The sequence below is a fragment of the Polaromonas sp. P1_F4 genome, assembly GCF_056405675.1.
The window spans coordinates 1-54844 of record NZ_JBFUBP010000016.1; the positions used below are offsets into that span (position 1 = coordinate 1).

Annotated in this window: 65 protein-coding genes and 2 tRNA genes (1 of these 67 cut by a window edge); 18 read left to right on the plus strand and 49 right to left on the minus strand. The window is 56.4% G+C overall.

Translation table 11 applies throughout. The features are described from left to right. On the minus strand, positions 1–127 hold a 127-nt coding region (locus AC1DYQ_RS21855; protein ID WP_477688647.1), incomplete at its 3' end, for a winged helix-turn-helix transcriptional regulator. A 796-nt stretch (positions 128–923) separates the two neighbouring features. Here AC1DYQ_RS21855 and AC1DYQ_RS21860 point away from each other — a divergent pair. Both AC1DYQ_RS21860 and AC1DYQ_RS21865 read left to right on the plus strand, forming a co-directional pair. Next, positions 924–1943, plus strand: coding sequence for a site-specific integrase (locus AC1DYQ_RS21860; RefSeq protein WP_477688560.1), 1020 nt, complete (start codon positions 924–926; stop codon positions 1941–1943). Between the two features lie 24 nt (positions 1944–1967). Then, on the plus strand, positions 1968–2846 hold the full coding sequence (locus tag AC1DYQ_RS21865) for a hypothetical protein (RefSeq protein ID WP_477688561.1): 879 nt from the start codon (positions 1968–1970) through the stop codon (positions 2844–2846). 14 nt (positions 2847–2860) lie between these two features. Here the strand turns inward: AC1DYQ_RS21865 and AC1DYQ_RS21870 are convergent, their stop codons facing one another. From AC1DYQ_RS21870 to AC1DYQ_RS21905, 8 genes are all read right to left on the minus strand, one after another. Beyond that, positions 2861–3493 (minus strand): hypothetical protein, encoded by a 633-nt coding sequence (locus AC1DYQ_RS21870; RefSeq protein ID WP_477688562.1) that lies wholly within the window; start codon positions 3491–3493, stop codon positions 2861–2863. 160 nt (positions 3494–3653) lie between these two features. Next, entirely contained in the window at positions 3654–5075 is a 1422-nt protein-coding gene (locus tag AC1DYQ_RS21875; RefSeq protein ID WP_477688563.1) for a sel1 repeat family protein, read from the minus strand. Positions 5076–5647: 572 nt separating this feature from the next. Continuing rightward, on the minus strand, positions 5648–7702 hold the full coding sequence (locus AC1DYQ_RS21880) for a UvrD-helicase domain-containing protein (protein ID WP_477688564.1): 2055 nt from the start codon (positions 7700–7702) through the stop codon (positions 5648–5650). 96 nt (positions 7703–7798) lie between these two features. Then, the gene (locus tag AC1DYQ_RS21885; RefSeq protein WP_477688565.1) at positions 7799–8671 is read right to left on the minus strand and encodes a hypothetical protein; all 873 of its coding nucleotides are present in this window, start codon (positions 8669–8671) and stop codon (positions 7799–7801) included. A 149-nt stretch (positions 8672–8820) separates the two neighbouring features. Next, on the minus strand, positions 8821–9708 hold the full coding sequence (locus AC1DYQ_RS21890) for a hypothetical protein (RefSeq protein ID WP_477688566.1): 888 nt from the start codon (positions 9706–9708) through the stop codon (positions 8821–8823). Positions 9709–9815: 107 nt separating this feature from the next. After that, positions 9816–10043, minus strand: coding sequence for a helix-turn-helix transcriptional regulator (locus AC1DYQ_RS21895; RefSeq protein ID WP_477688567.1), 228 nt, complete (start codon positions 10041–10043; stop codon positions 9816–9818). 150 nt (positions 10044–10193) lie between these two features. After that, entirely contained in the window at positions 10194–10871 is a 678-nt protein-coding gene (locus AC1DYQ_RS21900) for a hypothetical protein (RefSeq protein WP_477688568.1), read from the minus strand. Between the two features lie 14 nt (positions 10872–10885). Then, positions 10886–12196, minus strand: coding sequence for a tyrosine-type recombinase/integrase (locus AC1DYQ_RS21905; RefSeq protein WP_477688569.1), 1311 nt, complete (start codon positions 12194–12196; stop codon positions 10886–10888). A 208-nt stretch (positions 12197–12404) separates the two neighbouring features. On the opposite strand from AC1DYQ_RS21905, the gene AC1DYQ_RS21910 reads away from it, so the two are divergent. The 3 genes from AC1DYQ_RS21910 to greB all read left to right on the plus strand — a co-directional run bounded on the left by AC1DYQ_RS21910 (position 12405) and on the right by greB (position 13540). Further along, a tRNA-Arg gene (locus tag AC1DYQ_RS21910) sits at positions 12405–12481 on the plus strand. A 193-nt stretch (positions 12482–12674) separates the two neighbouring features. Next, positions 12675–12929, plus strand: coding sequence for a hypothetical protein (locus AC1DYQ_RS21915; RefSeq protein WP_477688570.1), 255 nt, complete (start codon positions 12675–12677; stop codon positions 12927–12929). Positions 12930–12973: 44 nt separating this feature from the next. Beyond that, complete coding sequence (greB, locus tag AC1DYQ_RS21920) at positions 12974–13540, plus strand: transcription elongation factor GreB (protein WP_477688571.1); 567 nt, start codon at positions 12974–12976, stop codon at positions 13538–13540. Here greB and AC1DYQ_RS21925 read toward each other — a convergent pair. From AC1DYQ_RS21925 to AC1DYQ_RS21940, 4 genes are all read right to left on the minus strand, one after another. Beyond that, on the minus strand, positions 13537–15783 hold the full coding sequence (locus tag AC1DYQ_RS21925; protein ID WP_477688572.1) for a RelA/SpoT family protein: 2247 nt from the start codon (positions 15781–15783) through the stop codon (positions 13537–13539). The genes greB and AC1DYQ_RS21925 overlap by 4 nt on opposite strands. 109 nt (positions 15784–15892) lie before the next feature. Beyond that, positions 15893–16096, minus strand: coding sequence for a DNA-directed RNA polymerase subunit omega (rpoZ, locus tag AC1DYQ_RS21930; RefSeq protein ID WP_011482283.1), 204 nt, complete (start codon positions 16094–16096; stop codon positions 15893–15895). A gap of 42 nt (positions 16097–16138) precedes the next feature. After that, the gene (gene gmk, locus AC1DYQ_RS21935; RefSeq protein ID WP_477651217.1) at positions 16139–16759 is read right to left on the minus strand and encodes a guanylate kinase; all 621 of its coding nucleotides are present in this window, start codon (positions 16757–16759) and stop codon (positions 16139–16141) included. A 42-nt stretch (positions 16760–16801) separates the two neighbouring features. Beyond that, a complete protein-coding gene (locus AC1DYQ_RS21940) occupies positions 16802–17719 on the minus strand; it encodes a YicC/YloC family endoribonuclease (protein WP_457282181.1) in 918 nt (305 codons plus the stop codon). 70 nt (positions 17720–17789) lie between these two features. On the opposite strand from AC1DYQ_RS21940, the gene AC1DYQ_RS21945 reads away from it, so the two are divergent. The 6 genes from AC1DYQ_RS21945 to AC1DYQ_RS21970 all read left to right on the plus strand — a co-directional run bounded on the left by AC1DYQ_RS21945 (position 17790) and on the right by AC1DYQ_RS21970 (position 22702). Further along, positions 17790–18797 (plus strand): serine/threonine protein kinase, encoded by a 1008-nt coding sequence (locus AC1DYQ_RS21945; protein WP_457282180.1) that lies wholly within the window; start codon positions 17790–17792, stop codon positions 18795–18797. Further along, complete coding sequence (locus tag AC1DYQ_RS21950; RefSeq protein ID WP_477688573.1) at positions 18794–19696, plus strand: PP2C family protein-serine/threonine phosphatase; 903 nt, start codon at positions 18794–18796, stop codon at positions 19694–19696. The genes AC1DYQ_RS21945 and AC1DYQ_RS21950 overlap by 4 nt, the downstream gene beginning before the upstream one ends. A gap of 135 nt (positions 19697–19831) precedes the next feature. After that, entirely contained in the window at positions 19832–20560 is a 729-nt protein-coding gene (rph, locus tag AC1DYQ_RS21955) for a ribonuclease PH (RefSeq protein WP_477688574.1), read from the plus strand. Positions 20561–20606: 46 nt separating this feature from the next. Next, positions 20607–21215: a non-canonical purine NTP pyrophosphatase gene (locus AC1DYQ_RS21960; RefSeq protein ID WP_477688575.1), complete on the plus strand. Its 609-nt coding sequence runs from the start codon at positions 20607–20609 to the stop codon at positions 21213–21215. Positions 21216–21229: 14 nt separating this feature from the next. Then, the gene (gene hemW, locus AC1DYQ_RS21965) at positions 21230–22420 is read left to right on the plus strand and encodes a radical SAM family heme chaperone HemW (RefSeq protein WP_477688576.1); all 1191 of its coding nucleotides are present in this window, start codon (positions 21230–21232) and stop codon (positions 22418–22420) included. Positions 22421–22474: 54 nt separating this feature from the next. After that, positions 22475–22702, plus strand: coding sequence for a hypothetical protein (locus AC1DYQ_RS21970; RefSeq protein WP_477688577.1), 228 nt, complete (start codon positions 22475–22477; stop codon positions 22700–22702). Positions 22703–22771: 69 nt separating this feature from the next. On the opposite strand, the gene AC1DYQ_RS21975 is transcribed toward AC1DYQ_RS21970, so the two are convergent. The 6 genes from AC1DYQ_RS21975 to AC1DYQ_RS22000 all read right to left on the minus strand — a co-directional run bounded on the left by AC1DYQ_RS21975 (position 22772) and on the right by AC1DYQ_RS22000 (position 27840). After that, complete coding sequence (locus AC1DYQ_RS21975; protein ID WP_477688578.1) at positions 22772–23854, minus strand: hypothetical protein; 1083 nt, start codon at positions 23852–23854, stop codon at positions 22772–22774. A 12-nt stretch (positions 23855–23866) separates the two neighbouring features. Then, the gene (locus tag AC1DYQ_RS21980) at positions 23867–24973 is read right to left on the minus strand and encodes a DUF4034 domain-containing protein (protein ID WP_477688579.1); all 1107 of its coding nucleotides are present in this window, start codon (positions 24971–24973) and stop codon (positions 23867–23869) included. Between the two features lie 269 nt (positions 24974–25242). Beyond that, entirely contained in the window at positions 25243–25530 is a 288-nt protein-coding gene (locus AC1DYQ_RS21985; RefSeq protein ID WP_477688580.1) for an I78 family peptidase inhibitor, read from the minus strand. 397 nt (positions 25531–25927) lie between these two features. Then, entirely contained in the window at positions 25928–26395 is a 468-nt protein-coding gene (locus tag AC1DYQ_RS21990; RefSeq protein WP_477688581.1) for a hypothetical protein, read from the minus strand. Between the two features lie 71 nt (positions 26396–26466). Next, a complete protein-coding gene (locus tag AC1DYQ_RS21995; RefSeq protein ID WP_477688582.1) occupies positions 26467–27234 on the minus strand; it encodes a hypothetical protein in 768 nt (255 codons plus the stop codon). 51 nt (positions 27235–27285) lie between these two features. After that, positions 27286–27840, minus strand: a complete 555-nt coding sequence (locus AC1DYQ_RS22000; RefSeq protein WP_477688583.1) for a hypothetical protein — start codon at positions 27838–27840, stop codon at positions 27286–27288. Positions 27841–28313: 473 nt separating this feature from the next. On the opposite strand from AC1DYQ_RS22000, the gene AC1DYQ_RS22005 reads away from it, so the two are divergent. Next, positions 28314–29120: a hypothetical protein gene (locus AC1DYQ_RS22005; RefSeq protein ID WP_477688584.1), complete on the plus strand. Its 807-nt coding sequence runs from the start codon at positions 28314–28316 to the stop codon at positions 29118–29120. A 43-nt stretch (positions 29121–29163) separates the two neighbouring features. Here AC1DYQ_RS22005 and AC1DYQ_RS22010 read toward each other — a convergent pair whose 3' ends face one another. The 19 genes from AC1DYQ_RS22010 to AC1DYQ_RS22100 form a co-directional block, all read right to left on the minus strand. After that, positions 29164–29553 carry a hypothetical protein gene (locus AC1DYQ_RS22010; RefSeq protein ID WP_477688585.1) on the minus strand — a complete coding sequence of 130 codons (390 nt, stop codon included), beginning with the start codon at positions 29551–29553 and terminating at the stop codon, positions 29164–29166. Between the two features lie 168 nt (positions 29554–29721). Beyond that, a complete protein-coding gene (locus tag AC1DYQ_RS22015) occupies positions 29722–30249 on the minus strand; it encodes a hypothetical protein (RefSeq protein ID WP_477688586.1) in 528 nt (175 codons plus the stop codon). Positions 30250–30400: 151 nt separating this feature from the next. Next, entirely contained in the window at positions 30401–30724 is a 324-nt protein-coding gene (locus AC1DYQ_RS22020; RefSeq protein WP_477688587.1) for a hypothetical protein, read from the minus strand. A 100-nt stretch (positions 30725–30824) separates the two neighbouring features. Then, a complete protein-coding gene (locus tag AC1DYQ_RS22025; RefSeq protein ID WP_477688588.1) occupies positions 30825–31196 on the minus strand; it encodes a hypothetical protein in 372 nt (123 codons plus the stop codon). Between the two features lie 101 nt (positions 31197–31297). Then, a complete protein-coding gene (locus AC1DYQ_RS22030) occupies positions 31298–31843 on the minus strand; it encodes a hypothetical protein (RefSeq protein ID WP_477688589.1) in 546 nt (181 codons plus the stop codon). Continuing rightward, positions 31840–32028: a hypothetical protein gene (locus tag AC1DYQ_RS22035; RefSeq protein ID WP_477688590.1), complete on the minus strand. Its 189-nt coding sequence runs from the start codon at positions 32026–32028 to the stop codon at positions 31840–31842. The genes AC1DYQ_RS22030 and AC1DYQ_RS22035 overlap by 4 nt, the downstream gene beginning before the upstream one ends. 116 nt (positions 32029–32144) lie before the next feature. Next, entirely contained in the window at positions 32145–32423 is a 279-nt protein-coding gene (locus AC1DYQ_RS22040; RefSeq protein WP_477688591.1) for a hypothetical protein, read from the minus strand. Between the two features lie 105 nt (positions 32424–32528). Then, complete coding sequence (locus AC1DYQ_RS22045; RefSeq protein WP_477688592.1) at positions 32529–32747, minus strand: hypothetical protein; 219 nt, start codon at positions 32745–32747, stop codon at positions 32529–32531. Between the two features lie 211 nt (positions 32748–32958). Continuing rightward, positions 32959–33636, minus strand: a complete 678-nt coding sequence (locus AC1DYQ_RS22050) for a hypothetical protein (RefSeq protein ID WP_477688593.1) — start codon at positions 33634–33636, stop codon at positions 32959–32961. 1853 nt (positions 33637–35489) lie between these two features. Beyond that, entirely contained in the window at positions 35490–35843 is a 354-nt protein-coding gene (locus tag AC1DYQ_RS22055; protein WP_477688594.1) for a hypothetical protein, read from the minus strand. Positions 35844–35924: 81 nt separating this feature from the next. Continuing rightward, positions 35925–36215 carry a hypothetical protein gene (locus AC1DYQ_RS22060; protein WP_477688595.1) on the minus strand — a complete coding sequence of 97 codons (291 nt, stop codon included), beginning with the start codon at positions 36213–36215 and terminating at the stop codon, positions 35925–35927. 933 nt (positions 36216–37148) lie between these two features. Then, on the minus strand, positions 37149–37502 hold the full coding sequence (locus AC1DYQ_RS22065; protein WP_477688596.1) for a hypothetical protein: 354 nt from the start codon (positions 37500–37502) through the stop codon (positions 37149–37151). Positions 37503–38280: 778 nt separating this feature from the next. After that, complete coding sequence (locus AC1DYQ_RS22070; protein ID WP_477688597.1) at positions 38281–38706, minus strand: GNAT family N-acetyltransferase; 426 nt, start codon at positions 38704–38706, stop codon at positions 38281–38283. A gap of 146 nt (positions 38707–38852) precedes the next feature. After that, entirely contained in the window at positions 38853–39272 is a 420-nt protein-coding gene (locus tag AC1DYQ_RS22075; protein ID WP_477688598.1) for an LIC_13387 family protein, read from the minus strand. 114 nt (positions 39273–39386) lie between these two features. Then, a complete protein-coding gene (locus tag AC1DYQ_RS22080; RefSeq protein ID WP_477688599.1) occupies positions 39387–39875 on the minus strand; it encodes a DUF695 domain-containing protein in 489 nt (162 codons plus the stop codon). 92 nt (positions 39876–39967) lie between these two features. Next, a complete protein-coding gene (locus tag AC1DYQ_RS22085) occupies positions 39968–40336 on the minus strand; it encodes a hypothetical protein (protein WP_477688600.1) in 369 nt (122 codons plus the stop codon). A gap of 84 nt (positions 40337–40420) precedes the next feature. Next, the gene (locus AC1DYQ_RS22090) at positions 40421–41056 is read right to left on the minus strand and encodes a hypothetical protein (protein ID WP_477688601.1); all 636 of its coding nucleotides are present in this window, start codon (positions 41054–41056) and stop codon (positions 40421–40423) included. A gap of 35 nt (positions 41057–41091) precedes the next feature. Beyond that, positions 41092–41652: a hypothetical protein gene (locus AC1DYQ_RS22095; protein WP_477688602.1), complete on the minus strand. Its 561-nt coding sequence runs from the start codon at positions 41650–41652 to the stop codon at positions 41092–41094. Between the two features lie 139 nt (positions 41653–41791). After that, entirely contained in the window at positions 41792–42253 is a 462-nt protein-coding gene (locus AC1DYQ_RS22100; RefSeq protein ID WP_477688603.1) for a hypothetical protein, read from the minus strand. A gap of 575 nt (positions 42254–42828) precedes the next feature. On the opposite strand from AC1DYQ_RS22100, the gene AC1DYQ_RS22105 reads away from it, so the two are divergent. Further along, complete coding sequence (locus tag AC1DYQ_RS22105; protein WP_477688604.1) at positions 42829–43053, plus strand: hypothetical protein; 225 nt, start codon at positions 42829–42831, stop codon at positions 43051–43053. Between the two features lie 167 nt (positions 43054–43220). Then, the gene (locus tag AC1DYQ_RS22110; protein ID WP_477688605.1) at positions 43221–43397 is read left to right on the plus strand and encodes a hypothetical protein; all 177 of its coding nucleotides are present in this window, start codon (positions 43221–43223) and stop codon (positions 43395–43397) included. 21 nt (positions 43398–43418) lie between these two features. Here AC1DYQ_RS22110 and AC1DYQ_RS22115 read toward each other — a convergent pair whose 3' ends face one another. Beyond that, positions 43419–44441, minus strand: coding sequence for a hypothetical protein (locus AC1DYQ_RS22115; RefSeq protein ID WP_477688606.1), 1023 nt, complete (start codon positions 44439–44441; stop codon positions 43419–43421). A gap of 82 nt (positions 44442–44523) precedes the next feature. Next, positions 44524–44736 carry a hypothetical protein gene (locus tag AC1DYQ_RS22120; protein WP_477688607.1) on the minus strand — a complete coding sequence of 71 codons (213 nt, stop codon included), beginning with the start codon at positions 44734–44736 and terminating at the stop codon, positions 44524–44526. A 131-nt stretch (positions 44737–44867) separates the two neighbouring features. Between AC1DYQ_RS22120 and AC1DYQ_RS22125 the strand changes: the two genes are divergently transcribed. After that, the gene (locus AC1DYQ_RS22125) at positions 44868–45038 is read left to right on the plus strand and encodes a hypothetical protein (protein WP_477688608.1); all 171 of its coding nucleotides are present in this window, start codon (positions 44868–44870) and stop codon (positions 45036–45038) included. A 151-nt stretch (positions 45039–45189) separates the two neighbouring features. Next, positions 45190–45462 carry a hypothetical protein gene (locus tag AC1DYQ_RS22130; protein WP_477688609.1) on the plus strand — a complete coding sequence of 91 codons (273 nt, stop codon included), beginning with the start codon at positions 45190–45192 and terminating at the stop codon, positions 45460–45462. Positions 45463–45615: 153 nt separating this feature from the next. Here AC1DYQ_RS22130 and AC1DYQ_RS22135 read toward each other — a convergent pair. Further along, positions 45616–45705 (minus strand) — tRNA-Ser (locus tag AC1DYQ_RS22135). Positions 45706–46056: 351 nt separating this feature from the next. On the opposite strand from AC1DYQ_RS22135, the gene AC1DYQ_RS22140 reads away from it, so the two are divergent. Next, the gene (locus tag AC1DYQ_RS22140) at positions 46057–46365 is read left to right on the plus strand and encodes a hypothetical protein (protein ID WP_477688610.1); all 309 of its coding nucleotides are present in this window, start codon (positions 46057–46059) and stop codon (positions 46363–46365) included. A gap of 234 nt (positions 46366–46599) precedes the next feature. Here AC1DYQ_RS22140 and ureG read toward each other — a convergent pair whose 3' ends face one another. The 8 genes from ureG to AC1DYQ_RS22180 form a co-directional block, all read right to left on the minus strand. Next, entirely contained in the window at positions 46600–47268 is a 669-nt protein-coding gene (gene ureG, locus AC1DYQ_RS22145) for an urease accessory protein UreG (RefSeq protein WP_477688611.1), read from the minus strand. Between the two features lie 41 nt (positions 47269–47309). Next, positions 47310–48011 (minus strand): urease accessory protein UreF, encoded by a 702-nt coding sequence (locus AC1DYQ_RS22150; protein ID WP_477688612.1) that lies wholly within the window; start codon positions 48009–48011, stop codon positions 47310–47312. Positions 48012–48024: 13 nt separating this feature from the next. Beyond that, positions 48025–48654 carry an urease accessory protein UreE gene (gene ureE, locus AC1DYQ_RS22155; RefSeq protein WP_477688613.1) on the minus strand — a complete coding sequence of 210 codons (630 nt, stop codon included), beginning with the start codon at positions 48652–48654 and terminating at the stop codon, positions 48025–48027. 82 nt (positions 48655–48736) lie between these two features. Beyond that, the gene (locus tag AC1DYQ_RS22160) at positions 48737–49258 is read right to left on the minus strand and encodes a hypothetical protein (RefSeq protein ID WP_477688614.1); all 522 of its coding nucleotides are present in this window, start codon (positions 49256–49258) and stop codon (positions 48737–48739) included. A gap of 55 nt (positions 49259–49313) precedes the next feature. After that, a complete protein-coding gene (gene ureC / locus AC1DYQ_RS22165; RefSeq protein WP_477688615.1) occupies positions 49314–51032 on the minus strand; it encodes an urease subunit alpha in 1719 nt (572 codons plus the stop codon). Continuing rightward, positions 51032–51337 (minus strand): urease subunit beta, encoded by a 306-nt coding sequence (locus tag AC1DYQ_RS22170; RefSeq protein ID WP_477688616.1) that lies wholly within the window; start codon positions 51335–51337, stop codon positions 51032–51034. The genes ureC and AC1DYQ_RS22170 overlap by 1 nt, the downstream gene beginning before the upstream one ends. 8 nt (positions 51338–51345) lie before the next feature. Beyond that, on the minus strand, positions 51346–51963 hold the full coding sequence (locus tag AC1DYQ_RS22175; RefSeq protein WP_477688617.1) for a HupE/UreJ family protein: 618 nt from the start codon (positions 51961–51963) through the stop codon (positions 51346–51348). A gap of 21 nt (positions 51964–51984) precedes the next feature. Then, entirely contained in the window at positions 51985–52287 is a 303-nt protein-coding gene (locus tag AC1DYQ_RS22180; RefSeq protein ID WP_007874763.1) for an urease subunit gamma, read from the minus strand. Positions 52288–52452: 165 nt separating this feature from the next. Here AC1DYQ_RS22180 and AC1DYQ_RS22185 point away from each other — a divergent pair, with 165 nt between their 5' ends. Continuing rightward, on the plus strand, positions 52453–54844 hold the 5' portion of the coding sequence (locus tag AC1DYQ_RS22185) for a hybrid sensor histidine kinase/response regulator (protein ID WP_477688648.1). The gene runs 1139 nt beyond the window's last position; 2392 of the gene's 3531 nt are visible here — the first part of the coding sequence; its start codon is at positions 52453–52455; its stop codon lies off the right edge, out of view.

Here is a 54844-nt window from a genome sequence, read left to right on the forward strand (position 1 = left end):
CCTCTGATCGCAGGTGCTTCTTCACGGTGTTGCGAGCCAGGCCTGTACGCCTTGAGATCTCGCGGATGGACATCTGATCCCGCAATGCCCAACGTCTGATGACATTCAATGTCGCCACGTCTATCACTCCTAATTTCCCCCTGCTTTTAAAACAAGCAGAGTAGTGCCTACGTGGGTCAGTTTTGGATGGAAATTACTGCGCTAAGTGGATCAGATTTCGACGGAATTCAACACGGGCATGATTTTTCGTGAAAAAGTGATCCACTGAAGGCGAATATTTTCAACGTGATTGACCCGGGTAATCAAGCAAATCTGCCCTAAAACTCGGTCGCGCAGCCGGGTCACGTTAAATAGAAAACACGGTTCAATTACTGAAGGAATTTATGCCGTCACTTCTTCGCGGCCGCTAACAATCTGATGCGTTAGCTTTGAGGTCCTTAGATGAGGGGCGCGAGTGCCAAGCGATGTTGCTTGCATCGAAAAGACGTGAAATGTCGCAGACGTTGCAGGTTTCATTCCTTTCGAAAATGCCGCGACGGCGTAAGGATGGGTTGGAGCGAAAATTCCCGGCGTCTTGCCTTCAGTTGAAAAACCTCGCACACTTACAAAATATCTGGCCGTGAATTTCTCCGTCACAGCCAGGTGTAGGGCAGGGCGACCAGAGAATTTCTCTCCGCAACCTGCCTGCCGGTGAGATGCGGCGTCCACGCTGCTGATCACCAACCGTGCTAGCGCTTAGCCGCCAGACGGTCTCTCCGTACCCCCCCATATTCGTTTGATTTTTCGTGCCTCGACAGTGCGGTGGATTTTTACGTCCGCTCGCGCCTACTTGGCCGTGCGTGAGCCTGCGGCGATGGGGGTTTTTCTTCAACTTTCTGGGTAGTGATAACACTCCATTACCGACAGCCAGACAGGCCCCAAAAATGACCAAAAAATCCGACCATTTTTCAGAAATTCCAGCCGATCCAGTCGACACCGCAGCCGGTTCCAGCGCTGCAGCCAGCACCGGACTTGCCGGCAGCTCAAAAACACCGCCAAACGGCGTTTTGGACGGCTTTTCGGCCATGGCTGGCGGATATATCGCTGCCGCACAGTCCAGCGCCACCGTCCGCGCGTATGCCAGTGACATCCGACATTTCCAAGCCAGCGGCGGAACCGTACCGGCCACCCCGACGCAAATCGTGGAATACCTGGCCCAATTCGCTGGAAAACTTTCCATCGCCACCCTTGAACGCCGGCTGATCGCTATCCACAAGGCGCACCAGGAAATTTCCGCCATATCCCCAATGCTCGATGCCGCCGTCAAGTGCACCATGCAGGGCATCCGGCGAACGTTTGGGACGCGGCAGCGGCAAGTCGCGCCCATGGTCCGCGATGTGCTGTTGGAAACCCTGGTGCTGATTGACCAGCAACAGCCACTCAAAGCTGCACGCGACAGAGCTTTGCTGCTACTGGGTTTTGCTGGTGCGTTCAGGCGCAGTGAGCTGGTAGCCATCCGTATGGACCATCTCACTTACCTGGATCATGGCATGGAGGTATTTTTGCCGTTCAGTAAAACCGACCAAGAGGGCCAAGGCCGCACGGTGTTTATTCCGAATGCCAACGGCAGTCGCTGTCCAGTGCGCGCGCTGGCGCAATGGCTGGAACTATCTGAAATCAAAGAGGGGTTTGTATTTAGAGCCGTTGACCGCCATGGCCGCGTTGCACGGCATGGCTTGTCTGCGCAGTCGGTTGCGCTGGTGGTAAAGGCTTCGGTGTCGCGTGTTGGCGGCGATGCGGAGAAAGTTAGCGGCCATAGCTTGAGGGCCGGCTACTGCACGCAGGCCGCAGTGGCCGGTTTACAGCCGTGGCAAATCCGGGAACAGACCGGCCACAAGTCGAATGCGACGCTGGCTAAGTACATTCGGCCAATAGCAAGACGAAAAATACCTAGTCTGCTGTGATAGTCGTCAAGTACAGTTCACCGGATGGACGACGATAAACACCCGATCTATGCTGGCCTGTGCGGCATAAAGCTCACGAACGGAACCACGATTCTTCTCGGTAAGGACGTGACGATCTCGCAGACGTACGTTCACGTTATGTCTCATCCGATGTTGGCTATGAATCGGCCATCTCAACCTGGCGCTCATCACCCGTCACCGTGGATTCCCACCTCCTCCGGATTTTCCTACGACGTTGAGGCACAGCTCCACATCCCGACCACGTACTCTCGCAAGAAGGTCACGCGATACGAGATTGCCAAGTCGATTGTCGGTCTGCTCAGGTTGTACGTTCATCCAGACATCCGCCTTGCGGTCGCAGCGACAGTCCCGTTCACGGACCTGCCTAACTTTACCGATATCAACGCATCGGCACCGATCGAGGTCTTGCCTAGGTATTTCGACTTTGGGTTCATCGACACGGCTGGAATAGAAGGGCGCATTGACTGGGTTAAACGGCACTGGGAGACAGCCCTCGACTTGATGGAGAGCAGCGCTGAGTTTAAGTTGGCGATGGATGTGTATTTGATCGGGCAGTTCATACCAAACAGCGCGATGGTCATGGTTGCCGTGTGGGGTGCTTTAGAAGCTTTTTTCAGTTTCGAAAAATCGGAGCTACGCTTTCGCGTCTCTTCGAATCTAGCCGCATACATGGTGCCGCGCGGCCCGGGCCGCGCGGCTGAACAGAAGCGGGTCGCAAAGCTTTATGATGCGCGTTCGGCTGCAGCGCATGGGCAACCAAGCCATGGCCCGCAAGAGCTGCATGAGTCATACATGTTGCTTAGAAGTGTTCTCACTCGCATGATCGAAGCAGCGAAGGTACCGACAAGGGCTGAACTGGAGGCGAAGTTATTCGGGGACTGATGCTTGCGCTCCGATTAGGACATGTCAACGAACGACTCACCAACTCGCTTCTCGTTAGCTGCTCTTTTCGCACCGATTTTATCGATGACCTCCTGCATGGAGACCTCGCGATTCCAATCGCCTGGCGGCGACGCCTCGATGGGCATATCGGCATACATACGTAGTCTTTTTGCAATAGCAGACACGTGCAGCCCCAGCTCAGCGTAGCTGCGCTGTCGAGTCCAGAAAAAATCAGTGTAATCGGGAGGTTCATCAAACTCCCAGACACCAGATAGTTGATTCTCGATGTGCTCGCGCTTGTCTGGAATCTGCAAGATGTCGTACATCAGGTCCTTCGGCAGGACCTTCCACTCAACCTTGATTTCTAGTGGCAAGAATTCCGGTGCATTCACTGTCACTTGGTGGTACTCGCGGTTTCTCCCGGCGGGTTCCCCTTCTGACGTGCCATCGTCAAGTGCGACGTGTCCGCATCTATTCGCAAAGCGATCCAGATGAGAGACGACGAGGATGGCAAGATAAGCGCTGTCTCGTTCATCTTTTTTGCTGTCTTTCCACCACTCTTTGACGGCAACGAACGAATTACCGAGGAGGACGCCAGTTATACCTGCGGTCGCGCTGATGATTGCGGCGATGTGTGCGTCAGTCATGCCTTCCTTTCCTTGAATACATGTGACTCAGTTTCGTAGTTAACGCACTAGTTTTTGGCGCTGGCTCGTTGCCGCAATACTACGATGACTTTCCAGCCGATTGCTGCAACGCTGAAGTTTTTCCAGAGCTGCCGCAACGTCGACTAGTTCTCTTCGGGAATCATTTCCGCGCTAGGGCATTTAATTTGTTGGTCGCTGCAGCTACGCCACCGTTTGCGGCCGCTTGATACGCGCTGATCGCTTTGTCTCGATCCATCGCGGTACCTACACCTCTTTCATAGGCGATGCCCAGTTGATAACTGGCCCACGGCAAACTGGGTGCGGTTTGCACAAGAAGCTGAAATCCGCGATCTGGCTCTGCGCTCCCGCCCAAACCATCTCGTAGCAGAGCGCCAAACAGAGCGCGACCAAGCGCATCGCCACCCTGTGCCGCCTTCTCGGCGTAACGTCTGGCGAGGATCGGGTCTTTGGTGACCCCATTACCGTCGATGTACATCATGCCCAGCAGCGCGGTCGCCCTTGGATAATTGCGCTTGTCTGCTAGCAGTAGTAGTTTTCGGGCCTCCGCCAGGTCCTTTGGCACGCCCTTGCCGGTAAGGGTGATGGAGCCAAGACTACCAATTGCAGGGCCAAATCCTTTCTCGGCCGCGGCCTTGAGATACGAGTACGAGCGGTTCGAATCAGCCGGCCTACCGTCAAGGCCACCTTGCAAAATTCCAGCCATAAGCGTCATTGCCCGTTCGTCGCCGTTTTCCGCTGCTTCTGTGAGGAAGGGTACAGCATCTGAAAATCGTTTTGCCTGGTAAGCGGTACGGCCTTTTTGGTACGCGTTCTGCGTTACAACATCGTCCGTGAGTGGGTCAAAATTCGCGTAGCGCGATTGTGGATACGGATCGTCGCCGGCCGGATTATTTGATGGCGCAAGTCGGTTTGCCGCGTAGGTCGATTGCAGTGAGCTGGCGAGAGCGCTCATCGCAATCTCTCGTTCGCCGGCAGACGGATGCGAATCCATCCATAGACCTGATGATGGACCGAGAGCGCTCATGCGGCGCCAAAGCATAGGAACCGAAGACGGATCGTAGCCGGCCCGTGCCATGGCTTTAATGCCCAGCTCATCTGCTTCGCGTTCCTGATCACGGGAGAACTTTGCCGTGATCAGTCCAGCGCCTACACCACCGATGGCAGTTCCCAAGCCCTGAGTGTCGCGCCCTTTCTTGGCCTGACTCACATCTACCGCCGCACCGAGCAGCAGGCCAATCAAGTTGACAGCGGCAGCGGACTCCGCTCCGCGTGTTAGATGCTGCGCTTTAAGGTGCCCAAGCTCATGGCCGATAACTGCGGCCATCATGTCGTCGCTGTCGCCGACCATACGCAGCATGTCGGTGTTAATGGCCATGATCGGCGTCTTGCCATCGGCGATGGTCACGAAGGCATTGGGCCCCGCAGAGGCTTTGTTTACAAAAAGCTCCGGTGTTGCGATGCCGTATTCTGGTGCCATGCGGTCGAGAACCGTGACGGCTCGTTCTACCCAGGCGCGCTGAAAGCGAGCAACCTCCACCCCGTCTTTCTTGCCAACGATCATGGGCGTCTGCACTGCCGCTAGCATTCTGCGCGCAGGCCAGTACTGCGCGTATGCAGCCGGACACGGCAATAGGGCGGCTAAAGACAGCAGCGTTGGTAGGTAAAAGCGGCGTAAGGAGGCCATTTTTGGGTCCTTTCCTCATTCAATACCGAGAAATTCTGTCTGTCCTCCTCTAATTGGAGGAGACGCCAGAAATTCGCATTTGAAGCTTGGTTACAGCGCTCGAGGGTCGCTGAAGGTCTTGAAGTCTCACGTCCATCACGCGGCATGCTGCCAGTGACTGGGTTGCGGCCGTAATTATCAATCTAAGCAGATAGAGTCTGCAACGTCTTGTTTGCATTCCGCGAGGAGTCGGTGTACACGTGGCAACAACGACTCTGGAACGCGGATAACGCGTGTGTTCTCGCGATATGGGCTGCGGCGGTAGGAGGTTTTGGCGGTGGTCGCTTTTCGCTGTTTCGGCTGCGACGAGCCATTATGTGTGGTGGCCATGGTTTTCCAGCGTAGTGAAGTAGCCATAAATTAGTTAACGGTTACGCATGCTGTCCCAGCGGGACTATCGGGGCAGCCGTTTATTGCGCGACATTTGGCTCGCGTACCAAGTGCAGCAGCCCGGCGGATAGTGAAGCATTCATGAGTCGGCTGGCTTTTTCGAACCGCTGCCGGCTGCGTGCATGGTTCGCCGGCGCATGGTAAAGCCGCAACGTCTCGCGCGCTCGCGTGATGGCTACGTACAGCAATCGGCGCTCTTCGGCCAAAGATTCCTGGTCCCGGGACAGATACAGCGGCAGCAAGCCATCTGTGACGCCCATTACCAAGACATGCTCCCATTCCCGGCCCTTGGCCGCATGGATGGTCCCGGTTACCACCGCCGTCGGCTGCATTGCGCGAATAGCCGTCGTCATATCTTGGGCGTTGCCGTAAGCCCGGCATGCCGGCTCCCAGCGATTCACGTCGGCACGTATTTCTGCATTGGCGCGCACGCCGCCCAGCAGCCGTAGGTATGCTGAGGCACAAAGCCTGTATCGGCCGTCACGTGACCGGATGCGCACGACCTTAGAAAGAACTCGCGCTTCTCGCTGCCACATCCACTCATCTGCTTCCGATTTGGATTCTGATTCCAAGCGCGGAAATGCAGCACGCACTGCTTCAGCGCTGATGGCGATACCGGTTCGCACCGACCGTTCTACCAACTTGACTAGGCGTAGAGCGCACAGCGCATGCTGGACGTGCCGTGTAGTGCCTAGCCGCTGCGTCTGGATACCGGCGGCCAGCAGCGTTTGCTCGACCGGCCCCAGTTGCGCGCGCGTACGGGCCAACACCGCAATTTGATGTGGAGCGACGCCACCGCGTATAAGCCGTTGAATATCGCTGACGGTTCGTCGAATCTGCTCCGTCAGACCCGAGTCCACCAACAGCACCGGCTTCGGACCTGGCCGTTTCGCGACGATGGCATTGCCCGGTCCGTGTTCGGCCACCGCCGAAGCCAGCGCCGCTACCGGGACAGTCAGCCGTCGGGACACGGGTAGCGACAGATTTCGAACGTCCGCCAGCACTTGGGCCAACGGCGTGTACGAAGAACCGGCGAAGCCAAATATGGCTTGGTACGGGTCGCCGAACACCATGATCTGGCGCTGGGGCAGCTTGGCTACGGCTGCCAGTAGCTGGGTTTGGGCCGCGCTGCAGTCTTGGTATTCATCCACCAGGATGTGCGTGTACGGCACTGCGGCAGGCCGCTGGTGAATGACATCAATGGCTTGCGTCAGCATGTCGCCGTAGTCGATGGCGGCGGACCTTCTTTTAAACGCAAGGTAGCGGCGGTCAACGGCGCGGAGTACGTCCGCAAACGGTTGGAGCTGGCTGAACGCTTGAGTCTGGACGGTAGCGGAGACCGGTGTTTGCGCTGCATGGGCCACGGTGAAGAGACGCAGCAAGAGCCTAACCGTTGCCGGTTCAGCAAGTTGCTGAAGCAATTCGAGCCGGTGCTTACGCGTTGATTTCGAGATGCTGGGCTTGATCCACAACTTTCCGGCGTTGCAATCCAGGGCAGCGCGTTTCACAGCCTTGACCAACAAGCCCAAAGCGCAACGGTCTGACAGCACGACAAGGCCAGGCAGGCGTTTGCGTAGCAAGCTAAGGGCAAAGGCGTGTGCCGTATCGACTGTGATGGCTGACAAATCCGCGGCTTTGGCTGCAGTTTGTATTTTCGCCGTAGCCGTCGGTTTTTGAGCTGACGTGTCCACAGTGCGTAGTTCGTCCCGGCGACGGCGTAGTTCACGCACGGACGCCGTTGAGAAGCTCAATACCAGAATATGCCGGCCCGGCACGCCACTGGCTACGAGATGCTCGATACGGCGCAGTAGCGTGTAGGTCTTGCCGCTGCCAGGGCTGGCAAGCACTTCTACGCGCTGTGCAGTGGTTTTGGCGATGCGGTCTGTTGCGGTCGGTGATGAAGTGAGGATGGGCATTAAATACCGTTTATTTGGTGGTGGTTTGCAAAACCAGACGCTTCTGCGCGGTGACAGCGTGGCGTCTAGGGTTGCGCTTTTTGAGGTGTGTTTTGACTGATGCATGTGCCCTGCAATGCGATAAACATCGACAAAAACCGATGTTTTCGGCTTTTTCAAGGGCTATGGACGCGTCGACTGATTGAAACAATTGACTTCTATATCAGTGAGGAGGGGCGCGTTTTAAGGCTCTCGGCGCGCGCTCGTGGTAAGGGCTCAGTCGTTTAGCGTGACTTGCAACCAGTCCCAGAACGGCACTTCCGGCAAGCGCCGCTTCAGCTCCGGACATTCCAGAAGGGCGTTGTGGAGCACGAATTTGCCCTTGATGGAGTGCCGTTCTTGCCAGCGCTCCGCGCGCTTGCGCAGGGCACTGCCGCTGACAGCGGTATCCGCGCCGCCAGCGGCTGCCAGAAGGCGTCCCAAATCGGTCTTGCGTGGCAACTGGTACATACGCAAGTGCTCGGACCAGAAGCGGCGGTGATCGAACTTGATCAGGTCGGTCAGCGAGACAACCCCAATCTGCACCAGCGCCGCAGAGCCACTGGCACGCCATTCGATGTGCAAGCAGGGTAGGGCGTCGTCGGATGGCCGCGCATTATTCAGCTTGCTAGGGCGGTCGGCGTAGAGCGCTTGCACGTGGCGACGCCGCACGCCCTTGTGAGTGCGCCTGCCGTAATAGCAGGCCGTGAGGTAACGGACCATCGGCTGGCGCTGGTAGCACACGCGTGCAGCCGCCAAAAAAGTGTTACGCCACAGCAGAGCCAGGGTTTTGTTTTTGGCCGGTATATCACACGCAACTTCGATGTAGGTTATCAGTACCGAAATGTCATGACCGATCGCCGTTTTCAGCAGTCGCAAAAACTCCATGCTGGGCTGATGGACGTCCAGCAGCAGCTTCCAGCGGGAGTTGAACTCCATTTGCTCGGGCTTTACGGTGAGGGCGGCGCAGTGCCGCTCCAGAAGCTCTTTGGCAATCGGCAGCTCGGGGAGGTCGAGCCACAGGGTGATACGGTCATGACCGTGGATGACGGTTGGCTTTAGGCGCAGATTGGAATCCCTTGCTGGGCAGGGTTTGGTATTGGGTTTCATGAAAGGACTTGGTGAACATGGCGGGGTGGGGCGGCACGGTGGTTAACGGCGCATATCGTCAAATTAGCCGTTACAGCTAGTGCGTACCAGCCGTTGCGCAGATTGCGGCAGTTGCGTGAAGCGGACGCACCGCAATACCTCCTATGGCCTTACATGTCTTCTTCATCCTCCTCAATGTCGTCGTCCTCGTCTTGAGACTTTTTTTCAGTGGACTTGGCGATGCCTGCCTCAAGATAGTCTCCCAAAGACTCTAGCCAGTCATCGGCCACCTTGACGAGGCGAGGCCGTGGAAGCTTGGCCAGCTTGCGAAGCACATTGGATTTATCTAAATCTACTTTGGCACCAATCTCCGAGAAGCTCAATCCCATGCCACGCAGAGTCCACATCGCGCGGGTCTTAAAGTCAGCCRCAACGAAGGGCGCGTACGTGTGTTTCACGGCCATCCCCTCATAGCGGACGTTGCACAAAGTTTTGCCAATGCCAAGTGCGTTGAGATCGCGAAGACCATAGCAGTCAATTGAGAATGCCGCGTTATAGTTCATGTCAGGTTCGCACTCTTCCACTTCCAGATACTCATCGCACATTTCGTTGAAATGTGTTGTTTCGGCGTCCTCATCGCTCGTGAGAAATACCAGCACATAGACGCCAGCAGTTTTGGCTGCAGAGCGAAGCCGCACAAGGGCCTCTACCTGCATCACCTTGCTCGAGTCGTTAATGATCTGGGAGATCGTGTACCAGCATGGCGTTTCAATGGCGTTGGATGCCTTGATTAGCGATAGCAACTGCGGCAGCCCCTCCGTGCTGCACCAGTCATAGTTGCCGCGCGTTCCGAACGATCTGAACTGATGATCTACGCCTGGTGGCGGCATTCCTACGGCCGCATGGTTGGCTTTGGCATATTCCTGCTGCCGCTCGGAGCCGGCGTAGAGCGACCACAATTTTTTGACTAGTGGAAATTGGAGGCCAATTCTTTTGTCATCCGCATGCAGCAACTGATGGGTCAGCACGGAACGTACCAATGGCAGCTGGCTTTTCATCTTGACTCGTACGAACGTAATACCGTGAGGTACCGTGGTTAACAAGTCAAGTGGGCTTGCTGGACATGGTGGATTCCCCGATGATTGGTGGTTGGGCGAGATAGACATCATGCGCCGCCCTGCATGCGTTTGATCGCCGCATCTCGTGTATCAATGCACATGCGCACATATGCTTCGATTTCTGATTCTGGCCATGCCTTACAGCGCGGCCCTATGGGAACGCCGGGAGGTATGGCACCCGCTCTGATGCGGTTGTAGAACGTGCTACGGGTATGGCCGGTACGCGCCATGGCTGCTTTGATGCGCAGCAAATTTTCGCCTGTTATTGGTTTCACGATTACTCCAATTCAAATGGTCTAAAAAGTCCCGTCGGACTGTGTTAGGTCGACCTAGATGTATTGGAGCTGTGGTGGTCAAAAATGTAAGGCGAAATTTCAGGAAATGGCCAACTTACAAAAATCTAAGAGCAATTTTCAAGAAGATTGTTATGTTGGCTGTGATGACCGTAAGTGCTTGACCGCTTTCCCATACTCTCTCCCTATCGTTGTCGCTTGGAGTCCGGTCTCGGGTGTCTCGGATTTTGTGACTTCGAGCAGTTTTGCTTCAACCCGGTGGCTCAACTGTAAAAAATTGAGGTTAGTGCCACCCTTTAGCAGTTGATGTGAGTCCGGTATCCGACCCGTTTTCGCCCATTCTTCTATGAGCAACAGCAAACCCCCGAGCCTGACCCGGGCGTAGCCCTCACCCTTTTTCTCTTCGCTGGTGTTAACGATATGCCCGACGGTAGGCTTACCGTTTACTGCAATATCGAGCTCATTTAGCGTGTCCCACCCCACTGCCTTGCCAAAGCTAAGAAGGTTTTCTAAACTGACGATCGGATCGTCCTCGCCAACTCTTGCTTCTTGGGGCAAATAAGGATCTCTGCCATACTTAGAGCGTAGTATCTGGAAACGTCTTCGGTATTCTTTAGCTACTACACCGCCAAGGATGTCTACAACTGTTTGGGAGTCCACATCCATTAGGTTTTTTTGTGGTTGGATTCCCAACGTCAAAAGCGCCGCATGTTTCAGACCTACTACATCTTGTTGCTGCCAGTGAACCCAATCGCGTGGCTTTCGGGTTGCCGCACTCGCTTCTAGCAAAGCCTCTAGCTCTGTTGCCATTCGTTCTTCTTTAGTTAATGGTTTGAGTTTCGTGGACTCTCGAGAAGAGCTAATAACGTCTTCAGCGCCCGCGTTTTTTCTTTGGCGTAATCGTACCCGTCATAGTGACGGGACTGCACCCCAGAAATTCCGTGCGACTGCAAGTGACCTCGGTCATCCATACTTATTCCCTTTGCAGCAAGTGCCGTTTCTATACCTGAGCGAATCCTCTTGGCGCTGAAGTTAGGGATATCACTCCCATGTTCTTTAGCCCACTTACTAAGAGTGGTGCCGGCGATGTGAGTTTTGCCACCATCTGTTGATAGCGCGTATTCCCCTACTGGATTGCACTCGGCTAAGGCGTGAGCCGCAGTCGGTATTAGCGGAATCAAATGTTCCCTTGCGGCTTTCCCAGGTCGCCCCTTCGTATCGAAGAGTTTGATCATGGTTGACCCTGAATCTTTAGTGCGAAGCCTCGCCAGCTGTGCAATACGTTGACCTCCAGTCAGCATATGCAGTCTAAGGACTGCTCCACGAAAACCGGCTGCGTCTTTGATATTCTTCCAATAGGCTCGCAGCTCAGAAATTGAAAGTGGATTTTTGTCCGCTCGATTTTGCGTCTCGTCTGCGGTTGTGAAAGCCGCAGGATTGGATGTGATGCCAAAATCTTTGAAATGCTCTGGAATACTAGCCTTGGATCGAGAGCCTAGCGCTACTTGATAGGCCGCGTGAATGTAGCTCCTGACTTTGTTGGCAGTCCGCCCCTTTCCACTTTTGGCGATCCTGCGAATGATGTCCGTAAATAATTCTGTGGACAGTTGGTTCGCAGGAGAGATGGAGAGCCGTGGCCAGGGCTCATAAACATGTTTTTCGAATAGTGCCCGGGTCTCTTTGTGGGACGATCGCCCCAAGGACTCAAGAAAATCACTGTAGCTATCAAGCATTACCTTGAGGGTGTTCTTCTCGGCGCGCGAGGCTTCTAGCTCGCGCCTGGCTGCCTCAGCTTTTTTGGCTGCTTCGAGTGCGGGTCTCCCGCCAATTGATTTGTTTGAATAATGTTCTTGGGCGAGGCTTTCGGCAGCTCTTACGGCTGCGGCTAGGGAAAATCCTTTTGGTGTCCGACTTAGGCTTTTTGGTGGAGCATTGGGATCGAATGTGCCGATGGAGATTCGTTCACTCTTCGTGCCGATGCTGTATCTCCAGAAGAATGAGATTGCAGTATTCGACTGCTTGCGTACCTGCAACGATCCAGATGGAGAAATCTTGGTGACCGTTTTAAATTTCCCTACTTCCAGAGTCCCATTTTTCTCGGCAAGTGAGAAAGTGGGTGCGGAAAATGATTTCATTGCCAGAATTTTGCCAGAAATAGCAGCGATGCGACTGGATGTTGTTGGATGTTGTTGTACGCTCTTTCATTGGAGATTGGCTCATTCTTTGTGATTGATTGTCCAAAAGTATCCAGCTACAATCAAGGATTACGGACTCATAATCCTTTGGTCGAGTGTTCAAGTCACTCACGCCCTACCATTTAAATAAGCTATAATTTGAGGCTTAGCGGCTGTAGCTCAGTTGGATAGAGTACTTGGCTACGAACCAAGGGGTCGTGGGTTCAATTCCTGCCAGCCGCACCACTTTCTTAAGTGATTTCAATAGCTTAGAGGCTCATCCCTCTAGGCTATTTTTCTTTCCGGAGGCCGCTTTTAGGGGCCTTTTTCATACCGTTGTCAGCGCGATAGTGGTTTTCCTGGGGCTGGGCGGCGCCGGACGGGCTGTACGWGCAACAAGAGCTCCGCTATTCTGGAAGCCTAATTCCGGAGGAGAAACATGGGATCACTGAATGTCGAGGACCACGGCGAGTGGCTCAGTTTTGGCTTGTCGTACGCGGGTAGCACCATTCCCGTCAGGATTTCGCGCGAGGCAATGGAGGAGTTTTTCGGCGCCATGCCTGGGCCGGATTCCCTGAAGAAAGCGTATGAACAGGATGCTGAAATGATTCACGCCCGGGCCGCTGATCTGGTTGTGGCGGGCGTGAGCTACACGCCTGAAAATCCCCTCGTGCTGAAAATGGAAGATTTTTAGAGACATTCACGGCCGGCAGCCATGAATGCTATGGTGGCCGGAGCATGAACAAAGCGTTTACTAAAGAAACCGAGCCGGAGGACGACGAGCCGACGCTCGCGCCCCTGCCTGCAGGTGGAAAAAACTACATCACGCCGCAGGGCTATGAGCATCTGCGCAGCGAACTTCTGGACCTGATCGACAGCGAACGTCCCAAAATGGTGGAAATCGTTCATTGGGCTGCCAGCAATGGAGACCGCTCCGAAAACGGCGACTACCACTACGGCAAAAAGCGGTTGCGGGAAATTGACCGGCGTATCCGGTTTCTGACGCAACGACTGGAAATTGCGGAAGTCAGCAACCCGTCGGTGCATCACGGTCGCGACCAGGTGTTTTTCGGCGCGACAGTGAGCTATGCCGACGGCGAAGGAGTCGAGCGGGTCGTGACCATTCTTGGCATTGATGAAGCCAACAGTGCCCTCGGGCAAATCAGCTGGATATCTCCCGTCGCCAGGGCATTACTTAAATCGCGTGTCGGCGACGAGGTGAGTCTCGTGACCCCGCAAGGCGTGCAGACGCTTGAAGTGCTGAAAGTGAACTACCCGGCGCCGGACAAATCGGCTGCAGATTAACCGGACGACTTGGCGCGTTGCACCCGCAGCACGGAGGGTGTGCGTTTCACGCTGCGCAAGGCGGAAGCCAGGTGGATGCGGTCGCGCACTGCCACGCCGAAGCGCAGGTCCGTGGCGTCATGCGAAGGCTCTTGCCCCATGTCGACATGGGTAATGTCCGCTTCGGCGCTGGCCAATGCAGCGGCAACACGCGCCAAAACCCCCTTTCCGTTGGAGACGGTGACCAGGAGGTTTGTTTCAAACGTCCGCACAGGCTCGTCGGACCAGTCCACGGCGATAAAACGCTCGCTGTCACGGTGCTGCAGTCGCTTGGCGACAGCGCAGTCATCAGTATGTATCACCAGACCTTCACCGCGGCCCAGGTAGCCCACGATGCCGTCGCCAGGAATCGGGCGGCAACAGGGGGCAAACTGCACGGAGGCGCCTTCACTTCCATCGATTACCAGCGCACCTTGCGACACTGACTCATGGGCGGTGTAGCGCTCACGGCTCATGAGCAGGGCATTGGGTTTTTCACCGGTTTCGGCAAGCAGGGTGACGATGCGTTTGGCCACCATGCTGGCGATCCGTTTGCCCAGTCCGATATCGGTCAGCAGATCGGCACGTGACCGGTTGCCGGTAAAGCGCAGGATCTTTTCCCAAGTGGCGTGGTGGGCTTCATCGTCGTCGGGGAGGCGCTCGCGTTCGATGCCCTCGGCACGCAGCGCCTGTGCGAGCATTTTTTCGCCCAGGTCTTGCGACTCGGACAGCGCCATGGTTTTCAGGTGGTGGCGTATTTTGGAGCGGGCTTTCCCCGTGCGTACAAATCCCAGCCAGCCGGGGTTGGGGCTGGAGACCGAGGCCGTGATGATTTCGATCACGTCGCCGTTATGCAGCTCGGACCGAAGCGGCACCTGTTCGCCGTTGACTTTGGCCGCCACGGCGCGGTGCCCCACGTCACTGTGAATGGCGTAAGCAAAGTCCACGATGGTCGCGCCACGCGGCATGGCCATGATCTGGCTTTTCGGCGTGAACACATAGACCGCCTCGGGAAACAGGTCAATCTTGACGTGGTCCCAGAACTCGGCCGCATCGCGTGTTTCCTGCTGGATGTCGAGCAGCGATTGCAGCCACTGTGTCCCCAGTCGCTGCGAAGCGTCGCCGTCTGGGTCGGTGGCCTTGTAAAGCCAGTGCGCCGCGACCCCGGATTCCGCCACCACGTGCATGGCTTCGGTGCGCATCTGGAACTCGATGTTGGTACCGAAGGGGCCAACCAGTGTGGTGTGCAGTGACTGGTAACCGTTGATCTTCGGGATTGCGATGTAGTCCTTGAACTTTCCGGGCAGGGGTTTGTAGAGCTGGTGCAACACCCCCATGGCTGTGTAGCAGGCCGTCAGGTCTTTCACGATCACCCGAAACCCATAGAGATCGGTCACCTGGGCAAACGAAAGGTGCTTTTCATCCATCTTGCGGTAGATGGAATACAGCGTCTTTTCCCGCCCGGAGATCAACACCGGCACGCGAGCGCTGACAAAGGCCGATTCGACCTCTCCCTGCACCCGCTTGATCACATCGCGCCGGCGGCCGCGGGCCTTCTGCAACGCCTTGGTCAAGGTGGCGTAGCGCCAGGGGTGCAGGTGCTGGAAGGAAAGGTCCTGCAATTCCCGGTAGGTCGTATTCAGGCCCAGGCGGTGGGCGATGGGCGCGTAAATGTCCAGGGTTTCGCGCGAGATTCGGGTCCATTTGGCGCGCGGGACATCGCCCAGCGTGCGCATGTTATGCGTCCGGTCAGCCAGCTTGATCAGGATGACCCGCACGTCGCGTGCCATGGCCAGCAGCATCTTGCGGAAAGACTCAGCCTGGTTTTCCTCCCGGGTGTTGAATTCCAGCTTTTCGAGTTTGGTCAGCCCGTCCACCAGTTCAGCCACCGGCGCGCCGAAACGCTCGATCAGTTCAGGCTTGGTGACGCCGCAGTCTTCAATGGCGTCATGCAGCAGGGCGGCCATGAGCGCCTGTGCATCCAGCTTCCACTCGGCGCATTGTTGTGCGACGGCGATAGGGTGGGTGATATAGGGTTCGCCGCTGTTGCGCAGCTGGCCCAGATGGGCCTCATCGGCAAAGCGATAGGCGCGGCGGACGTTGTCAATGTCGGCAGCGCTCATGTAGTCGAGTTTCGCCGTGAGCGCAGCAAAGCTTGCCGCTGCTGCGTTGGCGGCGGCGGGGGTCGACTTGCTGGAAACAACAGGCGAAAGCATGGCGCTCATGCCTTAAATGTATCGCGGCATGAATAAATCATGAAAAAAATGGACTTTATGAGGCCATAAATGAAAAAAGCACCGCATTGCGGTGCTTTTTTGCGGTGCCAGATTTGACTCAGGATGGCACTTTTTTCAGCATTTCGAGGCCAATCTTGCCTTCTGCGATCTCGCGCAGAGCGGTGACGCCAGGCTTGTTCTTGCTTTCAATCTTGGCGGCGTGCCCCTGGCTGAGCATGCGTGCACGGTAGGTGGCAGCCAGAACCAGCTGGAAGCGGTTCGGGATTTTTTCGAGGCAGTCTTCAACGGTAATGCGGGCCATGGTGATCTCCGGTGTGATCGATAACGGGGAAAGCGGGTGAAATCAGGGAATTTGAAGGGCCTGGAAGGTTTCGGCGCGGGCTCGCCGCTGGGCCGAAAACTTGAGCCTTTGGGCATGCACAATGGTTTTCAGGTCGAAAACTGCCCGCTCAAATAACTCGTTAATTATAACGAAGTCGAATTCCCGGGCCTGGGCCATCTCGGTGGCTGCGTTTTTGAGCCGCAATTCGATGACTTCGGCACTGTCTTCGCCACGCCGCTGCAGGCGCGAGCGCAACTCTTCCCAGCTTGGCGGGAGTATGAAAATCAGCACCGCATTGGCAAAAATCCGTTTGATGTTGATCGCACCCTGAAAGTCTATTTCCAGAATCACGTCGGCGCCGGTGGCGATTCGCTCCTCAATGGTCTGCCGCGAGGTGCCGTAGCGGTGGCCGTGTACATGTGCCCATTCCAGGAAGGAGTCACGCAGCACCATGCCGTCAAAATCCTCGGGCGAGAGAAAAAAGTACTCCCTGCCGTGCTTTTCCTGGCCGCGTGGAGGGCGTGTGGTGTGCGACACCGCGGGCTGGATGCGTGAATCCAGTTCCAGAAGGGCCTTGACCAGGCTGGATTTGCCGGCCCCGCTGGGGGCGGCTACAACAAAGAGGTTTCCGGGGTAGTCCATGCGTCCTGGGCGGTGATTTCGGTGTTTAGGCTAGGGGCGGGGCTATTCGACGTTCTGGACCTGCTCACGGATCTGCTCTATCAGCACTTTCATGTCGACAGAAATACGTGTCAGCTCGAGGGACGCCGATTTGGAGCCCAGTGTATTGGCTTCGCGGTGCAGCTCCTGGATCAGGAAATCCAGGCGCTTGCCCAGTTCCCCGCCGTTTGCCAGAAGGCGGTCAATTTCATCCAGGTGCGAAGAGAGGCGGGTGATTTCTTCCGCGACGTCAATGCGGATGGCAAAGGCTGTGGCCTCTGTCAGCGCCCGGTCCTGTGCAACTTCCGGCAGCGTGGCGCCGTCCGACAGCGCCATGGCTTCTTTCCAGCGTTCCAGGAAGCGGGTTTTCTGCTGCTCAACCAGTTTGGGCACCATGGGTACCGCCAGCGCTGCCAGCGCGCGCAGCTGTCCCGTGCGGTCAAGCAGCATGTCGGCCAGCCGGGCGCCTTCGCGTTCGCGGGCCGCCATCAGCTCTTTCAAGGCTTTTTTGGCCAGCTTGAGCAGCTCATCGCTGTAGTCATGTGGTTTTTTGTCCTCATTGGTGGCGATCCGCAGAATATCTGCCACGCTGAGTGCGGGTGCCTGCGGCAGCCAGGATTTGATACTGTCCTCCAGCGACCCGAGCCGTTGCAAGGTGGCCGAAGATGGCGCGCGCAGGGTGCTGGCCGAGGTACTTTCCAGCGAAACCCGCACTTCCACCTTGCCGCGCTTGAGCTTGCCGGTGAGCAATTCGCGCAATGCGGGCTCGGCCTGCCTCAATTCGTCGGGCAGGCGAAACGCCAAATCAAGAAACCGGCTGTTGACGGAGCGTATTTCGACGCCCAGACGGGAGCTGGCATCCGCGCCCGATTCAGTTTCCGGGGCGGATTGCGCCATGCTCGATTGCACGGCTGCATAACCCGTCATGCTGTAAACTGACATTTAAAAATATGCTTTACTAGAGAGAGAACAAGACCCAGACTGACCAAGTCATTCTGGTTCATCCCAAATTATGTCAAAGGTCAAGCCCGCACCATTGCCGCCCGACACCGTGATTGGTGGCTATCGTGTTGTGCGAAAGCTTTCAGCCGGTGGCTTTGGCGTAGTTTACTTGGCCGTCGACAACGAGGGCCAGCAGGTCGCCATCAAGGAGTACCTGCCGTCGTCCCTGGCTGGCCGGGCCCCGGGGGAATTGCTTCCGCAGGTCCAGGCCGAAAAGCTCTCGCTATACCGGCTGGGACTCAAAAGTTTCTTCGAAGAAGGCCGTTCGCTGGCCCAGATTTCACACGGCTCCGTGGTCAGTGTGCTGAATTTCTTCCGTGAAAACGAGACCGTTTACATGGTCATGAACTACCTGGAGGGCGGAACCCTGCAGGATTTCATCATCACGGCCCGTGAGCTGAAAAAGCAGAAGGTCTTCCGCGAGTCGACCATCCGTTCGCTTTTCGACGAAATCCTTCGGGGATTGCGCATCGTGCACCAGCACAAGATGCTCCACCTGGACATCAAGCCCGCCAACATCTTCATTACCGACGATAACCGTGCCGTCATGATCGACTTCGGCGCAGCCCGCGAGGTGCTGAGCAAGGAAGGCAACTTCATCCGCCCCATGTACACCCCGGGCTTTGCTGCCCCCGAGATGTACCGCAGGGACTCCTCCATGGGTCCCTGGACCGATATCTACGCGATCGGCGCCTGCATTTACGCCACCATGCAGGGCTATCCCCCCAATGATGCGCCGCAGCGCCTTGAAAAAGATCGTCTGTCGCTTGCCCTGTCCCGTTTGCGAGGCGTGTATTCCGACAACCTGATTGAAGTTGTAGAGTGGTGCATGTCCCTTGACCCCTTGTCACGGCCGCAGTCGGTATTTGCATTACAAAAAGAATTGAGCAGGGAAGGTGAGCGTCGTTACACCAAACTCACCGTCAGCGAAAAGGTTCGCCTTCAGTTTGACAACATGGTGTCTGACACAAAAAAAACCGCGCGCAAGGCCACTGGCTACGCGACTAAATTCAAATGAAATTCTCAGTCTTTCAGGTAAGCCGAAAAGGCGGGCGCGAGAAGAACGAAGACCGGATGGGCTATTGCTACACGCGAGAGTCGGGCCTGTTTGTGCTGGCAGACGGCATGGGAGGCCATCCTGAAGGCRAAGTAGCGGCGCAGCTTGCGCTGCAGACCATTTCCGCGCTGTACCAGAAAGAAGCGCGTCCCGTCATTGAAGACACCACCGAATTTCTTTCCACCGCGCTGATGGCGGCGCACCACCAGATCATTCGCTACGCCAGCGAAAAAGGCATGCTCGACACGCCCCGCACCACGCTGGTCGCGGCGATTTTGCAAGGCACCGGGGCCACTTGGGTCCATTGCGGCGATTCACGCCTGTATGTGGTGCGAGACGGCGAACTGCTGACACGCACCCGCGACCACTCCTACCTGGAGCAGCAGAGCGCCGGCGTCATCAAGCTCGAACGCATCAACCGCAACATCCTGTTCACCTGCCTCGGTTCTCCGACAAAACCTGTTTTTGACGTTGCCGGGCCCGTGACCCTGCAGCAGGGCGACAAGCTGCTGCTCTGCTCCGACGGTCTCTGGGGCAGCCTGAGCGACGAGGAAATTGTCCGCCAGCTGGCCGGCAAAGGGGTTTCGGATGCCGTCCCCGACCTGGTCGAAAATGCCTTGCGTACCGGCGGCGAACACAGCGACAACGTCACCGTGCTGGCCATGGAGTGGGAAACGCCCGACGCCTTCGAATCCACCCGGGGGGTGTCTACCGACAGCATCATGGACGGCGTTTTCGCCTCGACCATCCAGGCCGGCGTGCTGGATACCGTGGTGGACGACCTTGACGAAGCGACCATTGAACGCTCCATCGCTGAAATCAACGAAGCCATTCGCCGCTCGGCCGCAAGAAAAGCCTGATACCCCGGCTTAGCCGTTTCGGTGGCTGCGCCTTCGGCGCCGCTTGCCTCTCCCGTTCCCGCTCCATTCCAGTTCCATTCCCTTCAATTCCGCCATTCAGTCCCAGTCCGGCGACTTGCCAGAAAGCCACCCACCATGAGTCAGTTTGAACGAAGCGGCGCACGTGCGGCCGATGCCCTGCGTCCCGTGCGCATCACCCGCCACTACACGGCCTACGCCGAAGGCTCCGTACTGATCGAATTCGGCGGCACCAAGGTGCTGTGCACCGCCTCTGTTGAAGAAAAAGTGCCCGGCCACAAAAAAGGCAGCGGCGAAGGCTGGGTCACGGCTGAATACGGCATGCTGCCCCGCGCCACGCATACCCGCGGAGACCGCGAAGCCGCCCGAGGCAAGCAAAGCGGCCGCACCCAGGAAATCCAGCGCCTCATCGGCCGGTCGATGCGGTCGGTGTTTGACTTGAAGAAACTCGGCGAGCGCACCATCCATCTCGATTGCGACGTGATCCAGGCTGACGGCGGCACCCGCACCGCCAGCATCACCGGCGCTTTTGTGGCCGCGCAGGACGCCGTCAATACCCTGCTCGCCAGCGGCAAGCTCCAGCAAACGCCCATCATCGACCACGTGGCCGCAATCTCGGTCGGCATCGTGCATGGCACGCCCCTGCTGGACCTGGAATACACCGAAGACTTCGCCTGCGACACCGACATGAACGTCGTCATGACCGGCGCCGGCAATTACGTGGAAGTGCAGGGCACCGCTGAAGGTGCGGCGTTCTCGCGCAAGGAAATGGACGCGCTGCTGGTTCTGGCCGAAAAAGGCATCGTCGAGCTGGTCGGCATGCAGAAACAGTCGCTATCAAATTAATAGCTGCTTGCGCCCGACCGCATTGGTCTAGAGCCATTTTTTGCTTATGAAAATCGTACTTGCGTCGAACAACCAGGGCAAACTCGTCGAGCTCAGGGCCATGTTCCTTCCCCTGGGCCTGACGCTGGTCAGCCAGGCCGAGCTGGGCCTGCCGGAGGCTGACGAGCCCTTTCGCACCTTTGTGGAAAACGCACTTGCCAAAGCCCGCCAGGCGTCGCGCCTCAGTGGCCTGCCCGCGCTGGCCGACGACGCCGGTTTGTGCGTGGATGCCTTTGGTGGCCTGCCCGGCGTAGACACCGCGTTTTACGCCACGCAGTTTGGCTATGCCAAGGGCGACGACAACAACGTCAAAGCCTTGCTCGAGCAGATGGCCGGCCTGACGCAGCCCGCCCAGCGCCGCGCCGCGCTGGTCAGCACCCTGGTGGCGGTTCGGTCTGCTGAAGACCCGGAGCCACTGATTGCCTCGGGCCGCGTGGCCGGAGAAATCGCACCAGCACCGGTTGGCAGCAACGGCTTCGGCTTTGACCCGGTGATGTACATCCCCGAGTTCGGCCAAACCTTCGCGCAGCTGCCCGTTGAAGTCAAAAACGCCAACAGCCACCGCGGCAAGGCCGCACGGCAAATGATCGAACTCATGCGTGAGCGTTGGCTGTAACCACTCTTCCTTCTATGGCCCAGCAAGACATCCAGCACTACATGCGCAGCGGCACGCTGCAGCTGGCCGCGTTGCCGCCGCTGTCGCTGTACGTGCACCTGCCCTGGTGCCTCAAGAAATGCCCCTATTGCGACTTCAATTCGCACGAGGTCGCCGGCGAAATGCCAGAGCAGCGCTACATCGACGCCGTGGTGGCCGACCTGGAGGCAGCGCTGCCCCTGATTTGGGGCCGCATGGTGCACAGCATCTTCATTGGCGGCGGCACACCCAGCCTGTTTTCACCGCAGGCCATAGACCGTCTGCTTGCCGACATCCGCGCACGCCTCAGGCTCGAAGCCGACTGCGAAATCACCCTTGAAGCCAACCCCGGCACCTTTGAAAAAGACCGCTTCAAGGCCTTTCGCAGCGCCGGCGTCACGCGCCTGTCCGTCGGCGTGCAGAGCTTTGACGACAAGCACCTCAAGGCCCTCGGCCGCGTGCACGACCGCGCCCAGGCCATCGCCGCGGTAGAAGAAGCCGCACAAGCCTTCGACACCTTCAACCTCGACATCATGTATGCGCTGCCAGGCCAGACCATGCAAAGCCTGGAGCAGGACATGCGACAGGCGCTGGCACTGCAGCCGCCCCACATCTCGATTTACCACCTCACCATCGAGCCCAACACCTACTTCGCCAAATTTCCGCCCGTGGTGCCTGAGGAAGACACCGCCTACGCCATGCTCGACAAAATCACCGAGATCACGCAGGCCGCCGGGTTGCAGCGCTATGAAGTGTCCGCCTACGCCAAGCCCGGCCACCGCTGCTTTCACAACCTCAACTACTGGCAGTTTGGCGACTACCTCGGCATAGGCGCCGGCGCCCACAGCAAGCTCAGCTTTGCACACCGTGTGGTCCGCCAGGTGCGTTACCGGGAGCCCAAGCTCTATATGGAAAAGGCCCTGGCCGGCGAAGCCGTCACGCAAGAAACCGAAGTCAGCCGCGCCGACCTGCCGTTCGAATTCATGCTCAACGCCTTGCGCCTGCGCGACGGCTTCAAGCTGCAAGACTTCACCGAAAAAACCGGCCTGCCCGTCACCGCCATTCAGCGCGGCCTGGAAGAAGCCGAACGCAAGGGCCTGATCGAGCGAGACTTCGTACGCGTCAAGCCCACCGAGCGCGGCTTTGATTTTTTGAACGACCTGCAGACATTGTTCTTGGCCGACTAGCACCCACGTCAACGCCCAACGCCAACGTCAACGCAACATCCCTCTACAAAATCTATGGAAACATCCGCCGTTGTTTTTCTGGTTATCAGTTGCGCCGTCAGCTTCGCGTTGGGCCGGCTGTTTGTGCACTTCCGCGACAAAAAGCGCAAAGAAAAATCACAGGCCCGCGAAGCCGAAGCATTGCGCAACCGCCCGCCAGAGCCCGAGTCCCTCAACAAGGCCAAGCGCAAGCGGCAGCTTCAGCAGCAGAGCAAGCTCAGCAAGGGTCGTGATAGCCGTTAAGCCGGTTACGCGAGCCGTATCTTCCGGCACGATTCCGTCAGAAAATCCAGGGTCGTATGAGTGTTCGGCCTATCTGGCTGCCCATTTCGCGCAAGCTTCATACGATTTTCCGCTCAACCAATAGCTGCTGTTCAGTTCTTCCTTCGGCAATTGCTTCATGGCTTTCACAAACGCGGGCTTGTCTCGTTTGGCACATGCATAGCTCGGATAGACGTTTTTAAAGTACGGATCCGGATAACGCGCAATCAGGTCTTCAAAACTTGCTTTCATTCGCGGCCAGTTCATTTTTGATCCGGGCAGCAAAGCTCGAGTCCGGTGAATATAAAGCCGTGCATACATTGAGCTACCTTCCGTGGCCTTTTGCTGTTCGCTCCAGTAATTGATAAAAGCGTCAATGGCTTCCCAGTTCCCGCCCTCCGCCTGGGCCATGCTGTCCAGCGTATTCCGATAAAGATAGAAGTCCCGCGGCCAACGCTTGACCGCATTCCTCAAGGCCGCCTCAATATTGGCGTTGGGTTCTCTTGAGTTCAGCGCGATGTCGAGTGTCAGCATGTCCCACATCGGCGTGGCTTTCAACTCAGTGGGGGCGTTATCAAGTATTTTCTGGGCGGCGGCAAGCCTGCTGTCATAGAGCTCCCAAGCCTCGGGAGATATCGAGTTCGGCCCGCTCGTGCCGCGCGCTTCCCACGCACTGGCGTACTGGTAACGCGCCTCGGCAAAAACGGCGAAGTAAGAGTTCGGAACAACGGCCTTCCAGCGTTTGATTCGCTCTTCTTCCTGGGGCGACGTTCCTGGTGCGGGCATTGCCAGCTTGAACGCCATATAAGGAGCGGTAGCCATGGGCTCGCCTGCGGGGAAATTCTTGCCCGATGCGATCAACTCTTTTAGTGCCCGTTCCAGCGCCTTGAAGCTTTCCATTGTGTACAGCAGCTTCAGGTTTGACGCGGCGGTCTGATAGTTGGGCCAATAGTCGTTGTTGCATGGTGGCCCTCCGGGGGGCGTGTAGCAACGCCATGGCATTTCGTCGCCTGAGGCGGCAGATGCCGGGCCGACGAGAGCAGCCGCGAGCGCTGTAAAAATGCAACCCTTTTTCAGATGGCTGATCCAGTTGTAAAGAATCAACGCCTTCTTCAAATCGATGAGTTTCAGCATGCGGTTATGTCCCTATTTGGAAGCCCATAGCGTGCAGACATCGTACGAATGACTCTCAAGCCATATGCCGTGAAGAAGCTGCTCTTTTGGCAATTGGCTCATGGCTTTTGTGTATGCCAGTTTGTCCCTTGCGAAACAGGCGTACGCAGCAAAGTAGTTTTTGAATGCAGGGTCGGGGTAGCGTGTGGCCAGGTCTTCAAGGCTTGTCCGCATCCTCTCCCACTTCATTTTTGTGTCGCTCGGAAGAGCTGTTCCTGCCAGGCTAATATACAAACGCGCATACATCGACAACCCTTCGGTAGCCTGTTGTTGCTTGCTCCAGTGATCGATAAAAGCTTCCACAATCTCCCAGCTGCCGCCCCATTTGGGCGTCAACCGTGACACAGCATGTGTGTAGAACTCGAATTGACGGGGCCATTGCGTCACGGCAGCCTTGAACACAGGCGCTACTTTGTTCTTGTTCCTTGAGTCCAGCGCAATACCAAGGGCCAGGCCATGCCAAAGCGGCGTCTTCTTCGCGGCCGCAGGCGCGCTGTCGAGAAGCTTCTGTGCAGCCCGAAGTCTGCTGTCGAACAGCTTCCACGATTCGGGTGAAACGGTGCCGGCATACCCCTCGCCCCGCGCGTTCCATGCATCTGCATACTGGTAAGCAGCTTCCGCAAGGACGACAAAATGCGAATTCGGAAACGCGGCTTTCCATTGCGCCAGTTGCATGCGCTCATGTTCCCCCGCGCCTGGCCCTTTAAAAATCTGGTGGAAAGCAAAGTAAGGCGTACTTGACAAAGGCTCTCCCGTCAAAAAGTTTTTGTCAGAGCCCGACAGGTCTTTGAGCGCATGCTCAAGCAGGCCAAAACTTTTCAGCTGAGGGTTCAGGTAATAAAGCAGTTTCAGGCGGTCTGCACTGGTCGGGAGGTCCGGCCAGTCTTCGCCCTTGCAGACGTCACCTTGAACGCCATAGCAACTCCACGGGTAAATGCMCAGTTTTTTGAATTCCCCGGGTCTTGGCCCACCTGCTGATACCGCTTCAGAAGCAGCCACCGCAGCGGTGAGAAACCCGCTAAACAGCAAGGCAAACGCACAAGCTTTCTTCAGGAAGGCATTCCAGTTGTTGATTGACATTCGCAGCCTTTGATAAGTGGAGCAGATGGCCAGCAGAGGCTGCCGAACGAAGGAAGAATATCAGCAAGGGGTCGTTTGCATCCTGCAAACCGAGGGCTTGCGTGGGGAGGCAACAACAACATTCACGTTGGTATGTCGGCCCGCCAAACCTGGCAATCCATCGAACGTAGTCTGCTCAGCAAGGCCGGGCGCAAGCGGCCGCAGAAACTTGAAAACAAAAGAAGTCAAAAACCGCAAACGCTGGCCGACCTCCGCGTCAGCCTATTTTTTTAACCGCAGCTGACGTGCGTCACGCGCCCGGCCGCATCCACCGTCAGGCTCAGCCGATCAGCATTGAACTCCATCGTCACGACCTGCCCAGGCTTGAGCACCCGGACGGTTTTTGTGCCGGCGCGTGTGCGGGCTTCTTCTTCAAGTGCTGCGTTGGTATTGCGGCCCACGGCAAATTGGGCTGGTGCGGCGTTGCAAGGTCCGCTTGGTGGCGCAGATGCCGGGGCAGGGCTTCCTGCACAGGCAGATAGGGCTAGTGCAAAACCGGTGGAGAAAAGAGTGCGCATAGCAAAATCCTTTCATGGAAGTTTTAGAGCTTATTCCCGATACGCATGCTGCATGCTGGGGTAGACCGGATGCCTTCATCAGCGAGGAGTGAGTTGGCGAGCCAAACACACCGATATCAACGGCGAAGCAATGCTGTCTAGCGTGTATCCGGGAGTTCTTACTAGTTTCAGAATCTGTTGTTTGATGTTCGAAATGCTCAGAAACGTTGCCGTGCTTGTTCAGTTTCGAAGTCAACATTCGGCAATTCAAAAGACTAGCCTCTTGGCAAGCTAGTACTCGGCAGTGCACGCCCTGATGCATGGGTGATCACAGAAATTCCCCATAACTCGCCACTCGATGCGGCCGATGTCCACGACGTCGGTCCGTGCAGCCTGGCTTGAGTCGGTGAAAATCAGCTCACTCCTGCGAACGATCCTGGGGGCTCTCAAGCTCCAGTTTTTTTAGACTTTCGATGTCGTCTTGATGTTTCTTTTTCACTGCCGGCGGATCGTCCGAATCGAATACGAGCTCTTTGAGCCGAATAACATCCAGTCGCATAGCAACGGGTAACACCTGGTCGCCGAAGGCAACAGGCCTGGACATGATCTCTGAAAACGGAATTCCTTTTGCCCTAGTTAGCAAATCTCCGTGGTGAATGCCTTGGATATCGAACGGAATCTGCCCGTTTCCCTCTCCCATCATTCCTTCAATGAGCTTTTCGACATCTACCATTCTGATGATGGTCGAGAAGTAAGTAGCGAGCTTGCGTGCGGTAATCGGAGTGAGATTAAGGACGACATCAAGGTCATAAGTCTCACGCTCAAGTCCATTAGCGCGTGCTGYATGCCCCCCAATGACGACAAACTCAACGTCGTTGTCAATCATGTGCTGCGCGAGCTGACGTTGAGTCTCAATTAAGGGAGGCTGGGAACGCATAGCAAAACGAACTCATGCTCCTAGGTAGGCGCTCTTGAGAAAAAAGATGTATTGACCTCTGTAACTGTTTTATTCAGAAGCTTTTGAAATGCCGCAATCGCCACAGACTGGGCTGGGTGATTATTGCGCTCAATCATCATTCTCCTTGTGCGGAGATACGCTTTAACACCACTGCTGTCTTCAGAGTCTTGCCGCTGTTTTTCTAGCTCCTCTGCTTTTTTCACTTTCGCAGCGTCCATGTTTGTTCGGTATTCAGACACTATTCGTTGATATTCCGGCTCTGCCTCCGCAGTCTTTTCTTTTAGGATCGACATAAATAGCTGAACATCTTGTGGTTTCAACGAACGAAACATATATCCAAGACTTTGTTCAACGAACTCAGGACATTTGGAAAAACCAGATTCATTTATCTCATCCTTGATAAAAAAAGACGTGTTGCAATTACGCAGTACGGTCAAAGCCGCGTTTATGTACTCTTGCCTGAGCTTTATATAGTTCTCACGAGCTTCGAATTTGGCAGCTAACACTTGACGATCTTTCTGGACGAGTTCCCGTTGTCGATTACTAATTTCCAAATTTAGTTCAGCAACTCGTTTTTCCCGCTCATTAAGCAGGATTGTTTTTTGCGCGATTTCCTCATCCARGAGGGCCTTTTGATACACGGGTAAAACCGTGTAGAAGTACCCGACCCCAGCAAGTACCAGTAGAAAAACCTGAGAAATGTGCGAAGCGCGCGCGAACCAGTCGACCTGTGTCGAGACCGTCTTAGCCTTTAATACTTTCCCCATGGTTTCCTACCTCCCTTTTGAAACGCAGCGTTGGTCTAGCGTAGTGCTCTTCTAATTCTGAGAGGTAGGCGGTCGACCCATGCCTAAATATGCCTCAAGCTCCTTCAGCAATTCAGGAAGAAGCTGCGCGGCCGCAGCAGCGAATTTAAGGTGATCCAATCGACCGCCAAGCAAGGAATCAACACTACTACTAGCATCAACCCGATACTGTGGTGTCACAACCATCCACCTATCTTTTGCGCGTCCATCCCCTTGAAAATACTCAACGGCGTGTTCCCGCATGTTGCGCAAATCCTGGATATCTTGCCTAGAAAATTGATCAATCACCGAGAAGTCAACGCCGCTATAGAGACCAAGGCTCCTTGCCCAAGTGCAATATTCGAGTAATTTATTCGCGGCAATTACAAAAAAATGGTGTTCGCAAAGCACTGCCTGTTGCAACAGCATTCCCGCCACTGAGGGCCTACGTGATTGGCCTCTGAATAATTGCTCCGCGTCCCCGATCCGCTTTGACTGAAAAATAACCCCATGGGTCCACTCAATCAATCCGAAGAAGGCCATAGAGCATTCCTCATCCTTTGACATGATTGGTACGGTCTTGACCATGATTCTCCTCTCGGTCCCTTCTCATAAAGCATGATAGAGCACAAGGATCACAGCACGGAGTAGGATGCCTCAAACAATTCAGGAGGCTCAGTATGGCCGTCTTTGCATCACTAGGGGACGTACAAAAATTCGTAGATGCCTTTGGCAGGAACGAGATGCTCGCTAGACATCGCAGAGGAGGCTTTGACAATCGAGGGGGCAACTTCGTAGTCGAATGGCTTAACCAGGACGTCCAGACGATACAGGAACGAACCCAAGAGCAGGAGGAGTCAAGGAGACTAGAGACCCTGAACTTACAGAAACGAAATACATCGGCGACAGAACGGCAGGCACACGCTGCCGAAAGGGCTGTAGACCGAGCAAATATCGCGATCGTCGTGTCAATGATTAGCGCTGTCATAGCTTTGCTCGCCGTGTATTTTGGAAAATAGGACATCCCGGCGACTGTCCCATCAGCTGATGGATGGGTTGCCATGCTGAGAGCCTACGTGGATGCGAGCAAAAAAGGCGACGTTTTCACGGTCGCTTGCGTGGCTTTCGGCCTAGATAGGGCCGTCAAGGCAGAGCGCAAGTGGGTCAACCTCTACGGCGACCGACAAGGGCACATGGCCGACTTACACGGCGGGAAAAAGGAATTTGCCGGGATAACGCCAGAGGAGGCTGACCGTCTTTGCAGAGGCTCGATTTCGCTTATCAACCAATTTGCTTCAAAGGTTGTGGTCGTTTCCTGCAACGTGGAAGAGATTGTTAGACAACTACCAAGAACAGATCGCCCAGAAGATCACTGGATCAATCACGGCTATCGGGGGATTTATCCTTGTTGCCTGCATCTGGCAATGGGCGCAATGGGCGAATCTGTTCAGGGACAGAAGATCAGTTACTGGATGGAGGCTGGCGACGAATTCTACGGTTCCGCAGCGCAGTTCCTGGCTCACATTAATCAGCCGTTTGGCAAGATTCTTCAGGACTACTACGCAATGGCTTCGGCCGCCTTCCTGCCTGCATCTAAGGCTCGTTTGTTTGAAACGGCGGACATCGTCGCATGGGAGTGGGCAGAGCATATCAAGCGCACCCAGGCCGGAAACGAGCGTGTTAGAGGGTCGCTGCCCGAACTAATGGGGCACCCGGTCACCATGGTGGGAAAGACGCACGTTCGCAGCGAATCACGCTACGCAATTCACTATTCCGGCGAACCGGTGACGAAGTACATGCAGGCTATGCAGCGTCTGATGGACGCTTCTTCGGTTGAGGAGCTGGTTGCTTTAAGGATAGTGCGATGACCTTGACGGTTTTCTATGGTTTCGCATGCGAAACCGGCAACGTTCACGAGGAAGTTTCCTTCCTCAGCGCATTGATCACATACAACCAGGGTAGCAGCCACATTGCAGAATAAACCATGAATACCCATGGGATTGGGTCCGACGAAGGAAGACTGGGTCCAAGGTAAGACGTATAGAAATCGACACTCCAAAGTACGTTCAGCACACCGAGGAGCGGAGCCAGCGCCACCACCCACGCCCCGGACACCCTTGCTCTTTTCACAAACAGGAGTAAAGCGATTGGTACTGCTGCGCCAACAACGGGAGTCCAGAGTAAAAGTGAATCAAGTGCGCGCAGGGGAGAACCCCATCCACCCAGTGCTAATGCTGCTGGCCAACTCACGAATCCAATACCAATCGCCAACACGATTCCGACAATTTGCATAACGCTCATCCCCATTATTTAGGGCATGGTATCGCACGCGTTATCCCGGTCGGGACGTCAATTGCGGGCATAGCAACCGGCGCGTGGAACAGGGAAACATACCGCTAAATATAAAGTGACCATCAGGGACTTCTTCCTCGTCGTCGGCCAGGAGTTGGTCTATTCTTCGCGGGTACGTCACGGCGCGGACTCGATTGCAATGGGTGGTGTCTTGATGTTGGTTGGAAGCGCAGGGAAAACCTCCCACAGACGACTTCTTTGCTTATGGAAGGCATCTGAGTCCAGGAACCTCCAATCTCGGTTGTTCTCAACGGCGCGTGCCGCTACCAGATACCCTTTCATGACTTCGCGTTTTTCGTTCATGCGCACGGTCATGCGGCGCGGGAGAAAACAAACAATTTCCACTGAAGCAATGTAGCAGGCACTGGGCCTTGCGAGCTCCGTCTTCTCAAGAACGATACCGAGCGCTCGGGGCCTCAGCATTGCTTCTCTAATTATCAGAATGAGCTGATCTCGTGGGATCTTGTACTTCTCTATCGAAGAGTGAGTCATTCTTAGATAGGATTCAGCATCTGCACGCTCGTAGGCATCAGTAAATACCTTTGCCTGTTTTAGCAACGTCGGAATCTGCTCTTCAGGAACGGTCGTTTGTGCAAGCAGCCGCAACGGCAATGAGCTGACGAGCAAGGCAGTGAGTATCTTCATGGCGCTTAACGTAGAGATGACCGGGCTACCAACATGAGCGTCGGAGCTTGTTGTTGTTGGTGGTTAGCTATCATCGTGGGAATGCCTCGATGTGATGCCTGAGAATTGACGACTCGCCGCAAAAATAAGCCTCATTGATGGTGACACACGTTCACTCGGGCACCACCTTCCTGAAGTAGAAGACCTCGTTCTTGAGACCTGACAGGAGGGAGAGGTCAAAAAAATCCAATAGAGTCCAGTTGTTCGCGCCGCATTCAAGGTGTAAATCGGAAGACAGACGAGATATCTCGATTGTTGGGCTGCCAACCATTTGCTGCATCCGCAGTTCCAACTTCGCTGGTATATCAGCTTGCTCAAGTTGAACGTGCACGGTTTCTTTCTCTCGAATGTACGCGAGGCGCCGGCCGTTGCAAAGGATATCCATCGGTACAAACTTGCCATACCAGCCGGGGTTCCGCGTGACTATGACCTTCATGACGGGTAGCGTAGAGGTACCCGGCGACTTGCGCCAGGAGCCCACGAAGCGGACGGAGGCCGCAAGGCATCCGGGTTGAGTGAATGGTAATAAATCTGCGTCATGCAGCCTCCGAAGCGGCGCTGCGCCGACTGCCGAGTTCGAACAAGGCAGCGGCGGCAACGACAATCCACAGGTAGAGCGGGGACAACACCAGAAGGTACAGACACCCTTCGCTAAATTCGAGGGCAAGGCACGTGAACGGTGGGCCAGCCAATAGCAGGGCCGGAAACACGGCCAATGCCGCTGCGATTAAGCCTCGCCGCGAACGCCATGCCACCACAGCAACGAATACATATGGACCGAGCAAAACAGCAGCCCACAAAAGACTCGCTGCACTGAGCTCGAAGAGAAAATAGGATCGATAGATGCTCCACGCCATAGCCAAGCCGCCAACCAAGGCGGGAAGAATCAAGAGCAATTGGCGTTGCATCGCTGAGTTCTAACGTAGAGATGACCGGACCATCAACATAAGCGGCGGAGCCGCCTCCTGCTGGTGTAGGTCCGCGTCGATTGACATGTTATGCAGGGCATTCACAGGCTGCACATCATGGACACAACGACCGAGTGATCAAGCTTACTACCAGCAGTGTCGTCAAATGGGCCCTCCGATATATCAATCAACACCCGCGTGAGCCTAGGATTGAACCGCTTCATGTACTCGCGAACGCGCTCTGCCCGCGTTCCAATGAGTTGATAGTCTCGCCTAGGAAGGGACGTAGGGGCAACCGAGTATTCGATGCGTACCCAAGACTTTGCCGCCCAGTCCGGCCCGCACTTCGCCACCATTTCCTCGGTTGCACGGTCGAGCGCCGAACTTTGTTCATTTGAGATCGAAACTGTCGATTTTTCGAACACCAGTCGCGCTCCCGCAGTTCCCGCTGGGGGCGATCTGCTGTTCGCCCAGGCATGCGACAGCAGAAATGAGATCGAGAGGACGATCGCGGGAATGAGCACGGCGTTGCGCACTGTATAACGTCGGAGATAACCGGGCCACAACATTTGCGGCGAAGCAGCCTTTTTCCGTTGTGGATCCGTGTCGATTGACAGGTTAGGTCGGATCGAGTTCTGAATAGTCATTTGAGACTCCCTTCTCCGCCGAGCACCTCAACTTGAGCGCCAATGGACTCAAGCCAGTGGCGCATTGGATCAGTGTACTGCCCATCGACAAGTTCAATTTGCACGAGCTCCCTCGCAAGGGTACGCTTTACGATTGCCTTGGCCTCCGTGCGCGACATCGGTGAAGACAACTGGAGGTGCTTCATGAGCATCTCTTTCACATAGCGGTCCATCCCCGGAAACCATGCTCGAGACGCATCCCAACTCCTTACGGTGAGAGTAACAGGCATAGGCATGTGGTGATCTAACGTAATTTGGAATATCAATCGCCAACTAAATTGGTGATTCCTGTGGCGTCAATCCGGCAGAGCCACTTAACGTGTGACCAGGTGCCGGTTGTATTGGCCTCAACAATTCCTCGGGCAAAGAGTATTTCGTGGAGGCCGTCGTTATATAGATTCTCCTCTTGAATTTCGATTAGTAGCCCCTGCACGAGAGCAACGGATATACCCGTCACGTCGGCCCTGTCATCAGTTTGGGACAGCATCACGAGATCGTGTTCTATGAGTTCGTTGAAATCAACAGAAAAGCGAGATGTCATTTCGAAGGTCCGCTTCTGGCCGATAGCAGTCGTTAGGTATTAGACTTGATTACGCTGCCTTTCTCCAATTTTCCTTATTGGATGAATCGGTCCGATGTAAATATCTCAGCTCGCAAAGGGAAAGCGTAGAGCGAAGATGATGTAAAGGCCTATGGCGATCTCGCCCAGGCCGATGAGGATCGCCGGAAGCCCTTCAACGACACGCTTCTCATCGCTATCTCCATTCCACGTGAATTTAGCTTCTCGTCGCAGAACACTCTTCACGCCCGCTGCGATCGATGCGAGGCCAAACAGTACGGTGATGATTTTTAAAAGCAATGCCATGAGACGCCTAATGTTAGAGGTGACCGAACCACAATAGTAGCGGTGGAGCGGCCTTTTTTCTGTTGTGAGTCTGTGTTGATTGACGGGTTAAGCATCTCTATCAACCCTCAAACCTGACACTGCCGGCGATGCGTCTGGCGGTGGGCGCATGCTTGTTGTTCTCGGTCACGGCTACGGCCACCAGGATTAGGCACCTTTTTTGTGCGCACAGTTATTGTTCCGTACCTTGAACGAAAGCACTCAGCGTAGGCATAGTGGTATTTGTACGTTTAGCGGAAAGCATACGATCGCCGGGAAGGAGGTAATACCAATTAAGAACCGGAGCCTCCGCTGGAAATGGTGGGGGAACAAAATCGAACGACCCGTCGATGGTCGTAGCAGCGTCACCAAGCAGGCGAAGTGAAAATGTCACAACTGAAGCAGAGGTACGGGCCACCGTTCCCTCAACCATCAGCCTACGCATACCAGGAGGCGAGTAATCGCCCAGGTCGATGGAACCATGAAAGTGTTGCGCACCTGAAACCTCACACAATCCGGCAAACCCAAACTTTTCCAGAATCATTGCTGGCAGAAAAAATGACTGCCTGGGGTCAAAGCCATCAGGGTGATTGAACGTTTTTTCATCAAGGCCGTGAAAGAGGTGTCGCCCGCCAGAAAGCCGGTAAGACTCGGCGACCGCGACACCCTGGATGACGCGCGAAAACATTTGTGCGTTACCCAGGTGGCGTACCTCTACCTCAAAAGATTCTTTCGGGTTTTGTTCATTGGATGAGATTAGGCGCAATGACTTTGCCACCATCCAACTTTCTTTGTCAGAGCATGCGGCATGACTGGATGTGACCTGAAATAGTGCAATGGCAATTGAGATACAAAAAAGACGCATGGTCAAGACACTCAACGTTGATAAGTGAACCGCACACAGAGGCTTGGCGCTATAAGCCGCGCCGAAAATCGATCGCCTCGCGGAGCCACCGCGTTGTGTGCCGGTCTCGATCGGCCTGTTACGCAGCATGGCCAGGCCGCTCCTTGCTCCGATGCGCCATCCAATAGGCCAACACTGCGAGCGCAATGACCAGTGCCTGAACTGGAAAAAGAAGCACCCATGCGATTTCGGTGTCCCTGTAGCCTCTCGCCAAGAGGCTGGCCATCCAAACACAGAATGCAATGAGAGCTGCATTCCCCGCGGCGAGAGTAGCAAGCCATAGCGTAACGCTCGCACGGGCTCCCATCAAAATCAACGCGGAGCAATACAAGACGGCAGAGCACCAAGCATAGTTCGCCAAAAAGTGTTTCCACTCAAAGCCCGTGTTGCCAATGAATTGCGAGTAAACCAGGAATATCGGACCAGGCAGAACAAGAAGCGAAACAATCGCAATGACTCTCATGGTGCGGCCTAACGTTGGAGTTGATCGGCGAGCGGGAGACGTGTGCACGGAGCGCATTGAAGCACTCGGGCGTCAGTGTCGAACGGCTTGTTTGATGCCATTGCCACTAGTGGTTCCTCAGATAGTTCCGGGCAGTGTAGATACCAGCCGTCGCGCAAAGCCCGCCAACTAACCAAGCGAACGCCAGCCCGAACCATGCAAATCCTAAGGCCACTCCGATGCAACCGCCGGGGGGACAAAACTTTTCGTTCGCAAGGTGCAGCAGTGCACCGCAGAGGATGGTCCATCCAATCCACCCGGTCCATAGAAACCTGCGAAGCCGGTGCAATGGGAGTTCGTCGGGATGATTCAAGAATGCACCAACCGCAAAGCCAACCCCAAAAATAGCGAGTACGAGGAGGAGCAGCGTTTCCATGGCATCTAGCGTTTGACTTAAGCGGACCGCCGTAGGCGGGTCCGCTTGAAGGAAGGGTTGGGGCGCATTGTTGCCGGGCTTCCCGTGTGCTGGTGACGCTAGCGATGAACAGGAGAAGTTTGATTGCTCAGGCGGTGCTTGTATTCCTGCACCCAGTCACGGTACCCGGTGCCCCATTTCGTTTCGACCTTGGTTGAGACGACTCTAGAGAGGCTTTCGTCGTATCTAACGATGAGAATCGACGCTCCAATGCCGAATGGGTTATGCCAACCGTCGAATCCCTTCTCTGAGTAGTTGGCATCTGGAACTCCGAGGACGGCATGTACGGCCGAACRTTCCTGACCAGGTCCAATGTCCAGCCAGCGCTTGGGCATGAACAGACTTGGCATGAACGCGAAGCTCATAGCGGCGATGAAGAGGGGCAGCAATGTTATTGCGAGTGACCGTAGGTTCATGTGCGCCCTAACATTGGCGTTGACCGGCGCACATGAGGCAAGTGCGCGAAGCGCACGGAAGCATCTGTGCGTTCGTGTCGAACAACCCGTTATGCCGCATGCTTGTCAACCTCGTGTTCGTAGCTGGTTGACTCAGTCGGCTCGCGGTAGTGGTACCACGCCTCGTGCGGAGAGAATTTCTCACATCCATAGCATTGAGTACTGGGCCACTTCACGCCACAGCCAGGACAGACGCCGCGCGTCCAAAAGGTGTTCCAGGTGGTGCCGCACGAGGGAACGCAATCCCAGACGTCGTAGGGACCCGGTCGCCACTCGCACTTCGGGCAATAAATGTCCGCCTTGTCATTGCTCATTGCACGACCTCAAACGGCAAAGATACCGGTCCTGCGGCATAACGTTGGAGGTAACCGGCACGCAGCAACTGCCGCGAAGCGGCCTCTTGCTGCTGCATGTCCGTGTTGACTGACCTGTTAGACATGAAGCGAAGTCAAGCTGGCTTGGTTAGCGCTTCACGCATCGCGCGTAAAAATACGTTCACGCCCGCCATCGCGGCATTGGCCTGAAGGCCCAACCGCCGACATTCTTCCGAGACTTTTGTGTAAATCTGCTCGGCAGAACCAACTCTCTCAATGGGATTGGCAGGCAATTGATCGGCAATCGTGTGGAGCGCATTAAGACCGCTCATGAATCCCAGGACCCACTGCTTTTGCGGATCGGTCGGACCACTAAGCCACGCCTCGCAATTGGGCGGCCCCAGTAGCACGGGATCGCGGGACGAGCCTTGCGCGGACGCGAAGAACGGCAGTACTGCGACAGAAAGGATGATGAGAGATTTTTTCATGTCTAACGTAAAAATGACCGGACCACCAACACTTGCGGCGGAGCCGCCTCCTGCTGTTGTGGGTCCGCGTCGATTGACATGTTAGATTGCGCCACGCAGGACGGCGCTCGCAATTTGGTACGACACATGTTCCACCTGCCCCTTCCCGGGGTAGTCGTCGGGCACGATCTCAATTTGTTCCACCTGAAGAGAGCCGCTCAATTCACCGTTCGCACGTGCGACTCCCGCTAGCACCTCTTGTGTGTAGTTCTCCAGGTCGAACTTCACTGTCGAATCGCTCCGGTCCATTGCAACACGTCGCACGACGGGAGGCCCCGCGGCGGGCGAAACACCGAACTTGATTGAGACGAGCACGGCTTTCGGCCCCGTCACGTGCTGGGCTCGGTAGTAGACGTCTCGTTGAAGGTGCATGGTTCCGCGCAATCTAACGTGAAATTGAGCGGCCGCCGTAGGCGGTCCGCTCGAATGATAGGTTATACGTCGCGCGGTGACTTGCTATCCGCATGGGTTCTCCATTCCAAGCCGCCGGCAGAAGTACTCTTCGTACCCCCATCCTGGTACTGCATGGCGAAAACAATCCGAGCCCATATAAAGGGTGCGGGTGACACCGCGGCCAGTTTTCACAGCGACTGACGTTGGCGTCGCTGATGTCGCCCAGTAGGTGTCCAGTTCGATATCTTGCTTTAACGTCCCAGGAAAGAAAGCTGCGGTCTTGTCTCCGCGGAAACAGTACCGGAGTTGGCCGAGATTCTCACGCAGGAACCGAAGACGCTCTTCAGGTACATCACTGGCACCGATGTTCGCCAGAGTTCTTTCTCTATCGGATACCCACACGCCATCGAGCCGCTCGTCAGGCTTGCCGCTGAAAGACACGCACGCGGTCACGCTTGCGGAGATCAACGCGAATAGGATGGTGGCCTTCACGACGTATAACGTAATGTATACCGCAAAGTCTGCGGTATAACATCGCGCCTGCGGTATAACCTGGCCGCCGAAAAGCCAGCCAAGTGCTTGTTATTCAAAGACTTATTGTCCATTTTGAGTTTCGCTCAGGTCGATAAAAATGGGATCAAACCCCGCAAAACGATTCTAGGCGGACAGTGTGGTGATCGCCTCCTCAATATGGACGAGCGCAGCTTAAACAGCCGATTCCGTTGTGTTTGACCATCGCTACCCATAACCCGGCCCGGCTGCACCCTTGGGTGGCAGTCGTTCCGCTTGGTGTCACGTCGGCCGCGGGCCAGGCCTAACGTTTGAGATGAGAGGCGTGACCCGGCTCCGGGGCACGTCCTCTCGATTGAAGGGTTAGGGCGCTGGTGATGCTGCACCATTAGGCGAGTATTGTTGTACCCAGCTAACAGATGCAAGCACTGCTTCTTCCTTCAATTTTGCAAAGTTGAACTTCGCATACTCGTTGTGAGAGACGAATTCATACGGCTGTTCAAGCGCTTCGTCGTAGCTCCAGTACAGACCAAGAAGTTGTTCAATGCCGTACGCATCACCGACATGCTCTCTTGCAGGCGTTTCAAAATCGTAGTTCGAGGACCGTATTCCAGCCATTAGCTGCTTCAAACCCTCAATAGGGTCGAGCACGCGCTCAGCTATTGGTGAGATATGGGCTAGCAGGAATTCCCAGGGAGCTACTTTGGATGGTTCCATGACGCTTTGCTCTCTAGAAAGCAGATCGAACTTTGCAAGACGGGAACTCGCTGTAGCGAGTCGGGTGCAACGAAGGGTTAGGCGTCATCCGGCACCCACTGTTGAACGCTGGACGAGGACCGTAGGCGGAAGCTTACGACGGAGGAGGTACCCGCCGATACGACCATCCGGTGTGAGCGCTGAATAGCTTGCCTTAATGTATGGGCGTGCCCCGTCGACAGGATAGAACTCAGTGTTGAGGTGGGCGACTTCATCCGCTGTAAGCGCTCGAGCGGAGCCATCGTCTTCGACCATCACGAATCTGAGGGCGAACGTGTCATTGGCTTTGGCAGCACGCTCACGAGCTTGAACCATTCGGCCAGCGATGAGCGCACAGGCCACGACCAGGAGCGCGATGACAGCGACAGCGGCCCACATTTCGCCTATGACGCCTAACGTTGAAGGCAACCGGCGCACAAGAACCGGATGCGAGTAGCGCTCAGATTTACATGTGCGTCCGAGTTGACTGAATTGTTAGGCCGCTGCATTTGCAGTACTCCCGCTTGAATTACTTAGACCCATAAAACGCATTAGCCTTTTACCAACAAGGCGATACCGATACAAGTCACAACAACAAGGAATAGGAACGCCTGTATAGCTCGTCCGATCCCCAAAAAACCTAGCAAACGATTCAACCAATTTTTCAAACCGATCTCCCTCTACAAGCCGTATCGCCTAACGTGCGTGTAACCGGCGACTTGCGAGAGGACGCCGCAAGGCGTCCGTGTTGACTGGCTGGTTAGGTTTCACTTCCCCCATCGGCACGTGCGCGCAACCACTTCTCCAACATGATGCCATCCTCGGACTGCCTGTACATGGCCAATTCGATAAGCCTTTCATGATACGCGTGCTCCAGGTAGAGAGATCGAGCCGCGTCGTTGTTTCTCCGACACTCAACCAGGATTCTCTCCACCCCCGAAAGTCGCGCGACGGATTCCAACCAAGTGATGATCGCGCTGGCCAAGCCTTTGCGCCGATATTGAGGTCGAACCGCGAGCAACTCCAGGTGGGCATGACGCTCACCGTAGCGCATGATGCCAAATGCGAGGACGTTGTCATCTGCGACGACCACGGCTACGTTTACGTCCCTGTCGCGCAGAGACTGAGATATGCGGCTTCGCGTCCAATTCCAGCCCAGACCATGCTCGACGTAATCGCGCGACATTTCCGCAATCTGTGTTGAGTGAGATTCTGCTGCCAGGCGGACAGCTACATCAGCGAGCACGTGAGACCTAACGTTTGACTTAAGCGGCGTGCCGAAGGCACGTACGCTTGAAGGAAAGGTTAGGCACCAGCGGGTCCACCGAAATGTTAGGCCCAGTGCGCGAGCAGGCCGGCTACGTAAAGGACGGTGGACAAGACGATTCCTCGCAACGGCGTGCTGAACCAGTAGCGCCAGCCAAGAAAGGCGCAACCGCCGAGCAGCGCCAGCCCGACAGCCAAGAGGAACCACGATGAAAAGAAAACAGCAGGCTGCGCAAGCGCGAGATAGCCGTAGACGAGGCCGAACAGTATTGCCCCAAAGCTGTGGCTCGCGTTGAAGCCGACCCAAGCGTCCCACATCGACATTTTTTGCGAGATGACAGGCGAAACCTCCTGCATCCGAGCCATGAGCGCCAGGTCGCGAGGATGAAACTTGTTCCCACGGAAAGTGAAGAGAAGATGGGCACAACCGAGACCAAGGATCACGAAGGCGCCGGCAGCAACAAGTATGGAGGGAAGGCTTGGCAAGCGGTGTTCCTTCTGTTGGGGCTTAACGTAAAGATGACCGGACCACCAACACTTGCGGCGAAGCCGCCTCTTGCTGTTGTGGGTCCGAGTCGATTGACATGTTAAGCCGCAGCGTCACTTCCGTCTAACTCCTCGCTTGAAGCGCTCGTACTCCGTCCACGCCGGATCATGCCGCGAAGACACCTCAATCGGGAAGCGACTTATCGGAACAAGCGCACTCGAAACGGTCGCACGGAAGTCGACATCCGATTTTGCGTAGTACGTCCACAAACGCACGTTCTCGCCCGTCGAGATCAGTACTAGCATGCCACGACCGCCATTCTCACTCGCCTGCCGAAGTCGATCCTCTACCTCGTACATGGCATCAATGACATCACCAACAGGCATGCCACTCTCAGACGAGTACCGCCAGCTTAGAACGACAACGTAGGGAAACTCAGTACGTTCCAATGGATGTCTAAATTCATCAACATACCGGAAAATAACGCGACGCCCATCGGTCGGACGTTCCGCGATAGCTGTCGCCCAGACGTCTTCTGCGGCTTCGGTCCGGCCAAGGCCGAATGCGACAGCAATGATTAGCGGAGCGATGAAGCGTTTCACTGCGGTTTAACGTTCAAAGTAAGTGGCGCCGCTAGGTGTCCACTTGACTGCGATGTTAGACAGGCAGCCGAGAAACGGATCGATGTAGAAACTCATAAAACAAACAATGCTATGCCGATAAAAACAGCGGCTACGACAATCATTAAAGCCATCAGCGACCAGCGTGGACTGGGATGACTCAAGATAGCTGAGTCCACAAAAGAAATAACCTCTCTTCTAATTTCGCCGCGGCTGAACCAGACAGCAAATCCGACAGCCAGGAGAAGCCCACCAAAAAATAGCATGTGAGCTACGTAAGCGTAGAAGAATAACGGCGACTGGTCCTGGTGAATGAGCGTAATTTGGTACCTGCTAACGTAGAAAAACCCCCGCATGAGTGCGCCACCCCCCATGAACAAGAACCCGGAACCGAGAAGCAACAAGATAGCCGAGGCAATAGCGATCTTTATAGTGTTTTGCATCGTAAACTGGGGCGGTCTAACGTAAAGTTGAGCGGACGCCGCAGGCGGTTCGCTCGAACGACAGGTTAAGTCTCACGCCCATGGTTAGTCCCTTTTAGCGTACTTGAACGGGAGCATCAGGACAACTTCGTCGGCCAAGGCTGCCATTTCAGGTGGGAACGTCTCAAACGAACCCTTGGTAAGACTTGCGATCATGGTTGGCACATATCGCTCGATGTAGGGGGCATGAGACGGGACCATCTTGATCCATTTCATCCAACCGTCTGCGCGAATTCTTATCTCCGCGATGGCGCAGCCATACACACGCTCGCCGTTGTCAGTAGGCCAGTTTTCAGTTCCATACTGCTCTATGCGGTGAGTCAGGCGTGACAGGTACGACTTGAATGGCTCCTCCGTCGTGGTAGGGGTGAGGTAATGCACCCTCAAGTCAAGCTCTCGCAGATTTTCTTCGACTCTTGCCAACGTTCGTCGCATGTGCTGGAGCCGCGCCTCTCTTTCGGCGTTTCGCGGCCGGGTTGCCTCCAACTTAGCCATTTCTGCGCGGTAGTTAGAGAGACGCTGATCGACCTCCGCGCGTAGGCTTGCCTTGCGTGCGGCCAACTCTGCTAATTCGACTGAGGTCGGAGCATCAATAGGCTCGCGCGAGCACGGCTCCGCCATGGTGGAAAGACTGACGCATGCCAGGATGACTGCGCGCGCGACCAACAGGGTGACGCGCAAGGGTCGAGATGCGCGGGGTGATGTCTCCATGAGGTTTAACGTAAAAATGACCGGACGACCAACACAAGCGGCGAAGCCGCCTCCTGCTGTTTTGGGTCCGTGTCGATTGACTTGTTAGCCATCACGTCAGTTGCTTGCGCTGATTTAGGCGGAGGCAGTAGACAAGAATTCCGAATATGAGCAAGGTCTATGTAACCCGGGAACGAGACGTTCTGCGTCAAAACCTTGTATAGGCCCAAGAGTAGGTAGAGCGCAAACCAGAGGATGGCGGCTTTCTGCATGAACAAGAGAAAGATGCCGGCAATAAACAGAATCAGGGGGTAGATAAACCCTGAAGCGAAGGGAATTGGTGCGAGCGCACCGGTGCGCATCAACTCCACAAATGTGGACCACTTCTCGATTATGAAGAGGGTGATGGCCACCCATTGCAGCGTGCAGTACGCGCAGATGATGTAGATCGGAATTGGTCGCTGCGCGAACCAAGCGCGTTGCGACCTCTTCGGCTCTTCTCCCGCGTGGACGGGCGTACTCGCCGGTGCTTGGACTGTTGCCCAAGCAGGCTGAAGCGTTGGTTCGACTCGCTCTTCTTCGGTCACTTGTGATTTCCCTCGGTGTTTAGTGAAGGCTAACGCTGGCGGCAACCGGCACGCGCCGGGAGGCGAAGCCGACCAGAGCGTGTCCGGTTGACCAACTGGCTAGACGGCGTGCAAGCCCACGGTGTGTTGCTCTGATAGTTCATTTTGCCAAGCTGCCGTAAAGCGAAATGCATAGCTCTTCCGTATATAGCAGAAACCCATCATCGCGATCGCCTTCTCTGCTCCATGTGATGATTGCATTCGACTTGGTGTAAAGCTTGCGCATGGACTTATATTCCGCTTCCTGTATGTCTTTCTCATCGGAGGGCTTCATAGACTTGAGCCCTGTTTCAAGGAAATCCAAGAACGATTGCGCCTTTGCGGATGCAACCCTGACCTTCAATGCCTCGACAACTTCTTTTGGTGTCGTCTTTGCTGATAGTTCGGGATGGATGGCGTAAAGGTCCGAAAAAGGCACGCAACCAAGCGACATGTTCACGGGGCGCCAGCGAGGTTGACCGGCTTCGGAAATGCCACCTATCAAGAATGCGGATACAACGCAAAAGTGGCGTACTGCATGAGTACGCAGGAACAATGGCGGCCGACAATCAGAGGCAGTCATGATCGCCGCCTAACGTAATGTATACCGCAAGGTCTGCGATATAACATCGCGCCTGCGGTATAACCTGGTCGCTGAAAACCCAGTCAAGTGCTTGTTATTCAAAGACTTATTGCCCATCTTTAGTTTTACTCAGGTCGATAAAAAAGGGAGCAAACCCCGCAAGCCGATTCTAGGCGGACGGTGTGGCAACCGCCTCCTCAATATGGACGAGCACAGGCCAAACAGCCAATCCTGTTGTGTTTGACCATCGTGACTCATAACCCGGCCCGACTGCCCCCTTGCCTTGGGTGCCAGTCGCTGCGCTTGGTGTCACGTCGGCTGCGGGCGCCAGGCCTGCCCCCGTGAAAAAACCGCGCTGCCCCGGTCGCCGCTGAATCCCCCCACAAGACCCCGTCCCGGAGTGAGGGGCACTTGTGGGGGGATTTTTCATACAGCGGCAACCGGGTCATCCCGGTTTTTTCTTGTTGATCGACCAGCACCCCCCTCCGCCCCCTACTCGGGGGAACGAGGAAGCCCGAGCGAGAGGATGTTTTTTCAACTCCCCTCGTTCATCAACTTCCTCCTGGAGAATTCCCATGACTGCTGTGATTTCCGATCTTGGCCTTGTTATGAGCACGGGCACACGCATTAAGGACATGATTGAGAAAAAAACCGATGACATCCTTGGCCTTCAATCATTTTGGACTGCTGCCCTTGTTCGTTATGCAAGATGTTTCGATATAGGGAGGCGCCACTTCGATTTAAATGAAGGAATTTTTGACGGGCTTAACGGTGACCCCGTGACTGTTCACCGCCTTTAAATAAACCTTAGAAACAAACATTTCGCTCATTCTGTGAATAGCTTCGAGGTTCACTTTGCCGGCGCATTTCTTCAACCTCCAGAGCTAGGTCCAAAAAAGATTCTCGCAGTCCAGACGTTTGTAGGCTCGCTTGTCGCACCTACCTATGACGATGCCATCAGTTGGGCATGATCGCAGCCGTCGTACAGAAGAGACTCGGCGAGTTGGCAAAAGAGAAAGAAGTCAAGGTTTTTGAAATCTTGAACCAAATGGATATTGACGACATCTACAAAAAAGAGCCTTTGATATACACACCCCCGGAGATTGATGCGCAAAAAGCGCGACCAATAGACGGCTCTCAGTAAATAGGAATAGGCATCTAGTGGCTACTTGGCTGGTAATTGAGGCAACAAAGCAGCGTACTGTTTGCATTTTTGAAAGTAATCGTCAGGMCATGCGTCTTTCATGGGCTGGCCCTTGAAACTGCGAGTAATGGCTATGAACGTATCCATATCGCCGACCTGGCAGGCGAATTTCGCATACGCATTTCTATTCCAATCAGAGGGGTATTTTTTGATCACGTCTTCAAAGCCGGTTTTCATCTGTGACCAAACTACGCTCCGATGCGGCTCTGCAAAGAACTCTGCTTCTCCCGCACGGCTCGATACGGCCCAATAAATACGAGCGTACATTCCCTGGCCTTCTGTTGAAGCAGTTCGCTTCACGACATCAGCAGCAAAATTCCGAATTTCACCTACGCTGCCTCCCCACATCGGAATAAGGCGCTCTGCCGCTTGAAAATACGTCTGGTAATAAAGAGGCTCCTTCGATAAGGCTTCTTCGTACAAAGACCAGTATTGCTCTTTTTTCCACCCTTGCGCCAATGCAATCTTCAGCATCACGACATACCATTGTGGGTCGTCACTGCTGATTTTTTTGTTCGCCTCGAGCGTATTGCTGGCAATCGCCATTTGCTTTGCAAAGTCTTCCCAACCTTTAGGAGTGACAGTGTTTGCAAAGCCATGCCCGCGAAGAGCCCAAGCATGCCATTCCTGTGCGTTAGCCAGGGCAATGGGTGCTGTGGCGGATTGAGGATAAGCTGCGACCCAGCGATTCAATTTGCTTTCAATGTTGGCCCATTGCACCTCGCTATTTTTTTCATTTTTCTCAAGAATTTCGGCATTTAGGTTGGCATAGAAAACAGTGAGATACCAAAGCCCGCTGGGTGTTCGACTTTTTTCTGTGCGTAGTTTGGTGGCCAACCTATCAAGCGTAGGAAAATCACTTGCCTTATAAGCCTTGGCAACGATTTCTTTTAATTCGTAGGGTCCGTAACTTTCCGCGTTGACGCACGTGGTCGCGACCATTGCCAAAAGAACTAGCCCAAGAATTCGCGCCCACTCTCTCATAAATTCCTCCCGTTTTGTTCAGAGGAAGTTTAAGGCTATCGGTTTCGCATGCGAAACGAAAAATGGCCTCGAGCGGTTATTTCTACAGCACTGGCGCCTGGTTCGCCGTCGCAGCCTTCTGCAATGCCATCGTGATCTGCGGGCTGTCGCACGTCAGCGCTCTAACTTTTTCTTTCCATTGCACTGACGCGGCGCAATCCATGAGAGCTTTCCACTTATACCCAACCTCCTCCAGCTCCAGACTGGTCAACGCCGTCACCGGCATCCTGTTCTGACTCACCGTGATCACATACACGGTTCTGCCTGCATCGTCATCCGTCCAACCACATGCGGACCCTTGAGCCTTTAAGGCTCCGGGCAGAGGGCCGCCTCGCAAGCGAAACAAGGAGAGGTCCTGAGGGGGCTTTTTATTGCTACGATGCCGCGATGACAAAGCTATACCTGCTCATCATCGCGCTCGTGCTCTGCATTTGGCAAATGTACTGGCCGATCTCCGCCTGGCGCAAAGACGGCTTCATCGCGGCACTCAAGCTATTCGCTTTTGGCGCCCTGACCGTCGGCATAGCCGTGATGAGCGAACTGATCGAGCAGTTTTAATGGCCGCTCTGGCCTGGGGGATTAGATGAATATCAGTAATCTTTTTAACATTAGGTGGATTAGCTGGGGACTCTGTCTCGTTATGTTTCGCATGTACCGAGAAGATTCATATCCCCTGTCACTGTATTTGGCCTTGAGCTTGCCAGTTCTCTTGACCGCAGCCCATCTTGTATTTTCAGTATTCGAATCGACAAAAGACGAATTTGTGAAAACGTCGATTGAATTCTTGTGGATGATGGGCTTCGCTACTTTACTTGGTGCGGCAGCAATTTATTCCGACGCAGATTTTGTGAACAGAGGCGTGCGTTATGACGCCAATGGTTTTTGGCCACTTGTTCAAGCTAGCGTGCTGCAGGGGGCGGTAACGTTGGTCTGCTTGGTGATTCGCAGGTTTCTTCCGCCGTACCAAGCTACGCGCAGTTAAATTCACCTCAATGGAATGACTATCTGCCCCACGCTTGCTGGAAACCTTGCTATCAAATTAGGAGAAAATCCAGAACACTGGATTGCGGTTGCAGCACTTGAGGCTGAACCGGAGAGCACACTTTTAGACCAGCTAAAAGCCAGTGCCAACAAGTGGCGGAAGCGGTGAGATTCGAACTCACGGAGGACTTGCATCCTCGGCAGTTTTCAAGACTGCTGCATTCAACCGCTCTGCCACGCTTCCGAGCCGCATAGTTTAACCGCTAGTCGGCGGTCATCTGGCTCGTTGATGAGCCATGTCGATAAATGCGGTCTCGCAGCCCGGACAACAGGCGGGCCAGGCGTATCGGCTGCCTTCCAGGCATTGATTTACTCGCAAAGCGGGGCACTGCCAAAAATAGCGGGCTGAATTCCACCTCTTTTGGTTCGTCATTGGTCACTTTGTGACTGTCAAGCAAATAGAGCCAAAAAAACGGACTTATTTCCTGGAACTATTTCCTCTCCGCTTCCTAAACGTTTTTTGGAACGGTGACTAAAGGCGCTGGCGCAGCCATGATTGAAACATTCAGTTACAGCACTTTTAGAGGACACAAATATGACTGCTCCAGCATTCACCCCCGAGGCGGCAGAGAAGGTTACTACGGCATTTGTGCATGCCACCGGCGCCCGCTGGTCGTTTCCGCGGGTCGAAGTCCAGGACCGCGGAACCTTCATGTTGATCAGCGTGGACTCACTTTCCCCAGAAATCCGGGAAATTGAGTTACCCATCAAGAAATCCATTGCACATGCCCTGAACCAGGTCATTCCGGCGCACCCTACGCAACGGTTTGGTAACTGGATGGTTGTTTTCTTCCGGGACGGCAGGATGTTCGAAACTGTTCACCCCAGCGAGTTTGAGGTGTAAGGACGTCGGGGTGGCCTGCTATGTGCCTGCTATATATATGAGTCAGCAGCCCGTCGTGGCCAAGGCCTGTCGCCGAAACGCTGTCCGCAGGCGGCATTCACGACCTTGTCCTACACACCGCCAGCCAACCGCTGGCTAAACTTTCCTTGCGGCCCGTCCTGGGTCGCACCTCCCTCCACTGGCGTAGCCAGTTTTACTGCCCGGTCTTCCGGGCTTTTTTTTGCCTGCTCGCCGCTACGCGGCTTCGGGCTGGGCCAGCAGCATCCCTTTTGTCTCGATAAACGCAATGACTTCCGCAAGGCCGGCATTGGTCTTGAGATTGGTCATGACAAAGGGCTTCAGGCCTTTGGCCGTGGTGCGCATGCGGATGGTGTCCGCCTCCATCACGCCCAGGTCGGCGCCGACGTGGGGCGCCAGGTCGGTTTTGTTGATGACGAACAAATCGCTTTTGGTGATGCCCGGCCCGCCTTTGCGCGGAATCTTCTCGCCGGCAGCCACGTCGATCACGTAGATGGTGAGGTCGCTCAGCTCGGGGCTGAAAGTGGCGGCCAGGTTGTCGCCGCCGGATTCGACAAACACGATGTCGGCGTCGGGGAAGTCCACCAGCATGCGGTCTATGGCTTCGAGGTTGATTGAGGCGTCTTCGCGTATGGCGGTGTGCGGGCAGCCGCCGGTTTCCACGCCCATGATGCGTTCGGCGTCCAGCGCGCCGCTGACGGTCAGGATGCGCTGGTCTTCCTTGGTGTAAATGTCGTTGGTGATGGCGACCAGGTCGTATTTGGCCTTCATGCCTTTGCACAGCATTTCAAGCAGGGTGGTTTTGCCGGAACCGACGGGGCCCCCTATGCCGACGCGCAAGGGGGGAAGTTTTTTGGTGCGGTTGGCGATGTGATGCAGGCTCATGGATGGCTTTGTTGGGTTGCGATCAGATTTGCTATGAGGTTTCAGGAGCGGAACAGCCGCGAATACTGGGTTTCATGCTGTGACGAAAGAATGGCCAGCATGGGGGAAAAGGCCTGGCGTTCCTCATCCGGCAACTGCATGGCGGCCTCGACCGCTGCAGGTATACCGCCGGCAAGGCGCGCCAGCATGCGCTGGCCGGCGCTTTGGCCCAAAGGCACTGATTTGATGGCGGCCTGCGTCATGTTTTCCGCCCAGCCGAAGGCATAGGCCAGCAGGCAGTCGCGCACGCCCGCCTCGGTTTGTGAAACGGCCAGCGCAAAGGCAACGGGGAAGGTCGGCTGCATCTGCGCACAGGCCTCAATGTGCGCGGCGTTGGCATCGTCATGGTTGCGCAGCCAGTCCAGCAGGGATCTGCCCATTTGCTCAGCCTGGGCGCGCAGCTCGCTGGTTTCCCGGGTTTGCAGCACCCAGGCATTGAGTTGCTGCACGCGTTGCAGGTCGCCTGAGCGCCAGGCAGGAATAGCCTGGGCAATTACCGCCAGGTCACCGCGCGCCAGGCTGATCTGGAGCTGGTCGGCCAGCCAGTCGCTTGCTATCATTTCTGTAGCTGGTTGCGTCCGTTCCATGGCGGTTTCAAGCCCTTCCGAGTATGAAAATCCGCCTACAGGCAAGGCCGGGGAGGCCAGCCAGATCAGCTGGAGCAGGCTGGCGGCCGGTAGCTGCCCGGCAGGTGCGGCGGACATGTCCATCAACGGCCTAGTGCGGCTTGTGCCTGTGGATCTGGATGGCGACCGGCTTGGCTTCGTGGGTGTGGTCGTCGTGGCCATGATTGCAATCGGGGCCATGCACGTGTGGCGCGGGGGAGGGCTGGGCATGACTGTGGGTGTGGTGGTCATCAGCGTGATCATGCCCCTGCCCATGGCTGTGTCCGCCAGCGCTGTAGGCCCCGCCTTCAGGTTCGAACGCTTCCTCAACCTCGTTCACGATCAGGTGCATGGCGCGCAGCATGTCGGCCAGCACATGGTCGGGTTCGATTTTCAGGTGGTCGGGCTTGAGCTCAATCGGCACATGCCGGTTGCCCAGGTGGTAAGCGGCGCGCGTCAGGTCGAAAGGGGAACCGTGTGATGGGCATGCGGTGATGCGGAGCACCGCTTGAGGGGCGGCAATCACCTTGACCATGGAGCCGTCTTCCACCACCAGCACGTCGCCGCCACGCACCAGCGTGCCGCGCGGCAGGAACACACCAAGGTGGCGGCCGAGCGAGTCGGTCGCGTCAAATCGGCTTTTTTGGCGCACATCCCAGTCGAGCTCGACGATGGCGGCGCGTTTAAGAAGCACGGGCGCGAGGCCCTTGCCTTGCGGGAGGACTTTGGAGCACTGCAACATGGAGGGGGTCATTGTCGGCAAAGCGTTGTTGCGGGATTTATGTTGCTTTGAAGGCACCCGTGAAGCCCGTTTTTTTCGCAGCTCATTGCGCCTTCTTGAACACGACCACCAAATGAGAGGTGATTTGTGTGGAGGGCGAACTGCTTACCTCGAGGGACACCCCCTCGCTTTCCCAAATGGCGCCGCCGAACAGACCGGCGTGGCGCGATTCCAGGGTCATGGACTTGGGCGCGCCGTATTTTTTGCGGAGCTCAGCGGCAATCTTCTCGAAGTTGATCTTGGTCGATGCGTTCTGCACGTATTCGTCTTCCTGCCGGGCCAGCACGTTGACGAGCTTGTCGTCGATGAAGCGGAAGCAGGTGTTGAACTTCACGCCGGCGAGGGCCAGACTCGCTTCTCGTAGGCAGGTGCCCCAGGGCTTGCCGCTCGGTGCCGCCGCAATGGGTTTGGCGGAGGGAAAGCGCTTGGACACATCAGCCGGCGACATGCCCACTTGCGTGCCCGGCCATAGTTCCTGGGCGTGACTTGCGGCGGCGGCGCAGGCCAATGCGGTAGCGATCAAGGCAAGGCGCGCGGCGGACTCGAACGGTGTGGTGGGTTTCATGGCGGAAGGAGAGTGAGCGAGATTCCCGATTGTCGCAGCGCCTCTGCGTCGCCGGTTAGAAAAGAAAATACCGTTGCGTCATCGGCAGGCTGGTGGCTGGCTCGCAGGTCAGCAGCTGGCCATCTGCGCGCACCAGGTAGGTCTGCGCGTCGACTTCCATCCTGGGCAGATAGGCATTGTGGACCATGTGCTGCTTGCGCACGCCGCGCACATTTTTCACGGCGCTCACGGTCTTGGCCAGGCCGAAGCGTTCCTTGACGCCGGCATTCAGCCCGGCTTGTGAGACAAAGGTTAGCGAACCTTTGGCAATCGCGCCGCCGAAGCCGCCGAACATGGGGCGGTAGTGCACCGGCTGCGGCGTAGGGATGGAGGCATTCGGGTCGCCCATGGCTGCCATGGCGATAAAGCCGCCTTTGAGGATGACTGAGGGTTTGATGCCGAAGAAAGCCGGCTTCCACACCACCAGGTCTGCCCACTTGCCCAATTCGACTGAGCCGACCTCGTGCGAGATGCCATGGGCAATCGCTGGGTTGATGGTGTATTTGCTGATGTAGCGCTTGGCGCGGAAGTTGTCGTGGCGATCGCTGTCGCCGGGCAGCTTGCCGCGCTGCTGTTTCATCTTGTGTGCGGTCTGCCATGTGCGAATGATGACTTCGCCGACGCGGCCCATGGCCTGGCTGTCACTGCTCATCATGCTGATGGCGCCCAGGTCGTGCAGCACGTCTTCGGCTGCGATGGTTTCCTTGCGGATGCGGCTTTCGGCGAAGGCCAGGTCTTCCGCGATGCCGGCGTCCAGGTGGTGGCACACCATCAGCATGTCGACGTGCTCGTCGAGCGTGTTGACGGTGTAGGGCATGGTCGGGTTGGTGGAGGAGGGCAGGAAGTTCTCCTCGCCCACCACACGAAGAATGTCGGGGGCATGGCCGCCGCCCGCGCCTTCGGTGTGGAAGGCGCAGAGGCTGCGGCCCTTGGTGGCGGCAATCGTGTTCTCGACAAAACCGGATTCGTTGAGTGTGTCGCTGTGGATGGCAACCTGTGTGTCGGTTTCTTCGGCTACGTCGAGGCAGTTGCTGATGGCTGCGGGCGTGGTGCCCCAGTCTTCGTGCAGCTTCAGACCGATGACACCGGCGTTGATCTGCTCGTGCAGCGCGGCAGGCAGGCTGGCATTGCCCTTGCCCAGGAAGCCCAGGTTCATGGGGAAGGCGTCGGCCGCCTGCAGCATGCGCTCGATGTTCCAGGGGCCGGGCGTGCAGGTGGTGGCAAAGGTGCCGGTGGCCGGGCCGGTGCCGCCGCCCAGCATGGTGGTGATGCCGGCAGTCAGCGCTTCCTCGATCTGCTGAGGGCAAATGAAGTGGATGTGCGAGTCGATGCCGCCGGCCGTGACGATCATGCCTTCGCAGCTGATGATCTCGGTGCCGGGGCCGATGATCATGTCGACGCCGGGCTGGGTGTCGGGGTTGCCGGCCTTGCCGATGGCGGCGATGCGCCCGCCCTTGAGGCCGATATCGGCCTTCACGATGCCCCAGTGGTCGATGATGAGCGCATTCGTCATCACGCAGTCCATGGCGCCTTCGGCCCGGGTTTTTTGCGACTGGGCCATGCCGTCGCGTATGGTCTTGCCGCCGCCGAATTTGACTTCCTCGCCGTAGCTGCCGGCGCGCAGCGTGTAGTCGGCTTCGACTTCGATCACCAAATCCGTATCGGCCAGCCGTAGCCGGTCACCCACCGTAGGGCCGAACATTTCCGCGTAGGCGCGGCGTCCAATTGTTGCCATCAAAGTGCTCCCTGCACGAGTCCGCGAAATCCGAACACTTTTCGGTCGCCGGAAAATTCCACCAGTTCCACCGTGCGCTGCTGCCCCGGCTCAAAACGTACCGCCGTACCCGACGCGATGTTCAGGCGCATGCCGCGCGCGGCATCACGGTCAAAGCCAAGCGCGCCGTTGGTTTCGGCGAAGTGGTAATGCGAGCCGACCTGTATGGGCCGGTCTGCCGTGTTCTGCACAACGATGGTCAGCGTGCGCCGGCCTGCGTTGAGTACGTGGTCGGGTCCGTCAGTAATCAGTTCGCCGGGAATCATGGTGCGCCTCAGACCAGTTGGGCGAGCACGGTCACGCCGAAGAGGGCGACGGCGGCGCCAGCCACGCGCGGCAGCCAGACGCTGGCGCTGCGCAGCGCCCAACCCGCACCCAGGCCCGCCAGGTGCAGCAGCAGCGTCGCGGCCAGCATGCCCGACAGGGTGGCCCAGGCATTGGGCGCCCCGGCCAGTTCATAGCCGTGGGCCAGGCCGTGAAAGACGGCGAACACGCCGGCGATGAGCGCGGCCGCGACACCTGGCACATGCCAGCGCGTCACGACCAGCAGGCCGGTGACCAGCAGCGAAGCCGCAATCATGGGTTCGACGGCGGGAACCTGCAGACCCTGCAGGCTCAGCAGGGCGCCCGCCAGCAGCATGCCGGCAAAGCCCAGCGGGCCCCACAACAGCTCAGGCCCGGCGCGCCGCGCGGCGAGGGCGCTCCACAGGCCCACGGCCACCATGGCCGCAAGGTGGTCCATACCCGTCAGCGGGTGGATGAAGCCGCTGAGGAAGGCGCTGGCGTGGTCGTGCGCCGCAGCGCCGGAATGATGGTCAATATGGGCGCTAGCGCCCGCCGATAGAGCGCAAGCAGCTATCAAAAAAAGAGCGTTTTTGGTTTTGATTTGCATGGTGGCGATCTCGGGTAGTGCTTAAACAATCGGCTGGTGCACGGTGACCAGCTTGGTACCGTCGGGAAAAGTCGCTTCGACCTGGATGTCGGGGATCAGCTCGGGGATGCCGTCCATCACGTCGGCGCGGGTCAGCACTGTGCGGCCCTCGCTCATCAGCTGGGCGACGGATTTGCCGTCGCGGGCGCCTTCCATGACGGCGGCGCTGATAAGGGCTACGGACTCGGGGTAGTTGAGCTTGAGGCCGCGGGCGCGGCGCCTTTCGGCGAGCAGGGCAGCGGTAAAAATAAGGAGCTTGTCTTTTTCTCGGGGCGTCAATTCCATGGGGCTCTCTCAGGGCAGGCTGCCGGCTTGGGGATGCTTGCCGGGGTGCAAGAATGGTGCCATAAGAAACGTGAGCCACCAAGGCCGCCCCGGGTAGGACGCATGGCACAGAACATGCACCTGAAGACGGTCAATCACTCCGCGCCCGGCGCATCTGCCCACCCTATGGACGCCCCGCTCACGCCCCAGCTGCCGCCACTGCCGCCCGAAGCGGCCGGGGCCGCGCCTATGGCGGCTGAAGCGCCGCCGGTGCAGCGCATCATCAAGGTCAGGCGCGACTACAACAGCTGGGTGGCGAGCGAAACCATGGAAGACTATGCGCTGCGTTTCACGCCGCAGCGCTTTCGCAAGTGGTCCGAGTGGCGGGTTGCCAATACCGCGTTCGGCGCGGCTTCCTTCCTGATCCTGGAAGCTGTGGGCGCCACGCTGCTGGTGAAGTACGGGTTTACCAACGCCTTCTGGGCCATCATGGCCACCGGGCTCATCATTTTCATGGCGGGCCTGCCCATCAGCATTTACGCGGCGCGCTATGGCGTCGACATGGACTTGCTGACGCGCGGCGCCGGTTTTGGCTATATCGGCTCCACGCTGACCTCGCTGATCTACGCCTCGTTTACCTTTATCTTTTTCGCGCTGGAAGCGGCGGTCATGGCTTACGCGCTGGATCTCGCCCTGGGTATCCCGCCCAGCTGGGGTTACCTGATCTGCGCGCTGGTGGTCATTCCGCTGGTAACCCATGGTGTCTCTGCCATATCCCGTCTGCAGGTCTGGACGCAGCCCTTGTGGCTGGTCATGCTGGTGGTACCTTTTGTTTATGTCTTTCTGCGTGATCCCGGTGCGTTTTCGGGCGTTTTGCACTACGGAGGGGAAACTGGAACGAATGGCGAATTCAATTTGCACCTGTTTGGTGCGGCTTTAACGGTCGGAATCGCGCTGATCACCCAGATGGGCGAGCAGGCCGACTATTTGCGCTTCATGCCGGTGCAGACTGACGCCAACCGCTGGCGGTGGTGGGCCGGTGTGCTGGCGGGCGGGCCTGGCTGGGTGTTACTCGGCGTGGTGAAGATGCTGGGCGGCGCTTTTCTGGCCTACCTGGCCATTTCCAACATGGTGCCGCTGGACCGGGCCGTAGACCCCAACCAGATGTACCTTGCGGCCTACGAGTATGTCTTTCCGAATTACGGCATGGCGGTGGCGGCCACGGCGCTGTTCGTGGTGGTGTCGCAGCTCAAGATCAATGTGACCAACGCGTATGCCGGTTCGCTGGCGTGGTCGAATTTTTTCTCGCGCATCACGCACAGCCACCCTGGGCGGGTAGTCTGGGTGGTGTTCAACACGCTCATTGCCTTCATGCTGATGGAGATGAATGTGTTCCAGGCGCTGGGCGATGTGTTGGGGCTGTATTCGAACATCGCCATCGCCTGGGTGATGGCTGTCGTCGCCGACCTGGTCATCAACAAACCGCTGGGCCTTTCTCCCAAAGGCATTGAATTCAAACGGGCCCACCTGTACGACATCAATCCGGTCGGTGTGGGCGCCATGGCGCTGGCTTCGCTGTTGTCGGTTACAGCGCATCTGGGGCTTTACGGCGAAACGGCGCGGGCTTTTTCCGCGGTGATCGCCATGGGCACCGCATTTGTGGCCGCTCCCCTGATCGCATGGGCGACCCAGGGCCGTTACTACATTGCGCGCAGCTCCGGAGCGACTGCTTCCGACGGTTCTTACAAGCGCTATGCGACGCAGCAGTGTGTCATTTGTGAACGCGCTTACGAAGGCCCGGACATGGCACACTGCCCCGCCTACCAGGGGCCCATCTGCTCGCTGTGCTGCACGCTGGACGCGCGCTGCGGCGACCTGTGCAAGCCGCACGCCAGCCTCTCGGCGCAGTGGTCGGGTGCGCTGCGCTGGCTGCTGCCGCGCCGCACCTGGCCTTACCTTGATACGGGCCTGGGCCATTTCCTGCTGCTCATGCTCATCATCGTGCCGCTGCTGGCCAGCGTGTTCGGCCTGCTTTACCACCAGGAGATCAGCGCGCTGGCGGACATCGAACCCTCCGAGCCGGCTTTGCGTTCAGGTTTCATGAAGGCGTACATGGCCTTGCTGGTCATTGCCGGCCTGGTGGCCTGGTGGCTGGTGCTGGCGCATAAAAGCCGCCAGGTGGCTCAGGAAGAATCGAACCGCCAGACCCATTTGCTGATGCGCGAGATTGAGTCGCACCGGCAAACAGACGAGGCGCTGCAACAGGCCAAGCTGGTGGCAGAAGAGGCCCGCCGCCATGCCGACCAGGCCAACCAGGCGAAAAGCCGCTATATCAGCGCCATCAGCCACGAATTGCGCACGCCGCTCAACAGCATCCTGGGTTACGCGCAGCTGATGGGGGAAGACAACGCCATAACTCCACACCGCAAACAGGCGGTCAGCGTCATCAAGCGCGGGGGCGAACACCTGCTCTCGCTGATCGAGGGAACGCTCGATATTGCCCGCATCGAGGCGGGCAAGCTCACGCTGAATGTCAAGCCCATGCATTTCGCCGACTGTGTGCACGAGATGGCCGGCA

Bases quoted from the DNA above. Each gene is read 5' to 3' on its own strand.
- AC1DYQ_RS22170 (WP_477688616.1), bottom strand. From the start codon at position 51,337: ATGATTCCCGGCGAACTGATTACTGACGGACCCGACCACGTACTCAAC.
- AC1DYQ_RS22005 (WP_477688584.1), top strand. From the start codon at position 28,314: ATGCTGAGAGCCTACGTGGATGCGAGCAAAAAAGGCGACGTTTTCACG.
- AC1DYQ_RS22010 (WP_477688585.1), bottom strand. From the start codon at position 29,553: ATGAGCGTTATGCAAATTGTCGGAATCGTGTTGGCGATTGGTATTGGA.
- AC1DYQ_RS22065 (WP_477688596.1), bottom strand. From the start codon at position 37,502: ATGGAACCATCCAAAGTAGCTCCCTGGGAATTCCTGCTAGCCCATATC.
- AC1DYQ_RS22055 (WP_477688594.1), bottom strand. From the start codon at position 35,843: ATGAAAAAATCTCTCATCATCCTTTCTGTCGCAGTACTGCCGTTCTTC.
- AC1DYQ_RS22125 (WP_477688608.1), top strand. From the start codon at position 44,868: ATGACAAAGCTATACCTGCTCATCATCGCGCTCGTGCTCTGCATTTGG.
- AC1DYQ_RS21945 (WP_457282180.1), top strand. From the start codon at position 17,790: ATGTCAAAGGTCAAGCCCGCACCATTGCCGCCCGACACCGTGATTGGT.
- AC1DYQ_RS21960 (WP_477688575.1), top strand. From the start codon at position 20,607: ATGAAAATCGTACTTGCGTCGAACAACCAGGGCAAACTCGTCGAGCTC.
- rph (WP_477688574.1), top strand. From the start codon at position 19,832: ATGAGTCAGTTTGAACGAAGCGGCGCACGTGCGGCCGATGCCCTGCGT.
- ureC (WP_477688615.1), bottom strand. From the start codon at position 51,032: ATGGCAACAATTGGACGCCGCGCCTACGCGGAAATGTTCGGCCCTACG.
- AC1DYQ_RS22180 (WP_007874763.1), bottom strand. From the start codon at position 52,287: ATGGAATTGACGCCCCGAGAAAAAGACAAGCTCCTTATTTTTACCGCT.
- rpoZ (WP_011482283.1), bottom strand. From the start codon at position 16,096: ATGGCCCGCATTACCGTTGAAGACTGCCTCGAAAAAATCCCGAACCGC.
- AC1DYQ_RS21905 (WP_477688569.1), bottom strand. From the start codon at position 12,196: ATGAAATCATTTTCCGCACCCACTTTCTCACTTGCCGAGAAAAATGGG.
- AC1DYQ_RS22020 (WP_477688587.1), bottom strand. From the start codon at position 30,724: ATGAAGGTCATAGTCACGCGGAACCCCGGCTGGTATGGCAAGTTTGTA.
- hemW (WP_477688576.1), top strand. From the start codon at position 21,230: ATGGCCCAGCAAGACATCCAGCACTACATGCGCAGCGGCACGCTGCAG.
- AC1DYQ_RS21865 (WP_477688561.1), top strand. From the start codon at position 1,968: ATGGACGACGATAAACACCCGATCTATGCTGGCCTGTGCGGCATAAAG.
- AC1DYQ_RS21915 (WP_477688570.1), top strand. From the start codon at position 12,675: ATGGGATCACTGAATGTCGAGGACCACGGCGAGTGGCTCAGTTTTGGC.
- AC1DYQ_RS22140 (WP_477688610.1), top strand. From the start codon at position 46,057: ATGACTGCTCCAGCATTCACCCCCGAGGCGGCAGAGAAGGTTACTACG.
- greB (WP_477688571.1), top strand. From the start codon at position 12,974: ATGAACAAAGCGTTTACTAAAGAAACCGAGCCGGAGGACGACGAGCCG.
- AC1DYQ_RS21985 (WP_477688580.1), bottom strand. From the start codon at position 25,530: ATGCGCACTCTTTTCTCCACCGGTTTTGCACTAGCCCTATCTGCCTGT.
- AC1DYQ_RS22100 (WP_477688603.1), bottom strand. From the start codon at position 42,253: ATGACTGCCTCTGATTGTCGGCCGCCATTGTTCCTGCGTACTCATGCA.
- AC1DYQ_RS21975 (WP_477688578.1), bottom strand. From the start codon at position 23,854: ATGCTGAAACTCATCGATTTGAAGAAGGCGTTGATTCTTTACAACTGG.
- AC1DYQ_RS22035 (WP_477688590.1), bottom strand. From the start codon at position 32,028: ATGAAGCACCTCCAGTTGTCTTCACCGATGTCGCGCACGGAGGCCAAG.
- AC1DYQ_RS22070 (WP_477688597.1), bottom strand. From the start codon at position 38,706: ATGTCGCGCGATTACGTCGAGCATGGTCTGGGCTGGAATTGGACGCGA.
- AC1DYQ_RS21885 (WP_477688565.1), bottom strand. From the start codon at position 8,671: ATGAAACCCAATACCAAACCCTGCCCAGCAAGGGATTCCAATCTGCGC.
- AC1DYQ_RS22110 (WP_477688605.1), top strand. From the start codon at position 43,221: ATGATCGCAGCCGTCGTACAGAAGAGACTCGGCGAGTTGGCAAAAGAG.
- ureE (WP_477688613.1), bottom strand. From the start codon at position 48,654: ATGTTGCAGTGCTCCAAAGTCCTCCCGCAAGGCAAGGGCCTCGCGCCC.
- AC1DYQ_RS22000 (WP_477688583.1), bottom strand. From the start codon at position 27,840: ATGGTCAAGACCGTACCAATCATGTCAAAGGATGAGGAATGCTCTATG.
- AC1DYQ_RS21925 (WP_477688572.1), bottom strand. From the start codon at position 15,783: ATGAGCGCCATGCTTTCGCCTGTTGTTTCCAGCAAGTCGACCCCCGCC.
- AC1DYQ_RS22175 (WP_477688617.1), bottom strand. From the start codon at position 51,963: ATGCAAATCAAAACCAAAAACGCTCTTTTTTTGATAGCTGCTTGCGCT.
- AC1DYQ_RS22030 (WP_477688589.1), bottom strand. From the start codon at position 31,843: ATGACTATTCAGAACTCGATCCGACCTAACCTGTCAATCGACACGGAT.
- AC1DYQ_RS22015 (WP_477688586.1), bottom strand. From the start codon at position 30,249: ATGAAGATACTCACTGCCTTGCTCGTCAGCTCATTGCCGTTGCGGCTG.
- AC1DYQ_RS21875 (WP_477688563.1), bottom strand. From the start codon at position 5,075: ATGATCGTTGGCAAGAAAGACGGGGTGGAGGTTGCTCGCTTTCAGCGC.
- ureG (WP_477688611.1), bottom strand. From the start codon at position 47,268: ATGAGCCTGCATCACATCGCCAACCGCACCAAAAAACTTCCCCCCTTG.
- gmk (WP_477651217.1), bottom strand. From the start codon at position 16,759: ATGGACTACCCCGGAAACCTCTTTGTTGTAGCCGCCCCCAGCGGGGCC.
- AC1DYQ_RS21870 (WP_477688562.1), bottom strand. From the start codon at position 3,493: ATGACTGACGCACACATCGCCGCAATCATCAGCGCGACCGCAGGTATA.
- AC1DYQ_RS21940 (WP_457282181.1), bottom strand. From the start codon at position 17,719: ATGTCAGTTTACAGCATGACGGGTTATGCAGCCGTGCAATCGAGCATG.
- AC1DYQ_RS22105 (WP_477688604.1), top strand. From the start codon at position 42,829: ATGACTGCTGTGATTTCCGATCTTGGCCTTGTTATGAGCACGGGCACA.
- AC1DYQ_RS22085 (WP_477688600.1), bottom strand. From the start codon at position 40,336: ATGCAAAACACTATAAAGATCGCTATTGCCTCGGCTATCTTGTTGCTT.
- AC1DYQ_RS22160 (WP_477688614.1), bottom strand. From the start codon at position 49,258: ATGAAACCCACCACACCGTTCGAGTCCGCCGCGCGCCTTGCCTTGATC.
- AC1DYQ_RS21970 (WP_477688577.1), top strand. From the start codon at position 22,475: ATGGAAACATCCGCCGTTGTTTTTCTGGTTATCAGTTGCGCCGTCAGC.
- AC1DYQ_RS22025 (WP_477688588.1), bottom strand. From the start codon at position 31,196: ATGCAACGCCAATTGCTCTTGATTCTTCCCGCCTTGGTTGGCGGCTTG.
- AC1DYQ_RS21860 (WP_477688560.1), top strand. From the start codon at position 924: ATGACCAAAAAATCCGACCATTTTTCAGAAATTCCAGCCGATCCAGTC.
- AC1DYQ_RS22045 (WP_477688592.1), bottom strand. From the start codon at position 32,747: ATGGCATTGCTTTTAAAAATCATCACCGTACTGTTTGGCCTCGCATCG.
- AC1DYQ_RS21900 (WP_477688568.1), bottom strand. From the start codon at position 10,871: ATGGCAACAGAGCTAGAGGCTTTGCTAGAAGCGAGTGCGGCAACCCGA.
- AC1DYQ_RS22040 (WP_477688591.1), bottom strand. From the start codon at position 32,423: ATGACATCTCGCTTTTCTGTTGATTTCAACGAACTCATAGAACACGAT.
- AC1DYQ_RS22150 (WP_477688612.1), bottom strand. From the start codon at position 48,011: ATGTCCGCCGCACCTGCCGGGCAGCTACCGGCCGCCAGCCTGCTCCAG.